Genomic DNA, 57671 nt, shown 5'->3' on the forward strand with positions numbered 1-57671 from the left:
TGTTGGCCGATCAAGATGGCGTCTCCTTCAGCCACAAAGACTGGGAACTGGCCTGTGATAACACGCTGACCTGTCGCGCCGCCGGTTACAGCGCTGAAGAGGGTGCGGGCGGCTCGGTGCTGCTGGTGCGCGCCGGCGGACCCAACGCAGTAACACACGGCCGCGTGGTGCTGGCCGATACCGGCGATGATGATTCAAAGCAGGTTGATGCGTTGACGCTATGGATTGACGATCGTGCGTTAGGCAACGTGACGAAAGCCGACAACGACGAGTGGACGCTGACGGATGCGCAAACGCAGGCGTTGATCAATGCCATCAAAGGCAGCGAAAAAGTGGAGTTTCGCGGTGGGGAACAACCGTTCGATCTCTCCAGCAATGGCGCCTTTGCCACGCTGCTGAAGATGGATGATGCGCAAGGTCGTCTTAGCACGCCGGGCGCGCTGGTGCGCAAAGGCAACAAGCCGGAAACCAGCGTGCCGGCGGCGCTGGCAATGCCGGTGATTCAGCAGGTGAAAGTGGCGAAGGCCGATGCGCGTCCATTAACGGCTGACGAGCTAGCGCTGCTGAAGCCGAAGCTGATTGCGTCTCTCACCGATGACGACAGCTGCGACAATCTGGCGCCGTCCGACGATCAACCGGAAGAGGGCGCAGAGCCGTTGACGCTGACGCCCGTGGATGATGCGCATGTGCTGATCGCCGCGCTGTGCTGGCGCGGGGCTTACAACGAAGGCTACGGTTTTTGGCTGATCGACAAAGCGTTGCAGGGCAAACCGCAGCTGGTGACGGATTCCGGTACAGATTACAGCGCAGGCGTGATCACGGAAGCGCAGAAAGGGCGCGGTATCGGCGACTGCTGGAGCACCGCGGCGTGGGTGTGGGATGGCAAAGAATTTGTGCAAAGCAGTGATGCCACCACCGGCATGTGTCGCGCGATTCGCGCGGGCGGCGCATGGCAGCTGCCAACGTGGGTTACCGAGGTTAAACCGGCGACTTGATAAATAACCGCACATAACCGTAGCGGCGCGATTTATCGCGCGTGTTTTGGCCGCAATATCGCGTTCAAAAGCGCGCAATAAATTGCGCCGCTACCAAAGAATCCCCGATTATTTACCGCAGCACTGCTTGTACTTTTTACCGCTGCCGCACGGGCAAGGATCGTTGCGACCGGTTTTCTCGCCGGCAAAGTGCGGCAACTGCGGTTCCGGGTCAGGCTGCGCCATGCGCTGTTCCTGCCAGTATTCATGTAGCTCCAGCGCGGCGGGGCGAATCGCGTCGATGCTGGCTTCAAACTCTTCTGGCGTGAAGGCTTCGCGCTGCGCCAGCTGCTCGTCGCTGCCGTGCAGGGTGATCGCCTCCATCATCGGCTGCAGTGACTCCGGCAGCAGCGACCAATCCGCATCCAGCGCGACGCCGCGCAGATAGCCGTAGCACCAATCTTCCACCACGGTGAATTCCTGGCCTTCCATCTCTTGCGTGCCAAACAGCGGATCGAACTGCTCCGGGAATTCGGCCAGGCGCTCGGCAATATCGTTCAGATGCTGAAACGTCAGCGTCATAAAGCGATCCATTTCGCGCTCGTTAGACCATTTAGGAATGTGCTTTTTGCCGCCCCACATCGCCACCAGCCACTCGCTCGGCTCAATGTCGTTCGGGCCGGAGAGCAGCGCGGTCAGCATGCCATCCAGTTCGGCGGTATCCACCACTGCGTGTTCGTTGCCGTATTTCTCCAGCATATCTTCAAGCCAGTTCAGCTCTTTTTCGGTTAACGGGCCCTGGTTCATACGGCGTCTCCTGCGGTTGCTCATGGTTGGGCAATGCCCAAATAGTATTGGCGGCGATTATAGCGGGAAGCAGGTGTGATTTACCGCTTTTTGCATATCGATTGCTGAACCTTTCCTAAAAATCATTCGCCATAACATATTGCCCAACAGTATTGGCTGCGGTTGCTGACAGATGGCAGCGTAAACAGAGAATTTTTCTGCCTAAAGGATGCAAATGTATGGCCACTACGTTGCCGGTACTGGATTTATCCCTGCTGGAACTGCCTGATGCCGAACAGGCGCAATATCTGGCCGAGCTGCGAGAAACCGCGCGCGACGTGGGCTTCTTTTATTTAATTAACCATGGCATCAATCCGCAACTGCTGCAGAACGTGCAGAGCATCACGCGGGCATTTTTTGCCTTGCCGGATGAAGAGAAGCAGCGCGTTTCGATGATTCACTCACCGCACTTTCGCGGCTACAACCGCGCGGGCGTGGAATATACCCGTGAGCAGCGCGATCAGCGCGAGCAGTTTGATATCGGCGCGGAGCGCGCGGCGTTGACGTTGCAGCCGGACGATGCGGCGTGGAAACAGCTGCAGGGCCCAAATTTGTGGCCGCAGGCGCTGCCACAGCTGCGCCCGGTGATCCATGCGTGGCAGCAGGCAATGACCGACGTTGCACTGCGTTTACTGCGCGCCTTCGCCAAATCGCTGTCGCTGCCGCCGAACGCCTTCGATGCGCTCTACGGCACGCATCCCAACGAACATGTGAAGCTGATTCGCTATCCAGGTCAGGATGCGGATGCCAGCCAGCAAGGCGTTGGCGCACATAAAGATTCCGGTTTTCTAACCTTTCTGTTGCAGGACGAGCAGAGAGGTTTGCAGGTAGAAGTGACGCCGGATAATTGGGTAGATGCGCTGCCAAAACCGGGTGCTTTTGTGGTGAACATCGGCGAATTGCTGGAAATTGCCACCAATGGTTATCTGCGTGCCACCGTACATCGCGTGGTATCGCCTCCTGCGCGCCAGCAGCGGATTTCGATCGCGTTCTTCCTCGGCGCGCAGCTGGACGCCGAAGTTCCGCTGTATCAGTTACCGCCTCAGCTGGCCGCAGAAGCACGCGGACCAACCAGCGATCCCAGCAATCCGCTACTGCGGGAGGTGGGCTGGAACTATCTCAAGGGGCGTTTGCGATCGCATCGCGACGTAGCGCAGCGTTATTACGCTGACACTCTCAATAGCGTTAAATCATAAGAAACTAAGGGAAGCAGATGAATAAAAAGGTGATAGCAACGTTGGCGATGGTTTCGATTTTCAGCACTTACGCATCGGCGGCGGCACTGCGCGTGGCGGCGGATGCCGTACCGCACAGCGAAATCCTTAACCACATCAAACAGACCGATAAAAAGCTCGATCTTAAGGTGATTGAACTCAATGGCAACCTTAACGCCAACGAACTGCTGGCGCGCGGAGACGTGGATGCCAATTACTTCCAGCATGTGCCTTATCTGCGCGATCAGGAAAAAGCGTTGGGCGAGAAATTTTCTGTCGTCGCTACCGTGCATATTGAGCCGCTGGGCATTTACTCGCACAAAGTGAAATCACTGAAAGATCTGCCTGATGGCGCGCAGGTGGCGGTGCCAAATAACGTCACCAATCTGAGCCGCGCCCTTTATCTGTTGCAGGCCAATGGCTTACTGAAGTTGAAGAGCAGCCGCGCTGAGACGCTGGTGACATCGGCAGACATTACCGACAACCCGCATCATCTAAAAATTATTGAAGTGGAAGCGCCGCAGCTGCCGCGCGCGCTGGACGATGCGCAGTTAGCCATCATTAACGGTAACTACGCCCTGCAGGCAGGATTAGTGCCTTCAAAGGATGCGCTGGCGCTGGAACAAGCGCAGGATAATCCGTACGCCAACGTGCTGGTCACCACGCCGAAACTGGCGCACGATCCGCGTATTATTGAATTAGCCAAAGATCTCGAGTCAAAGCAAACCGCTGAATTTATTAACCAGCATTACAAAGGTTCGGTTATTCCTGTTAATCATTAATCCCCTGGCGCCCCTGTTTTTGCCAGGTGGCGCTGACTTTCTTCTGTGCTATATTTCGCCACCAACACCCGCCGCGCCTTTTTAAAACCATAAAAATTCTCTAAATCCATTGCCATGATTACCTTTGCCAGGAAAAAACGGGTGCTGTGCCATCGTTTAGCGCGATGCATCATTCTGCTGTGCATCAGCCTGCTGCTCAATGCCTGCGGCACGCTGTCGCAAACCTCCGCGCCGGTGAGCGATAAAGTTTACCTTTCGCATGACACGTTCAATGAAAACGTCGATGACATTGTGCGTCACTACATGCAGCAGAAGCAGGTTTCCGGCATCAGCATCGCGATCATCCATCAGCGTAGTCAGCCCACATTTTATAGCTTTGGCGTCACCGATGCGGTGCACCGTTATCCCATCACGCCCGATACCTTGTTCGCGCTGGGTTCACTGAGTAAAGGCATCACCGCCGAGGTGATTATTGAGCTGGTGGATCGGGGCGAGCTGCACTGGAACGACACGCTGGCGACGCTGCTACCGCCGAACGTGCCGCTGAGCGCCGATGCCAAACGCATTACGCTGCTACAGCTGGTAACGCACACCTCGGGGTTACCGCGCCAGGATATGGATTTGCCGATGTTCATAAAATTCATGGGCTATTTGCGCAGCGGCGAGAACTTTTACGGCAACCTGGACAGCGATGCGGTGTTGGAGTATCTCGCCGATTTTAGCGCGCCTGCGCATCCCACCGCCCGCTACTCCAATCTCGGCTATGCGCTGTTGGGCTACATTCTCAAGCATCGCTTTCATCAGGACATCGAAACGCTGGCGCAACGCAACATGTTCCAGCCGCTGGGCATGACCAGCAGCAGCTTTGAGCCGCAACGTCTGCGCGGTTATCCGTGGCGTGCGATTGGCCATGCGGGCGATCAGCCAAAATTGATTCCACGCGGCCAAATAACGCCAGACTGGGCGTTCAATAATAATATGGTGGCGGCCGCCAGCCTGTATAGCAACGCGCGCGATTTGATTCGCTATCTGGATGCGCACCTGCACGACGGCGCGGGCAGCTCGCTCAACGCGGCGTTTGCGCAGGTCAATCACGGCTACGAGCAGCACGGCAATCAGTCGCAAAATATCGCCTGGGTGACGGATCGTTATGGCGATCAGCAAATTACCTATCAGGTCGGTTATATCGGCGGTTACTCAAGCTTTATTGGTTTCGATAAGCAGAACGGCAATGCGATTGTGGTGCTGCAGAACGCGTTTAACTGGAGTAATTATCTCGGCATTGCTCTATTGATGGATCTGGCGCAGAAAAAACACCACAGTAATTAACATGGTTGCTTGCAATTTTACTGCGCCAAAAATGGCGATAGCTGAGGTATGCTGAGCAGCGAAATTTGACGCGCTAAGCGCGCCGGGGGAACCTTCTGCGTGCCGCACTTGTCAGTAAATTGGACAGTTAATAATTAACCAGAGTGGAAATCACCAATGCGCAGGACACACGTCACCCTTCTTTCTGCAGGAATTTTTATGGGCGCTTTAAGCCTTACGCCAGCTGCGCTGGCTGAAGGCGAGCAAACGGATGCCGTACCCACCCCGCCGCAGGTGCAGCAGACCGCACCCGATGCACAAACGCAGGCGCCAGCCGCAGATGCCCAAACTCAAGCGCCGGCGGCCGATGCGCCCGCCAGCAATGAACCGGCTGAATCCAGTGGCGATGTCGCACCGATTCGTCCTCCGCAAAGCGGCGATGCCACGGCACCCAATAATTACGATCTGACCACCATTATCATCGACTACAAAGAGTACAAAGTCGGCGATGTGGTGCCCGAAGAGTATCGTAAAAAGCAGTACACCATTGTCCAGTGGCAGCCGCGCCATCTGCCCGCGCCGCAGCCTGGCACGCATTGGGCTTATATCAATGCCAACTACATCCTGATCACCGATGACAGCGGTAAGATCGTGATGGGCAAATCGGGCGAAATCTTCTTCCGCGGTTAACCTCCGCGCAGCAGACGCGCTAGCTGCGCGACGCCCGCCGTAATCTGGCTGGTGCTGGTGTTGCCATAACCCAGCACCAGCCCTTGCTGCTTGTTCTCTCCAAGATAAAATCCCGACAGCGCGCCCGGCGCGTAGCCACTGTGGATCAGCCGATCCACCAGCGCCATATCGTTTTGATCATCTGGCAGTGATAACACCAGATGCATGCCACATTCGCCGCCCTGTATCGCTACCTTAGCACCCAAGGTTTGCTGCAAAGCCTGACGCAACGTTGCCTGACGTTGGCGATAGAGCCGACGCATTTTGCTCAGATGGCGGCTGAAGTCACCGCTGCGTAAAAACAGCGCCAGCGCCTGCTGCTCCGGGCGATTGCCGCCGCGCAGCAGTTCATGCAGGGCAGGACGCAGCGGCGCTAGCAGCTGCGGTGGCAACACCATAAAACCGAGGCGCAGTGCTGGAAACAGCGTTTTACTGAACGAACCGACGTAGATCACTGGCGTAGGTTGCATCATGCCCTGCATGGCGGCGATGGGTTCTCCGCTGTAACGAAAGTCGCTGTCGTAATCATCTTCGATAATCCACGTTTGATTTTCACGTGCCGCCGCTAATAGCGCCAGACGACGCGGTGCGCTCATGATCGCGCCGGTGGGATATTGATGGGTTGGCGTGGTGTAAATCAGGCGTGGCCGACGCTGCTGCCAATCCTGTGGGTTTGCTGCCAGGCCCTGGCTATCGACGTTTACCGGCTCAATCTGCATATCACCGAGGCGCATGGCCGCCTTTGCGCCGCGATAGCCAGGTTCTTCAATCCAACCGATGTCGCCAGGGCTGCTAAGCAGCGCGACGCACAGCGTAAGCGCCTGCTGCGCACCTTCGGTAATCACGATTTGCTCTGGCGTACAGCGCACGCCGCGCGCCAGAGCTAAATGCTGGGCCAGCGCTTCCCGCAGCGTACGTTCGCCGAGCGGATCGCCATAGCCCAGCAGCTGCTGCGGCTGATGCAGCATCACGCGGTTCAATGCGCGTCGCCATTGTGCCAGCGGGAAATGCGCCAGCGAAGGAACACCCGGTCGCAGCGCCATCTCTTGGCTGAAGGTGCGATGGCTGGAGCGCAGCTCGGCGATGCGCGGCGACAAGGTAATCTCGCTACTGGCGTACGGCTCTTTATCCGCGGCCTGCAGCGCCATATTACCGATGCGACTGCCCTGGCGATCGCTGATGATGAAACCTTCGGCCTGTAGCTGTGACCACACGGCCATTACCGTATTTCGTGAAACGTTAAGATCCAGCGCCAGCTGTCGCGTGGCGGCCAAGCGCGTACCGGGCGCCAGTTTTCCCGTCAGAATCGCCTGTTTGATGCGCTGAAAAAGCTGTTGCTGCAGTGTCTGCGCGCCATGGGTTTCCAGCGGTGCCAGTAATAATCGGTGTAGCTCAACATCACTCATAAGCGCATTTCCGTGGATCCATCAAATGGCATCATTGTGGCGCTTTTTAACACTCCAGCAAAGTGGCACTCTGCTGCACAGGCCCCTAACTTTTTAAGGAATCGAGGAATGTCGCAACACACCAACGTTTATGGACAACCGGTAGGATTTCCACTGCCCGATTGGCAACCCCGCGCCTGGCCAGAGTATGAAACTTTTTCGGGTGACTATTGCCGGCTAGAGCCGCTCAGTGCCGATCGTCATGGCCGCGAACTGTTTGCCGTCTATGCGCAAGCTGCGGATGGGCGAGACTGGACCTATATGTTCGCCGAGCCCTTTGCAGATGAGGCGGCTTATGTGGCTTATGCGCGCCAGCTGGAAAACGGCCGCGATTCGCTGCATTTCGCGGTAATCGATCCGGCCAGCAATCGCGCGGTTGGCAGCCTGGCGTTGATGCGCATTGATGCCACGCACGGATCGATTGAAGTCGGCCACGTCGCCTTTTCGCCCCTGCTGAAGCAAACCCGTATGGCCACTGAAGCGCATTATTTGCTGATGCGTTATGCCTTTGAAAAGTTGGGCTATCGTCGTTATGAGTGGAAGTGCGACAGTTGCAATCAACCCTCGCGTAACGCGGCGCAGCGGTTGGGATTTCAGTTCGAAGGTACCTTCCGTCAGGCGATTGTTTATAAAGGCCGCAGCCGTGATACCTGTTGGTTCTCCATCATCGATAGCGAGTGGCCGCAGGTGAAACAGGGCTTCGAACGCTGGCTGGCGGCGGAGAACTTTACGGAGCAGGGAACGCAGCGTGAAAGGCTGGAGGCGCTGCGTCAGCAGTGATTTAAAGCCGGGCTTAAAGCCCGGTTAGCTCATAAACATATATTTTGCTGCTGCAGGAATCAGGGTACAGACAATTGCCATCATGATTCCTTTAAGCCATTGAGAGTCTTTTTTTAAAGCCGTAAAGTTTTGGTCCATACGCTGATCCATGGCACCTAAACGAATATCGAGTTTCTCGAATTTCTGATTTATCTTCTCGAACCTTTCATCGATTTTATCGAAGCGAATATCCATCGTTTGAAATTGACCCGTGACATCTTTCTCAAAATGGTCAAATCGCTGTTCCAGATTATCAATACGATTATTGGTGGCGTGTTGCATACGGACCACACTTTCCATTGCCTGCGACAGATCGACTTTGGTCAGCGAATTCTCTTGCTGCATTTCAGCAAAGATTTCAACCATCACTTCCGCCTGCTTATCGGCCACGCCGGCCTGTTGTAGCGCCAGATACGCTTTATGCGTGTTTATCATCGTCATTCTCATCCTTGTCTCTCCCGGTTAACTCCTTTGCTGAGGAGAAGGCTATCCCGGTTGTGAGGGTTACTCTATCTGAGCGTTCAAACTTTGCGCGATGCCTCGAAAAAAATCAATCCGTACAAAGAGTAACGCGATTCGCTAATAAAAAAGGCCTGCACGCAGGCAGGCCTTGAAGTCCAGCAGAATCAGCTTAACGTTGCGGCTGCGGAATAATTTTTATATCCACCATACCGATGCCCAGTTTGCGCGGATCCTGGCCGATGATGTTGCCGTCATTCGACTCCTGCGGCTCCGGCGGTGCAATAATCAAGTTGCGGCTACCGGTGGGATTGGTGAAATGCAGCGTGGTGGTGGAGAAATCCTCCCCCAGATTCAACGGCTGCTCCTGATCTCCCACGCGCACCGGGATTGGCCGATGCGCATTGGGGCCGAAGCCACGCGCGGTGATCACCACATCAAAGCGCTCAGGCAGTGGATCGTTGTATTCAATATTCACTTCAGGTGCCAGATTAGCGTTCGACCAACGTCCCCAGTTTTCCAGCCGTGATATGCCTTTAAAGCTCTTAACACTGCTCGGCGCGCCGGGCACCGTTAACAGGAAGCTGTCTGCGTTGTAGCGAATAGCATTGTCTTCAATGCGAATCTGCTGTTCGTTCAGCTGGAACGTTGCTGCGCTCACCTCCGCTTTCGGGAAGGTGACTTTACTTTTCCACAGCGGCTTATCAATGCGGGTTACGCTCGGTTTGCCGCCCATTTGCCCCATCGAAATACACAGATCGTTCGATAGCGCTAAATCAGGCTGCCACAGGCGGGCCATCTTGAAGCAGCGATCGACCCAGACGAATTTGTCAGCGGCAGCGAATTTGGAGAGCTGATAGCGCAGTGGCTCAGCGTATTCACCTTCCGGCAGCGGTTCGACATGTTTATCAGAGACGCGGAACAGAATCGGCAGCTTGAAGGTCGCGCCCGAGAAGCTGAAAGTATTCTTCTGCTGATCGACCGTGAAGCTCTCCATCTTACTGGGGAAATTCCACAGTTGGATGATATCCGCTTTCCACGCCGTGACGCGCTTCGCCATATCCTCAAACTGGGTAGACAGCGAGACGGAGGAGAGACCGCTGCGACCCAGGCCGATGGCGTTATCACCGCCGAGAATATCCAGCACCGTCGCACCGTTATCCAGCGTGCTGCGTTTGCTATCGAGCACTTCCGCCTGTGGCTGATCGCCACGAATGACCATAAACAGGTCATGGCGCGGCTGTTTGATCAAATATTGATGCGCCGTGTTGTTCATCGCCAAATGATCGGACGTCACCACGATGATGGTATTTTTAAACCACGGCGAGGCCTTAATGCGCTCAATTAGCCGCGCCACATGCTCTTGTGAACAGGCCACGGCGCTAAATGACTGGTTCGGTTTACCGTCATAGCTGTAGCTTTTACGTTGGCAGCTGCGCGAGATAAAACCATCCGGATGATGGGTATCTACCGTTAGCGTGAACAATGCAAAGCGCTTCTGCTCACGGGACAGCTCCTCGTATTTCTCAAATACCTCATCCATCACCGTGTCATCGTAGTAGCCCCAGTTATTGCGATAGGCGGGATCGGCGACGCGGCTTTTGAGCTCCTCAGAGCCGTACATATTGGCGGCATCAAAGCCGTGCGACAGCAGAAAAGTATCTTTACCGGCGAAACGCAAATCCGCGCCCTGTATGAACCAGTTTTCGTAGCCGGAGTTTTTCAGGATATCGCCGAGACAAATATTCTGCGGATAAAAGCTGGAGAGCGAAGCCGAGGCGTTGCCATCAAAAGGGGCAAACAGCGGAATGCCGCACTGCGAAGCCACCATGCCGGCAATGGTGTAGTCGGTGCCGGGTAACTGTTCGGTTTGGCTGAAATCGATGCTCTGGTCTTTTTCACGGCTGAGTTCGGGCGCTAGGCCGGGAAAGGCCTGCTGATCGAAGTAGGTCCGTTCGAGGCTTTCGCCATAGATATAGACCAGATTGAGCTTCGGCTCGGCTATCACCTTGTTTGGCGTTTTGTAATAGGTTTCGAAATCTGAATCAGCGAGACGCGTGTGGGAGGCGATCAGCTCTTTCACCTGACGGAACGCCGGCGTGGTTTGTACTGAACCGGCAGCACAGGCAATAGCCAGTAAACTCCAGCCGAGATGATGCTGAGTCTTGCGGCGACGCAGCAGCCATGTAAGCAGGCAAAATAGCGAGAACAGGCCAATGATTAACCCGATGGCCGGCACCACATATTTGCTCACGCCCGCGCCCGTCAGGCTATTGGTTAGGGTGTAGAGCACCGCATCATTGATTCCATCGCCCGTGAAATAGTTGCTGGCGAACAGCGTGATGTTAAGCACGATGAACAGGGTAAGCAGCAGCAAGATCAGACTAAACCAGAATTTATTTCGCCCGGCTTTAAAGGAGTAGACCGCAATCGCAGCCAAAAAGAGTACAACCGAAACCATTTCGGACAACGTCAGATCCTCATCTTGAATGAATACGCATTCCCTGCGTCAACGACCCTCTTTGGGGGATTTTTGCGTCAATCTATATCGGGTGTCACAAGGCTGCAACACATCCAACCAGATTTGTGCGATGCATTCCGATTCGTTTATGGCGGATTTAGGCTGGCTGTGGTTTGGCCTGGTAGCAACGCAACGGCTGCTACCAGTGAGGGCAGAGAAGGGAAATTAGAGTTTGCCAGTGAGGTATTGCGCTTCGCCATCGGCAAAGCTCCAGTCACCTTTACTGTTGGTGATAAAACTAATCATCAAATCTGTGCCCTGTACGCCACAATTTTCCTGCAGCTCGCGCGCTAACTCTGCCATAAACAGACACTTCTGTTCTTCACTTCTCGGGCTGGTATAAACGCGCACCATCACCAGATTATCGCTGCGCTCAAAACCCAAACCGGTGTCCTGAAAGACCATCTGATAGCCTTTGTTTTCATGAACAATCTGATAGCGATCGCGTGCGGGCACTTTGAACGCCGTTAACACCGCGCGATGTGCGGCATCCAGCAAAGTCCGTAATTCTGCTTCAGAACGGCCCTGAATAACGTCAAATGTCAGTAATGGCATCAATAAACCCTCGTTTTTGCTCACATGAAAAGAGTAGGATGTGGCTCTATGCTGCCGCTTGCTGCCGGAAAGAAAAAGCGTGCTGGTTGAAATGATTATTTATTATTTTGAACAATGAAGATGAAAGAAATTAAAACCGATAGCCTTTGGGTCCATTTGCACTGGTTAACCGTGCTGGCTGAGCTCGGCAGTTTTACGCGTGCAGCGGAGCGCTTAGACGTCAGCAAAGCGGCGATGAGCCAAAAGATTAAAGAACTGGAAAAGATGGCCGGCGTGGCGTTGGTGCAGCGCACCACGCGCAGCGTACGTCTCACTTCCGCCGGTGAAAAGCTGGTGGATGAGCTGCGCGATCCTTTTGCGCGCATCGCGCAGAGCTTTTTCAGCGTGCGCGATGAAGCGGGACCGGTACGTGGCATGGTGCGCGTAACGGCTCCGGTAGCCTTTGCGCGTCAGCAGCTGGTGCCGATTATTGGTGATTTCTTGCGGGATTATCCGCAGGTGCGTCTGCAGCTGGATGTGACCGATCGTTTGGTCTCGCTGGGCAGTGAAGGATTTGATCTGGCGATTCGCCACAGCGATAACCTGCCGGAAACGCACGTGGCGCTGCCGCTGTGTGAAACCCACGCGCTGCTGGTGGCTTCCCCCGCCTATCTGGCACAAAATGGGGTGCCCGCTACGCCGCAGGCGCTGCAGCAGCACAACTGCCTGTATTATCCGCGGGGTTTAGAGTCGCCGCAGTGGCGCTTTCGCTTGGCCAGCGACGCCAGTGAAACCGTGCAGGTAAAGATTCAGGGCAACTTTGCCACTAACAATAGCGAGTCGATTCGTGACGCAGCATTGCAGGGAGTAGGTATCGCGATGCTGCCTGATTTCAGCGCCAGCGCGGCACTCGCCAGCGGTACGCTGCAGCAGGTGCTGCCGCAGTGGCAGACGATCGATGCCTTCGCCGATCGTTTGTGGGTGGTACGCCCGTATGCTGCACAGGTGCCACGGGCGGTGACCACCTTTATCCACTGGTTACGCGCGCGCTTTGTTGATGGGTGACGCCAGCGTGATGGGCGTATGCGGTTGCATCATTTGGCCCAACAGGCTGCTGCGGTTGTAGTGACCGAGGCGCAGGTTGAAGTCGAGATGCAACTGTTCATTGCCGCTGAGCTTAATCACCGGCGGTGGCGTATGCGGGCGCTGGTGAAACAGCACCGCGTGGGCAAACGCCTCGCTTTTCCAGCCGCTCAGGCGCTGATAGTAATAGGCGTTCGCCTCGCATTTACGCAGATAGAGATTGACCCGGCGATATTCACGCATGGCGATTTGCTGCGCCAGCGAACCCAGTTGCTGTTCCGGCTGGGCAATCTTCTGCGTCAGCAGCGAATAATCATCGCGTTTGGTCAATTCATTGAAATAATTTTGTTCGCCGAGATGTTTAATCGGCGCGTAATGTTTTTGCCATTCACGAATAAACGGATTATTGGCTGTCGCCGCCAGGAACCAGCTCTCAATCACCGGCGCGAGATAATTAACGGTGGCATTTTCGTGATAATAACCAATCACATCCATACCACGTTCCTGATGTGCGCGATGCACCCAGGAGAGATCTTCAAATAATAACGTGCTGCAATCAATAGCAATGCCGCCATAACGTAATAGCAACTCCAGGCGAATGACTTCGCTGCGCTGCTGTGCGCTTAATTGTGAAGAGGTAAAGATAAAGTCAGGTAAAACTTCTTTTACCGTTAAGCGGTTTAATAAATGAATTTCATGATCGGGATTATCCTGACGAATTTTTTTAATATTTAACGCCATCGATTTGGGTAAATATTCATTATCCCAATACATCCACACTTTTTTTGGAATCTCTGGCAGATCTTTTTCGCCAGAAAGCAACACGATATTGTCCTCTTCGCTGGGATCGTATTCCGGCGCACAGAGCGCATTATGCTGTTTTTTCTGCAGGAAAGTCTGGCTGGTAAAGGCGAGTCTTTTCCAGTTATGCCAGAGGTTTAAGGCTGGCTGAAGGCGTTTTTTATTCATGATGCACCTGATTATTGTGATTATGGTGGCAAGGCTTCCCTGTTACTGGCGCTGAGCGCTCTTGATTATCCCTTTCTTTGTGCTGTGTAAAAAAATACTCTCCAGAGCTTAATAAAACATTCTGTGCTGTGCGGCTACCACTTTTTACTTCTTTCAGATAAAGCGGAAAATCAAGGATCCGTTAAGTTTTAAATTAACGCTGAATAACATACTGGATTGTTGTTTATTCACTTTTTTCAGCTTAAGACTATTCCTAATAAAATAAGGTTGGCGTGGCGCAGGCTGCGGATTGAATTAAAAAGTGGGCGTGAGATCACTGGTTAACCTCACTGCATTTTCCGCTGGTCTGCGGTAAGAATCCCACCGTGAGTGAGGGTTAGCTACGCTTAAAGGAGGTGATTAACCAAAGGAGACACTATGCAGCGACACAACCGTGGCCTACTGGCGGTCGATAAGCAGGGCAATCGCGTGCTGTTTCTCAATCCCGAAACCTTTGCCGTTGAGCAAGAGTTAAATGCTTTTCCCCCGCAGCCGTATGAGTTACTGATGCTGCCACAGCTGGAGAAAGCGTATGTGCCGATCTACGGCGATGGCATTCACGGCGACAACCCGCATCCGGGTCACAAAGTGGCGATCATCGATCTGCGTTTGCGTCAGATCAGTGGCTTTATTGATTTGTCGCCGTTAAAAGCGCCGCACAGCGGCCAACTGGGACGTGACGGCAAAGTCTATCTCTGCTGTGAAAACAGCGCGGTGGTCGCGGTGATTGATCCGGTCAGCGATCGACTGGAAAAAACCATTCAGCTGCCGTCGCACAATGCGCACCGGCTGACGCTATCGCCTAGCGGCCGCAAACTGTTTACCGAGAACGAAGAGGATGCCAGCATTACCGTGGTGGATCTGTGCGAGGCTGAAGGGCGCATTATCGATAACATTCTGATGCCAGGACCGATCTCAGGGATTGCTGCCTCACCGAAACATCCCTATCTGGTGGCGAGTGCCGCGGATGCGCCGCTGCTGTATGTCGTCGATCGGCAAAGTCATCGCATCCGTCAGCGCCTGACGTTACCTGGGCATCAACAACCGTGTCAGGTGGTGCGCTTTAGCGCCAATGGCGAACGACTGGTGGCGATTGGCGATCAGGAGCCGGTAGTGACGCTGTTTGACGATTTACTCAATCCGTTAGGCGATATTCGTGTTGGCAATAAACCGATGGATGGCTGCTTCAGTGAAGACAATCGCAGCTTGCTGATTGCTAACGAGGGCGACGGTTCGCTCAGCCTGATTGATCTGCAGCAGATGAAGGTGATTGCCACGCCGCAGGCCGGCACCGGTTGTGAAGTGTTGAGCTACTTCCAGCTTAACCTTTCGGGTTAAATAAAGGGGCGATGATAAATCGCACTGCTCCAGTGGCGGCTGCTGGCATGTTTTTCTGCTTGCCAGCCGCGCTTACGCAACTCGCGTGCAATCAGTTTGTTCATGATGCCGTGTCCCACCAGCAACACTGTGCCTTGCTGCGACAGCGAGACCAGTTTATCCGCGGTCAGCCGAGCGCGTTCGCGCGCATGTTGCACCGACTCCACGTGCCCGGCATAGCCGCAAAGCCACAGCAGACGCAACAGGGACAGCCAGACGGTTAGCGGCAGGTGAAGGCGCTCAAACGGCAGCGTAGGCATCGCGACTTCGCTAAATACCTCATCCACCGCGTGCGGCTGCAAACCAAGGCGCGTTAGCGACGATCGCGCGCGCGGCAGCGGGCTGGTGGCAATCACGCTGGCCTGGCGCGCAATCGTCTGACTGCGCGGCGGCGGCGAGTCGCAAATATCAGCCTGATCGTATCCTTCACACCAGTCGGCCAGCGCCCGCGCCGTAAAGCGCCCGCTAACCGGATGATCGGGTTTACCGTGTCGCATGAGAATAATGGTCATAGGGCCTCTGAGTGACGTTGCTCCAGTGTAATGCAGATGGTGCGCTTATCGTGACCCGGCGGTGGGTTTTAAGAGTAATGCCTGACTGTCATCAAAGCTTAACTCAAGTGTGCGAAAAACAGCGCGATGAAGAATCAGGCTTCTGCGCTAAATGGTAAGCAATAATCGTCAATCATGCGGCAACTGACATTTTTTTGTTCACGCGCATTAGATGTAATGTCATGAATTAATGCCTTTTTTGTCTTTTACCCCTGAGTTATAGTGAAGATTAATTAATAAATATCACTATTATCGCTTGATTTATCTACGCGCGTAGATAGACTATCTCCATAGTGATAACTCACGGTGCCAGAGACGAAGTTGGCCTTGAGATGACCCAGTTACATTTGCCTCACTAATGCGATCGATGAAAATTACATCGACGGAAACAGGCGAAGAAGCGAATTCCAACACCAGGGAATTCATTACTGATTTTTCATCCAGGTTTGCCTACTGAACGTCGCCACCGGGGAGTTCCGCTTGTTGCAAGGGAACTGACCCACGGAAGGGCGTTTGCTGTTTTTACCTCTCTCAGGGAAATGGTCATGACGGTACATCACTCCGTTTCGCAACAAAGCGCACTCAACGCCTCCTCTGCTGCCGATGCGCGGCTTGAAACCACTGCTGGCCGCAAAGACTTCTGGCGCGCCACCTTCTCCTGCTGGCTCGGCACCGCGATGGAATATGCGGATTTTGCCCTTTATGGCCTCGCTGCGGGCATCATCTTTGGTGACGTCTTCTTCCCCGAAGCCACGCCAACCATCGCCTTACTCTCAAGTTTTGCTACCTGGTCCGTTGGCTTCATTGCCCGCCCGATTGGCGCGTTGCTGTTTGGTTGGATCGGCGATCGTAAAGGCCGCAAAACGGTGATGATCGCCACCATCATTCTGATGGGCGCTTCTACCACATTAATTGGCCTGATTCCCTCCTACGCCAGCATTGGCGTGTGGGCACCGGCGTGTCTGGTGCTGCTGCGCTTTACGCAGGGGCTCGGCGCCGGCGCAGAGCTGTCTGGCGGTACCGTGATGCTAGGCGAATATGCGCCGGTTGAGCGTCGCGGTCTGGTGTCATCGGTGATTGCGCTGGGTTCGAACAGCGGCACGCTCATCGCCTCGCTGGTATGGCTGGCAGTAATCCAGATGGACAAAGAGAGTTTGCTGGCGTGGGGCTGGCGCATTCCGTTCCTCAGCAGCGTGCTGATTGCGGTGGTGGCATTGTGGATCCGCCGCCATCTGCGCGAAACGCCGGTGTTTGAACGCCAGCAGGCAGAGTTACAGGCTGAGCGCAGCGCGACGCTGGCACAGGCGCAGGAAGAGGTGGACACCCGCAGCTTCTGGCAGCGCAGCCGCGCCTTCTGGACCATGGTGGGATTACGTATTGGCGAGAACGGCCCCTCTTATCTGGCGCAGGGCTTTATTGTCGGTTACGTGGCGAAAGTGCTGATGCTCGACAAATCGGTCCCCACCACGGCGGTATTTATCGCCTCGCTGCTGGGCTTCCTGATCATTCCTTTTGCGGGTTGGCTGTCGGATCGTTTTGGCCGCCGTATTACCTATCGCTGCTTCTGCCTGTTACTGATGTTCTACGCCTGGCCGGCCTTTAGCCTGATGGATAGCCGCGATCCTACCATTGTTATCGCGGTGATTGTGGTGGGTATGGCGCTGGCATCGCTGGGTATTTTTGGCGTGCAGGCGGCGTGGGGCGTCGAGATGTTTGGCGTTAAACGTCGTTATACCAAGATGGCCGTCGCCAAAGAGCTAGGGTCTATCCTTTCTGGAGGCACCGCACCGTTAGTGGCGGCGGCGCTGTTGTCGTTCACCGGACACTGGTGGCCGATTGCGGTGTATTTCACTGCGATGGCCAGCATCGGTTTCCTTACCACCTTTGTGGCTCCGGAAACGCGCGGACGCGATCTCAATCTGCCGGAAGATGCAATTTGACCAGCAGGATCGCGTAAAACATCACCTCATTGGCCGGCGCTCCCGGCCAATGGCATTTACGCAGGGGCAAAGGAATGGCGAAATCTCCAACCGGAAATGTGACGCGCACCGATGTGGCAAAAGTTGCCGGGACCTCGGTGGCGGTGGTCAGTTACGTGATCAATAACGGTCCACGCCCGGTGGCAGAAGCCACGCGGCAGCGCGTGCTGGAGGCGATTAAACAGACCGGCTATCGCCCGAATGCGGTGGCGCGTGCGCTGGCTTCCGGCAGCACCAAAACCTTTGGTTTAGTGGTGCCGAACATTGGTAACCCCTTTGTTGCCTCAATGGCGCACATGCTGTTGCAGGAGTCGATGAATCACGGCCACGTCATGCTATTGGGCGATGCAGGTGACGATCGCAAGCGCGAGCTGGAGATCATTCAGGGCCTGCTAAATCGTCAGGTTGATGGCCTGTTTTATAACAGCGTTGATCGTCATCCCTATATCGATGTGATTCAGGCCAGCGGTACGCCACTGGTGATGCTGGATCGTATTGAACCGCGTCCCGGCGTCAACATGCTGCGCGTCAATGAACGCGAAGCGGCGTGTCAGGTCACCGCGCATCTGCTCAGTCACGGTTATCAGCAGGTTGGCATGATCAGCGGCCCGCTGGACATGCTAAACGCGCAGGATCGTATTCAGGGCTGGCGCGATGCGCTGGCGCAGCAGGGTTTGCCGGCGGATGAGGCGATGATTTTCCCCGCGAACTACACGCGGCAGGGCGGTTATGACGCCGCACAGCGCATGGTGGCAAGCGGTCGCGTGCCACGTGCGCTGTTTACCAGTAATGAAGGCCAGGCGATTGGCTGTATTCGTGCGCTGTCGGAACATGGACTGCGCGTGCCGCAGGATGTCGCGCTGGTGTGTTTTAACGGTACCGATCAGTCGGCGTTTCATGTGCCTACGTTGACCACCGTCCGTCAGCCGCTGCGCGATATGGCGCGTAGTGCGATTGCCATGCTCAAAAACTGGGATGGCGACGCGAAGCTGGCGGAATTCCCTCACCAGTTAGAAATTGGTGAGTCCTGTGGCTGTCAGCTCTTTCAAGCAGAATAAAACTATAACATTATGAAAAGACTAATTATTGATTGTGATCCGGGAAACGGCATTGCGGGCGCTAATACCGATGATGGTCTGGCGCTGGCGTTAGCATTGGCCTCACCTTCGCTGTCGCTTGAGCTGGTCACTACCGTGACGGGTAACACGCCGAGTGCGGTTGGGGCGCAGGTAGCAAAAGATCTGCTGCAGCGCCTGGGGCTTAACATTCCGGTGGTGCAGGGCGCCTTGCAGGCATTGCGTGAAGATCCAGCCCCCTGGCGTGCGCGTCTTGACCATGTTGCCGATGAAAAGCTCGGGGAACTGTGGCACGGCGTTCGTCAGCCGCAGCGCATTCCAGCCGATGGACATGATGCGGCTGGGGTGATGGGACAGCTGATTTGTGACAATCCCGGCGAATTTACCCTGGTGGCGATTGGCCCGCTAACCAACGTGGCGCTGGCGCTACAGCGTTACCCGCAAATGGCGGAATCGGTGGCGGAAATTGTCATCATGGGCGGCGTGTTCGCGCTCGATGATTACATCAAAGACACCAATTTTGGCCTCGATCCGGAAGCGGCACATCAGGTGCTGCACAGCGGTGCCACCATCACGCTGGTGCCGATGGATGCCACGACGCAAACGTTGATGACCCAGCAGGACCTCACCCGCATCACCGCTAATCCGCACCCGTTGCCGCAGTTTGTGCGTGAGACATTGCGTCCGTGGATCGACTATTCGATTCGTACCCGTCACCTGCCGGGATGCTGGATTCACGATGCGCTGGTGGTGGCCTGGTTGCTCAATCAGCGCGTGGCCGACGGCGTTGATTATTACGTGGATATTGAACTGCGCCCTGGCGCAACGCGCGGGAAAAGCTGGCGTTATCGCGCGCCGCTGCGTCTGGATATTGGCGTGCCAGAGCAAACCGGCGCGCTGGTGCATGTGATGCAAACCGTCAATAATTCGCTGCTGCTGGAGATGATTGAAAAGGCGTTTAATCAATTGCAACGCTGAAGCGTTTTCCAGGTGCGCATAAATACGCACCCTACGCTGTTCCAGGGGCGCCCTTTATGGCTGTCCCCTTCTACAACATGACACGCTTTTTTACACCGCGAATCACTCGCTGACAATTCCCACCACAACCCGCCTTTCTGACATGCTATATACAAATGGTTAACATATTAGTAACCCGTGAAATTATTCGCGCGGTAACTTCTACAATAAATCCGGCCAACGATCCGGAAGCTAATCAGACAGGATACCAACATGTTCAACTGGACTGCGACCCAGCGCAACGTGGCTTTTGCCAGTTTCGCGAGCTGGACGCTGGATGCGTTCGACTTCTTTATTCTGGTGTTTGTACTTAGCGATCTCGCCCAGTATTTTCACACCAGCGTCTCCGATGTTTCACTGGCCATCATGCTTACCCTCGCGGTTCGCCCGATCGGTGCATTACTGTTTGGTCGTCTGGCCGAAAAGTATGGTCGCCGACCCATTCTGATGCTCAATATTGTGATGTTCTCGCTGTTTGAGCTGCTGTCTGCGTGGTCTCCGAGCTTCGCGGCTTTCCTCGGTTTCCGCGTGATTTACGGCATAGCGATGGGTGGGATTTGGGGCGTGGCGTCGTCGCTGGCGCTGGAAACTATTCCCGATCGTTCGCGCGGCTTGATGTCAGGCATTTTCCAGGCGGGTTATCCGTGCGGTTACCTGCTGGCGTCGGTGATTTTCGGTCTGTTCTTCGAAACGGTTGGCTGGCGCGGGATGTTCCTGATTGGCGCATTACCGATTCTGCTGCTGCCGTTCATCTACTTCAAAGTGCCGGAATCGCCAGTATGGCTGGCGGCGCGCGAGCGCAAAGAGAGCACCGCGTTACTGCCGATTATCCGTCAGCACTGGAAACTCTGCATTTACATGGTGCTGCTGATGGCCTGCTTTAACTTCTTCAGTCACGGCACCCAGGATCTCTATCCTACCTTCCTGAAGGTGCAGCATCAGTTTGATCCGCACACCGTCAGCATTATCGCCATTAGCTACAATATTGCGGCGATGCTGGGTGGGATTACCTTTGGTGCGCTGTCGGAACGTATTGGTCGCAAGAAAGCCATTATTCTGGCTTCATTCCTTGCGCTACCGGTGCTGCCGCTGTGGGCTTTCTCGAGCGGTTCGTGGATGATCGGCATCGGCGCGTTTCTGATGCAGTTTATGGTGCAGGGCGCGTGGGGTGTGGTGCCGACCTATCTCACCGAACTGGTGCCTGCCAACGCGCGTGCGGTGCTGCCGGGCTTTGTTTATCAGCTGGGGAATTTGCTCGCCTCTGTCAATGCGACGTTGCAGTCACGCATTGCCGAGGCGCACGGCGGTAACTATGGTCTGGGGATGGCGATTGTCGCCGGGACGGTAGCGGTGCTGATTTGCGTGTTTGTGGCGTTCGGTCGGGAGACGCGCGGCATCGAAATATCCGGTGCTGCCGCGCGCGAATCGCATTAGAGCGCCTCGCAGACGTCGACCCATTTTGCCGCAGTGAGCTCTGCCATGCGCTGCGGCGCAATGCGTACCGCGCTGTGAATCGAACCCGCTGCCGGCAGCACTTCGTCGAAGCTGCGAAGCGACACATCGCAATAAACGGTCAGCGGATTTTCCAGCCCAAACGGGCAGACGCCGCCGACCGGATGCCCGGTCCAGTTCACCACTTCATCCACGCTTAACATGCGCGCCTTCGCGCCGAGAGCGGCTTTTAGCTTGCGGTTATCGAGACGCGCATCGCCGCGCGTCACGATCAGCACGATAGAATCCTTTACTTTCAGCGATAAGGTTTTGGCGATTTGCCCAGGCGTAACGCCATGAACGCGTGCGGCCAGCTCAACGGTGGCGGTGCTTTCCGGCATCTCAATGATATCGATATCCGGTGCATGTTCGGCTAAGAATTGCCGTACCGACTCCAGGCTCATTTTTTTCTCCGATAAAAACAGAGCATAAAAACTGCCACAAGGCTGGAAAACTGTAAACGGGAGAAAAGGAGAATCTGTAACAGAATGCGCGATCGCTACACCGCTTTTAACGTGCAGTTACCACAGCGTTCAACGTCTGGAATGCGGTAGCGCTGGCAGCAACTGCGCCGCTCCATTTCACCATTGCGTGGGATCATGGTGCGATACAGCGGGTTATCGCTGCCATCCAGCAGGGATTTAGTGAAAAACAGCGCCTGCTCCAGCTGTAACACCGTGTGTTCAGGCAGTTGGTTTTTTAGCTCACCGAGGAACCAGTAAAACGAAAAGCCCATGTTGTTCCAGATGAGTTTGGCGTTGATGTCGCCATGCTGCGTCATGCCGTTGACCGCCGGGATCAAGCATTGCTGAATTAAACGATCGATGCGCTGCTGCGCACTGAGGTAGCGTGCGTCTTCATCTTCCTGCACATCCAACCAGAAGGCGCAGGGATGACCGTTCTCATGAAACTCAACGTGAATCAGATGCGGTGCGCAGTTCAGCGCGCGCGGCTCCTGCAGCAGTGCCAGCATCAGCGGCGGCAGCAATAGACCAAAATACCATTGTGCCCACAGCGACTGCAGCGGCTTGGCTTCCTGCGGCATATCGGGGTGATCGCGATAGAGATAGTCGCTGTAGCGCTGCGTCAGGCGACGATAATTGATGGGATTTGACCACTCAGCAAGCGTTAGCGTTCCGGTGGGTGCCGGTTGGCCAAGCTTAAGGTTGTCGAGCATATAGCTACGTTGCTCGCGCATCAGATCTTCCAGCGCACTCGCTAAACTGCGATCGCTCTGCATAAAGATCAGTGGATGCTCGCTGAAGCGATGATCCTGACGCGTGATGATGGCCATGCCGGTCCTGAGTGATAACGGGAATCGAGAGACAAATGATAATCGTTCCCGGTTTGTTGCACAACTTTTCTGCACCGGCCAGATATAACGTTATGTCAGATCGGAGCTCGCTTGCGAGAGCGCAGGCAAATCTTCCCACGCCAGAATGGTGTTACGTCCTTGATTCTTCGCCACATACAGCGCGCGATCGGCGTTGGCAACCGCCTGGTCAAAATCGTCGGCAAAGATCGGCGCAATTCCGGCGCTGATGGTGACGTGCGTCGAGACTTTCTCATTGAAGCGGTGGGGAATTTCCAAATCCACCACGTACTGACGAATCCGCTCCGCCAGCTTCATCGCAATTGAGGCGTTGACGTTGGTCATCAGCACCAGAAACTCTTCGCCTCCGTAACGTGTCACGACATCGCGCGAGCGCACGGCATCGCGAATCGCCACAGAGACACGTGCCAGCGCCTGATCGCCCATCGCATGGCCGTAATTGTCGTTGTAAGCCTTGAAGTGGTCGATATCCAGCAGCAGCACAAAGTGGCTGCCCGCGTGGTTTTCCATAATGGTATCGAGGCGATTTTTTAGCCCACGGCGGTTATACAAACCGGTAAGCGGATCGAGCATGCTCAAGTCGCTAAAACTCTCTTTCTCCTCGTACAGCTGGCTCACCAGACGACGGGTAAAGGTATCAAAGCGGCGACGCATTAAATGGTGCAGTGAAAAACCGATTAACGGCAGCATAATCGTGAATAAGATCATCATTAAATGCTGACCATCATCCAATAACAGTACGGTTAAAACCGGTGGCGTGATGTGTAAACAAAATGCGATCAAATAATCACTTAAGGCAATGGCGCTGATAAAGAACACGCTTAACAAGCTGATAATGAGAAAGCTGCCATCAAAATAGAAGACCAGATGATATCTGTGGTTAATATGCCATGCCCACAGCGCCCCTAATATAAAAGCGACAGGATTTAATAGCGGTAATTTTTGTTTTGGCGCCATTAAGCAAATAATCAGCAGCGTGCTGCTGAAGCCCGCAACCAGCGCCACCGGCAGCGATCGCACCGGACTATCACTGCCTAAAATCGGCAGCAGGCAAAAAAGCGAAACGGCGACATTGAGAAACAAAAATAGCATCAGCGACAGCCGATATTTACTGTGTTTCAACTCATCATAAGATTGTAATTTCATTATTATTCTCGTGACAGCCCTGATATATCAAAGCGCTACCCGGAAGAGATAATATCCGAATAGAGAGCACGTTATTGTTGTGTTGGCGATATTGTTATCGGCGGCAATTTAGCATTTTCCAGTAATTCTGTCATCCGGGATGGCTTGTGATAAAAAATTCGCTGCAAGATGAGAAATATTATCATATGATAATACGAATATTTATCATTTGAGGGTTGCGCGATGATCATGGCGATGATGGCCGCCTGCGGCTTATGGGGTGTGAGCTGGATAATGGGTAAACGTCTGGACAGCGGGTGGGGCGTGTTACTACCTTGCGCTGCGATGCCGGTTTTCGCGTTATGGGAACCGAGTTTCAGCCAATGGCGCGTGGTGATGATCGTAGCGCTGCTGCTGACCGTGGTAATGCTGTTTCACCATCGCCTGCGTCACTATTTGTTACTGCCTTCATGCCTGGCGCTGGCAGGCGGGTTGGCGGCGGTGTCGGTCAATTTCCACGTTATCTGATAAATCGCAGAAACGACAACATCACGCTAAGAGCGTGAAGTTCGTTGGAAAAATCTTTTTGGGAATTTACTGCCGGGAAGGAGTGACAACTGTTGGTGCGAAGGGAGGGACTTGAACCCTCACGTCCGTAAGAACACTAACACCTGAAGCTAGCGCGTCTACCAATTCCGCCACCATCGCATCTTAGTTGTCTGTCTATATCATCGCATTGGTGCGAAGGGAGGGACTTGAACCCTCACGTCCGTAAGAACACTAACACCTGAAGCTAGCGCGTCTACCAATTCCGCCACCATCGCTCAGTGCGTACGATATAAACTGTGTGATTATTAGTTTGGTGCGAAGGGAGGGACTTGAACCCTCACGTCCGTAAGAACACTAACACCTGAAGCTAGCGCGTCTACCAATTCCGCCACCATCGCAAACTAACAACACTCTAAAGTATTGCTAACCACGGAGGCGCATTTTAGAGATTTTACTCATTGCGTCAACACATATTTCGCGACGACAAAACGATCGCTGTAAAAAGCAACGTTTCTGCCGTCGCGCTGGTATTATCGCGGATTAACGCGTTTTGGCACCGCGACCATACACGGCACGGTACACTTTGAAGCGGCCGGTTTGCGCCAGCACTTCGTGGTTGCCGAAGGTTTCATCCAGAATCTGCGGATAGGGCAGGAAGGCGTTGGCCACGATACGCAGTTCGCCACCGCTGTTTAGATGCTTAAGCGCACCGCGAATCAGCGTGTTGGCTGCTTCCAGGCTGGTTTGCAGACCATCGTGGAACGGCGGGTTGGAGATGATCATGTCAAAACGGCCGGTCACGTCAGAGAACACGTTGCTGGCAAACACTTCACCTTCGAGTTCGTTCGCCGCCAGCGTCGCTTTACTGGCTTCAATGGCGGCGGCATGCACATCACACAGCCACAACCGCACGCGCGGCGACACTTTGGCCATCACGGTCGCCAGCACGCCGCTGCCACAGCCGATATCCAACACTTTGCCACGGAAGTGCGGCGTCAGCGTGGAGAGCAGCAGATCGCTGCCGATATCCAGACCATCGCGGCTGAACACGCCTGGTAAAGTGTGGATGGTGAGGTCGTCGAGCTGATAAGTATTACCGTAGCCGCTGGCGTCAAAGCCTGGCTGCTTGTCGAGACGACCGTGATACAGGCCACAACGGCGCGCGCTGTCGACTTTCTCCAGCGTCGCCCACGCCTCCAGCATGCCTTCGGCGCTGCGCACGCCGCTGCGGTTTTCACCCACCACGAAGATATCGCAGCCAACCGGCAGCAGTGACAGCAGGTTCTGCAGCTGGAACTGCGCTTCGGGTTTGTTTTTCGACCAGTAATAGACCAGCGTATCGCAGCCTTCAACATCTGCAGCCGTGGCAACCATGCTGTAAACCGCACGTTCACCGAGGCGATGGCTAAGGTTCTGCCAGTGATGATATTGCTGGGTATGCACGCGGCTTGACGCGGTTTCTAGCTGGGCGGGCAGGTCATCCTGCAGGTCGCCAGCGAACAACACGTTGCGGGCGGTAAATTCATCACTGTGGCGCAGAATCACTTCGCTGGCCGGGGTAAAAGCAGACATGGAGCACTCCTGTTAAATCAGAGCGGCGATTATATACACGTCATACTTCAAGTTACAGGTGCGTTAGCTGCTCTCGCTCACCCGAATCACTTACCTGAAGTAAGCTCATCGGGCCTCACTCGTTTGCCGCCTTCCTGAAACTCGAATTATTTTGTGTATGGTGCTTTGTTGGCGCATGTTCGATGGGTTTGCTAGCATAGCGTCGCATTCTGGCAGCATAACGGGTATTAGCATGAGCACAAGGCGCGACTGGCTTCTACAGCAAATGGGGATCACGCAGTATCAGCTGCGGCGTCCGCGCGTGCTGCAAGGGGAGATTGCCGTCACGCTTTTACCCGACACGCGTTTAGTCTTGGTGGCCGAACAGGCGCCAACGCTGCAAGAACCGCTGATTCGCGACGTGCTGCGCGCGCTGAATATCCAACCTGCGCAGGTGATGGCGTTGACGCCAGAGCAGCTACAAATGCTGCCGGAGCAGGTTGACTGCGCCGGCTGGCTGCTGGGCGTCGAGAGCGAACATCCCTTTAACGGCATAACTTTCACCACCGCCGTTTTCAATGAACTGATCAGCAGCGGCGCGGCAAAACGCGCCCTGTGGCAACAGATGTGTAAACATGACAGCCATCTCTTTAGTCACCCCTGAAGACCAGCCGCAGCTGCTGGCGATTGAGCGCCGCGCGCATGCCTTTCCGTGGAGCGAACAGACGTTTGCCAGCAATCAAGGCGAACGTTTTGTGAATTACCGTATTGAATCCGACGGTAAGCTGGCCGGATTCGCCATCACCCAAGTTGTGCTGGATGAAGCATCGCTGTTCAACATTGCGGTAGATCCTGACTTCCAGCGTCGCGGCTATGCACGCCAGCTGTTGCAGCATCTGATTGCTGAGCTCGAGCAGCGCGACGTGATGACGCTGTGGCTGGAAGTGCGCGCCTCAAATACGGCGGCGATTGCCCTGTATGAGCAGTTGGATTTCCACGAAGTCAGCGTACGCCCTAACTATTATCCCACTGCCAGCGGACGAGAAGATGCCATCATTATGGCGCTAACGCTTTAAGGAGCACTATGCTAAACGATTGGGACTGCATCCTGTTTGATGCAGACGACACGCTTTTCCATTTTGATGCTTATGCCGGTTTGCAGCGTATGTTCGCGCAATATGACGTGCAGTTCAGCGCGCAGGATTACAGCGATTATCAGGCGATCAACAAACCGCTGTGGGTGGATTATCAGAACGGCACCATTTCGGCGCTGCAGCTGCAAACGCGTCGCTTCACCTTGTGGGGCGAAAAACTTAGCGTGGCACCGGAAGTGCTCAACAGCGATTTTCTCAGTGCGATGGCCGAGATCTGCCTGCCGCTGGAGGGCGCTGCACATCTGCTGGCGACGCTGAAGGGCAAAGTGAAGATTGCCATCATCACCAACGGGTTCACCGCGCTGCAGCAGGCGCGCCTGGAACGCACGGGATTCCGCGATGTTTTCGATGCGCTGGTGATTTCTGAGCAAGTCGGCGTGCCGAAACCGGACGTGGCGATTTTTGATCATACCCTGGCCTTGCTCGGTAACCCGGATCGTAGCCGCGTACTGATGGTAGGCGATACGCCGGAATCGGACATTCTCGGCGGCATGAATGCTGGCCTGAAGACCTGCTGGATCGATCACGGCACGCGTCCGTTACCAGAACAGATCACGCCAACCTGGCAGGTAAAAACGCTGGCCGAGCTGGAAGCAATAATTACTGAAGGTTAAAGTATCTATTCATCGGTAACCTCATGATGATGCTAAGAATCCCGCTGTGCGGGCTTTTTTGTGCAAAAAATCTATTCAACTATCTATTCACGAATCTATTCATGAAGCGTGCAGATGAGGTAACACCGCCGATGTTGTTAACGTCCTTTTTCTGTCTCTGATGCCGCCGCTTCTTCTTCCTCTTTCTCTTTATCCTCTTTCACCGTGCGGCTCGCCGTCAGCAGGAACGGCGATTGCTGCCAGCGGGTGCGGCGGTCGCGCAACAGGGTTCGCGTCAGGATAATGCCGATGGCCAGCGCCAGTAACATCATCAGACGCAGGATGTTAGTGGTGTTATCCACCTGGCGTGATTCCGTCACCAGTACGTGAGTATCCAGCGTCACACGCAGAAAACCTTGCGGGCCATCTTTGCCTTCCAGCGGTTGCACAATTTGATGATTAAAGTAGCTGCCAGCGCGTTTGCCATCCAGCGACAGGCGATCGCGTACGTTAATGCCCTCACCGCTGTGCGCCACCAGGCTGCCATCATCGGCGTAAACCGAGGCATCAAGAATGCGGCTGTTGTCGGTCATTTGGTTGAGGATCGCGGCAATCTGCGTGCGGTTATCGTCGCTGTTATCCATCAGCGGTTTGAGGCTAAACGCCACCTGTTTGGTCAGGGTGCGCGCCAGCTCTTCCACTTGTTCAGAGCGGGCCATTTGATGGCCGAGGCTAAACCAGGACGCGCCTTGCATCAGCACCACTAACAGAGCCAGCGAGATAAGAACAATCACCGTGCGATGCAGGCGAAATTTCAGTGCGGTTTTGACCATCAGAAACCCGTGTGATGTAACAGCAGAAAGGCTGGCAATTATGTTGCCAGAACCCGCGCAGACAAGGTAGCCTCTTGCGTGGTTTTGTTGTCCCTACAGGAGCTGTAATGCCAAATCGTCTTACCTGGTGCGATCTGCCCGCCGATGTCTCACTTTGGCCGGGTTTACCCCTTTCCCTCAGCGGTGATGAAGTCATGCCGCTGGATTACCGTGCTGGTCGGACTGGCTGGCTGCTGTATGGGCGCGGACTCGATAAACAAAAACTGACCGATTACCAGCATAAGCTCGGTGCGGCGATGGTGATCGTCAGCGCCTGGAATGTCGATGAGTATCAGGTGGTACGGTTAGCCGGTTCGCTGACGCCGCGTGCTAGTAAACTGGCGCATGAAGCCGGTTTCGATGTGGCACCGCTCGGCAAAATTCCGCATCTGAAAACGCCAGGTTTACTGGTGATGGACATGGATTCTACCGCCATCCAGATTGAGTGCATTGATGAGATCGCCAAACTGGCGGGCTGCGGCGAGCAGGTGGCGGAAGTCACCGAACGCGCGATGCGCGGCGAGCTGGATTTCAAAGCCAGCCTGCGCGAGCGCGTGGGCACCTTAGCGGGCGCCGATGCCAATATTCTGATGCAGGTGCGCGATGCGCTGCCGCTGATGCCAGGCTTAACCACGCTGGTGCAGAAACTGCAGGCGCTGGGCTGGCAGGTAGCGATCGCCTCGGGTGGCTTCACCTTCTACGCCGACTATTTGCGCCAGACGCTGCATCTGGCAGCAGCAGTCGCTAATGAGCTGGAAATTCGCGACGGCAAGCTGACCGGCCAGGTGCTGGGACAGATTGTCGATGCCCAATTTAAAGCCGATACCCTGAATGATTTGGCCCAACGCTTTGACATCGCCCCGGAACAAACCGTGGCGATTGGCGATGGTGCTAACGATTTGCCGATGATTAAAACCGCGGCGCTGGGTATCGCCTACCATGCTAAACCTAAAGTGAATGAGCAGACGGAAATCATCATCCGCCATGCTGACCTGATGGGGGTGTTCTGCATCCTGACCGGCAGCCTGATTCACGAAGAGCGTTAACTGAGGATTTGATTTGGCCAAAGCGGCAAAACGCGCCTTCGTTTGTAACGAATGCGGCGCTGATTATCCACGCTGGCAGGGGCAATGTAGCGCCTGCCACGCATGGAACACCATCACCGAGGTGCGCATTGCCGCCTCGCCTGCGGCAGCGCGTAACGAGCGTCTGAGCGGTTATGCCGGCGGCAACGCGGGCGTTAGCCGCGTGCAGAAGCTGTCGGAGATCAGTCTTGAAGCGCTGCCACGTTTCTCTACCAGTTTCAAAGAGTTCGACCGCGTACTGGGCGGCGGCGTGGTGCCGGGCAGCGCCATCTTGATTGGCGGTAATCCGGGTGCCGGTAAATCGACGCTGCTGCTGCAGGTGATGTGTAAGCTGGCGGAAGGGATGAAAACCCTGTACGTCACTGGCGAAGAGTCGCTGCAACAGGTGGCGATGCGCGCCCATCGTCTGGGATTGCCGACCGAAAATCTGAATATGTTGTCGGAAACCAGCATTGAGCAGATCTGCCTGATCGCCGAGCAGGAGCAGCCGAAACTGATGGTGATCGACTCAATCCAGGTGATGCACATGGCGGAGATCCAGTCGTCGCCGGGCAGCGTGGCGCAGGTGCGTGAAACCGCCGCGTACCTAACGCGCTTCGCCAAGACGCGCGGCGTGGCGATCATTATGGTCGGCCATGTCACCAAAGATGGCTCGCTGGCCGGTCCGAAAGTACTGGAACACTGTATCGACTGTTCGGTGATGCTGGATGGTGATGCCGATTCGCGTTTCCGCACCTTGCGCAGCCACAAAAACCGCTTCGGTGCGGTGAATGAGCTCGGCGTGTTCGCCATGACCGAGCAGGGCATGCGCGAAGTGAGCAATCCGTCGGCTATCTTCCTGTCACGCGGTGATGAGATCACCTCGGGCAGTTCGGTGATGGTGTTGTGGGAAGGAACGCGTCCGCTGCTGGTGGAGATTCAGGCGCTGGTCGATCACTCAATGATGGGTAATCCGCGCCGCGTAGCGGTAGGTCTGGAGCAGAATCGCCTGGCAATCTTACTCGCGGTGCTGCATCGCCACGGTGGTTTGCAGATGGCGGATCAGGACGTGTTCGTCAACGTGGTTGGCGGGGTGAAAGTCACCGAAACCAGCGTCGATTTGGCGCTGCTGATGGCGATGGTCTCGAGCTTCCGCGATCGTCCGCTGCCGCAGGATCTGGTTATCTTTGGCGAAGTGGGGCTCGCGGGCGAAATTCGTCCGGTGCCGAGTGGTCAGGAGCGTATTTCCGAAGCGGCGAAGCACGGCTTTAAGCGCGCTATCGTCCCGGCCGGCAATGCACCGAAGAAGCCAGTAGAAGGGATGAAGGTGTATAGCGCGAAGAAGCTGGCGAATGCGCTGGCGATTCTGGATGAGCTGTAATTTTCCCCGGTCGGCATAAATGCCGACCCTACGTTCGTAGGGTGCGCATTTATGCGCACCGTCTTAAAGGCCGCACCGCCCTTTATTCCACGCAGGAGGCACTAAATGTCATCGTTTGACTACCTGAAAACAGCCATTCGCCAGCAAGGCCACACGCTGCAGCAGGTTGCCGACGCCAGCGGAATGACCAAAGGCTACTTAAGCCAGCTGCTCAACGCCAAAATTAAAAGCCCCAGTGCGCAGAAGCTGGAAGCGTTGCACCGTTTTCTGGGCCTGGAATTTCCGCGCCGTGACAAAACCGTTGGCGTGGTGTTCGGTAAATTTTATCCGCTGCACACCGGTCACATCTATTTGATCCAACGCGCCTGCAGCCAGGTGGATGAACTGCACATCATCATGGGTCACGACGATCCGCGCGATCGTGAACTGTTTGAAAACAGCGCCATGTCGCAGCAGCCGACCATCAGCGATCGTTTACGCTGGCTGCTGCAAACCTTCAAATACCAGAAAAATATCCGTATTCACTCATTCAACGAAGAGGGCATCGAACCTTATCCGCACGGCTGGGATGTGTGGAGCGGCGGCGTTAAAACGTTTCTGGCTGAGCAGGGCATTGAGCCGAATTGTGTTTACACCAGTGAAGAGCCTGATGCCGCGATGTATGAGCAGCACCTCGGCATTCCGGCGGTGGTTGTCGATCCCAACCGATCGTTTATGAACATCAGCGGCGGCCAGATTCGTCAGGATCCGTTCCGCTACTGGGAATATATTCCTACCGAAGTGAAGCCGTTCTTCGTGCGCACCGTAGCGGTGTTGGGCGGTGAATCGAGCGGTAAATCAACGCTGGTGAATAAGCTGGCCAACATCTTCAATACCACCAGCGCGTGGGAATATGGCCGCGACTATGTCTTCTCGCACCTCGGCGGCGATGAGATGGCGCTGCAATATTCCGACTACGACAAAATCGCGCTGGGACAGGCGCAGTACATCGATTTCGCGGTGAAATACGCCAGCAAAGTCGCCTTTATCGATACCGATTTCATTACCACGCAGGCATTTTGCCTTAAGTATGAAGGGCGCGAGCATCCGTTTGTGCAGGCGTTAATTGATGAGTACCGTTTCGATCTGGTGATTCTGCTGGAGAATAACGTGCCGTGGGTGGCGGATGGTTTACGCAGCCTCGGCAGCTCAATGGATCGCCGTGAATTCCAGACCATGCTGGTCACCATGCTACGCGAAAATAATATCGAGTTTGTCCACGTTAAAGAGGATGACTACGATGCGCGATTCCTGCGCTGTGTGGAGTTAGTAAAGCAGATGTTAGGCAGCTAATTCAGCAATAAAAAAGGCGCCAGTCGGCGCCTTTTTCACGTTATAACAATTACTTGGTCATACGCTTGTACTTGATACGCTTTGGCTCCAGCGCGTCGGCGCCGAGGGTGCGTTTCTTGTACTCTTCGTACTCGGTAAAGTTACCTTCGAAGAACTCCACCTTGCCTTCATCCTGGTAATCGATGATGTGCGTGGCGATACGGTCAAGGAACCAACGGTCATGCGAGATCACCATGGCACAGCCTGGGAATTCCAGCAGGGCGTTTTCCAGCGCGCGCAGGGTTTCGATGTCGAGGTCGTTGGTCGGTTCATCGAGCAGCAGCAGGTTGCCGCCCACTTGCAGCAGTTTCGCGAGGTGCAGACGACCGCGTTCACCGCCTGACAGCTCACCCACGCGTTTGCCCTGATCGGTGCCTTTGAAGTTGAAGCGACCAACGTAAGCACGGCTTGGCATCTCGGTGTTGCCCACGCGCATGATGTCCTGGCCGCCAGAAACTTCTTCAAACACGGTTTTGGAATTGTCCATCGCGTCACGGAACTGATCCACTGACGCCAGCTTGACGGTTTCGCCCAGCTCGATGGTGCCGGAATCCGGTTGCTCCTGACCTGACATCATGCGGAACAGGGTCGATTTACCCGCGCCGTTCGGACCGATAATGCCGACAATCGCGCCTTTCGGTACCGAGAAAGTCAGATCGTCGATCAGTACGCGATCGCCATACGATTTCTTCAGATTGGTCACTTCCAACACTTTGTCGCCAAGGCGCGCACCCGGTGGAATGAAGAGTTCGTTGGTTTCGTTACGCTTCTGGTAATCGGTGTTGTTCAGCTCTTCAAAGCGTGCCAGACGGGCTTTGCCCTTAGACTGACGGCCTTTCGCGCCTTGACGCACCCACTCCAGCTCTTTCTCGATCGATTTGCGACGAGCGGCTTCAGAAGAGGCTTCCTGCGCCAGACGCTGATCTTTTTGCTCCAGCCAGGAAGAGTAGTTACCTTCCCACGGAATACCTTCGCCGCGGTCCAGTTCCAGAATCCAGCCAGCGACGTTATCGAGGAAGTAACGGTCGTGCGTGATCGCCACAACGGTACCTTCGAAGTCGTGCAGGAAGCGCTCAAGCCATGCCACGGATTCCGCATCCAGGTGGTTAGTCGGTTCGTCGAGCAGCAGCATGTCTGGTTTTTCCAGCAGCAGACGGCACAGCGCGACGCGGCGGCGTTCACCACCGGATAGCGTAGCAATTTTGGCATCCCAATCCGGCAGACGCATCGCATCTGCCGCACGGTTCAGCTGCGTATCGAGGTTATGACCGTCGTGCGCCTGGATCACTTCTTCCAGACGACCCTGTTCGGCGGCTAGCTTGTCGAAATCGGCATCCGGATCGGCATACAGCGCATAAACCTCGTCAAGGCGCTTCAGCGCACCCACTACTTCGGAAACCGCTTCTTCCACGGATTCACGCACGGTGTGTTCCGGGTTGAGCTGCGGTTCCTGCGGCAGATAGCCAACATTGATGCCCGGCTGTGGGCGTGCTTCCCCTTCGATATCGGTATCGATACCGGCCATGATGCGCAGCAGCGTCGATTTACCCGAACCGTTCAGGCCGAGGACGCCGATTTTTGCTCCAGGGAAGAAGCTAAGTGAAATATTCTTCAGGATGTGACGCTTCGGCGGAACGACTTTGCCGACGCGATGCATGCTATAGACGAATTGAGCCACGTTGTATTGAGCCTTTTGGTCTGTGAGTGGTGGACAACTGATGCAGAAGTTTAGCCGTTTTCCCCCTTTATTCATACCCGTCATACTTCGAGCTGCAGCGGCGTTGGCTGCGTATGTCCGCCCCCGTCACATACTTATATTCATACCCGTCATACTTCGAGCTGCAGCGGCGTTGGCTGCGTGTGTCCACCCCAGTCACATACTTATGTATGCTCCTGGGGATGAACCCACTTGCCGCCTTGCTGCAGCTCGAATTATTTAGGGTATGGATCGTGAGCCGATTATTAAAAATACAGGAACACTAACTTCAAGGCAGGCGCAGCGGGATGTTCTGCTGTGCCAGCCAGCTCTTTAGCGCCGGCTCGGGCGCACTATCGCTCACCAACAAATCAAAGCGACGCAGCTCACCAATCCGTGCCGGCAGCACTTTGCCGAACTTGCTGCTGTCTGCCACCAGCACGCGCTGACGGGCGCGCAGCATCGCGTGGTGCTTCATCGCCAGTTCGTTGATGTTATAGCAGGTGGCACCCTGCTCCTGATCGATACCCGCCGCCGAAATAAAGGCCAGCGTCGGGCAGAGATCGTCGAGGATCGAATGCGCGCCAATCGGCGTGAACAGCGCGTTATCGGCATGGAATTCGCCACCGCTGAGGATCACGTTGCAGGCCGGTTTCTCTTTCAGCGCCAGGAAGGTGTTCATCGCGCAACAAATCGCGGTGAACGGCAAGGTATCGGGGATCGCATCGACGATGTAGGGCAGCGTGGTGCCGCAATCAAAAAACACCGTGTCATTTTCACCGATCAGATCCGCTGCAGCCTGCGCCAGGCGCTGTTTACGTGCGGCGTTTTGTCCGTGCTGATCGGAGATGAAATAGTGTCCGGCATGGCTTTTAGGATCGCTAACGATATAGCCGCCAAGCAGCACCACCGTTGAGGCCGGTTCGGTAAGATCGCGGCGGATGGTCATTTCCGACACGCCCAGCAACTGTGCCGCATCTTTCAGGTGCAGTTTATCGGTGCGTTTTAGCGCCTGAGCTAATTTGTGAATACGTTCGTCGCGCCGGGTTTCCATGATCATCTCTGCGTAATTAATCCTGAAGTCGAAGTTGCCTGGTCAAAAATCACGATAAATCTCACAGATTTTAATGATTTGCGACGTATTCAGCAGGCCGGTTTTCAATCTTACCTGTAATGAGATCGGCCCGCAAACGCCACGCCATCCCGCCATTTCGTTTCAATCCCGCCGCTGCGCTCAGCGCCAGACGGCGTGCTCAATGATGTTGCAATGTTAGAATAATAACATTCTTTATCATGAATAAGTGGCGTGAGGGCGGCTTTTTATCAGCGCTCATAGGTGTGAAATTTATCACATAATTAACTTTATTAACCTGATATTGTGATTTTTATAACATTATAAAGTTAAAAATTCACCAGGAGAGCACAATGGACATCGCGGTTATTGGGTCGAACATGGTCGACCTCATTACCTATACCAATCAGTTGCCTAAAGCGGGCGAAACGCTGGAAGCGCCTGACTTCGCCATCGGCTGTGGCGGCAAAGGTGCTAATCAGGCAGTGGCCGCAGCGAAGTTGGGCGGCAGCGTGATGATGGTCAGCAAAGTGGGCGACGACCTGTTTGCACCCAACACCGTGGCCAACCTGCAACAGCAAGGCGTCGATACGCGTTTTGTCACCACAGCGCCCGGCACCTCGAGCGGCGTGGCGCCGATTTTCGTTGACGATCAATCACAGAACCGCATTTTGATCATTAAAGGCGCCAACCAGCAGCTGAAACCGGCGGATATTGATACCGCTGCCGACGCACTGAAAAGCTGTCGACTGATCATCCTGCAGTTGGAGATCCCGCTGGAAACGGTCTATTACGCCATTGATTTTGCCCGCCAGCACGACATCAAAGTGATCCTCAATCCGGCGCCTGCCGTGGCTAATCTGGACATCGACTACGCCTGCAAATGCGACTTTTTCATGCCGAACGAAACCGAGCTGGAGATCCTCACCGGTATGCCGGTTAACAGCGATGAAGAGGTGCAGCTGGCGGGGCAATCACTGCTCAAACGCGGGCTGAAAAACCTGATCATCACGCTCGGCGGACGCGGTTCGCTGTGGATGTCTGGCGACCAGCTGCACCACGTTGCACCTACGGCGGTAAAAGCCGTCGACACCAGTGGTGCGGGCGATGCTTTTATCGGCTGCTTCGCTCACCAGCTGGTAAAAACCGGTGATATTGCGGGCGCGATGGCGCAAGCCTCCGCCTATGCCGCCTGCAGCGTGACCGGTCGCGGCACGCAGCGCTCCTATCCCGACGCGGAAACCTTCCAGCGTTTTCTCAACGTTAATTGAGGTCGAGTTATGCAACCGAGCATTGTTCAGCAACCTGATGGTTATTTGAATAAAACGCCGCTGTTCCAGTTCATTTTGCTCTCGTGCCTGTTCCCGTTGTGGGGTTGTGCGGCGAGTCTGAACGACATTCTGATCACCCAGTTCAAAAGCGTATTCGCGTTGAGCGATTTCGCCAGTGCGCTGGTGCAGAGTGCGTTTTACGGCGGCTACTTCCTGATCGCCATTCCGGCTTCGCTGGTGATCCGCAAAGCCAGCTACAAACTGGCGATATTGATGGGGCTGGCGCTGTATATCGTCGGCTGCGTGCTGTTCTATCCGGCTTCACACATGGCGACCTACACCATGTTCCTCGCGGCGATTTTTGCTATCGCTATTGGGTTGAGCTTCCTCGAAACCGCTGCGAATACCTATAGCTCGATGATTGGGCATCGCGATCACGCCACGCTGCGCCTCAACATCAGCCAGACGTTCTATCCGGTTGGCGCCTTAATGGGCATCGTGCTGGGCAAATATCTGGTGTTCCAGGAGGGCGACAGTCTGGAAAGCCAGCTGGCCGGCATGAACGCTGAACAGGCGCATGCGTTCCGTCTCACCATGCTGGAACACACGCTGGAACCGTACAAATATCTGGTCATGGTGCTGGTGGTAGTGATGCTGCTGTTCCTGTTCACCCGCTATCCGCGCTGTAAGCCGGAAAGCAATGGGAAATCCTTGCCGTCGCTGGGCGAGACCTTCCGCTATCTGGCGACCAATCGTCACTTTAAACGCGGCATCGTAGCGCAGTTCCTGTATGTCGGTATGCAGGTGGCGGTGTGGTCGTTCACCATTCGTCTGGCGCTGACGCTCGGCGCAACCAATGAGCGCCATGCTTCTAACTTTATGATTTATAGCTTTATCGGCTTCTTCATTGGTAAGTTTGTTGCCAACTTCCTGATGACGCGTTTCCGGGCGGAAAAAGTGTTAATTGCCTACTCGGTACTCGGTGTGATCACGCTGGCATGGGTGATGTTTGTGCCGAACTTTACCGCCGTGTATGCCGCGATCTTTGTCAGCGCGCTGTTTGGGCCCTGCTGGGCGACCATCTATGCCGGTACGCTGGCGACCGTCGATAACAAATACACCGAAGTGGCGGGCGCATTTATCGTGATGTCGATTGTGGGTGCTGCTTTCATTCCGGCGCTGCAGGGCTTCGTCTCCGATCATTTGGGATCGATGCAGCTGGCGTTTGGCGTTTCGCTGCTGTGCTTTGCCTGGGTGGGTTACTTCTTCTGGGGCGAACTGCGCCATAAAAAGCAGGCTGAAGCGGCTGGTCGTTTAGTCGAGGAGATGCCATGAAAACCCGTTTACCGTTACGTCGGGAACAGTTCCATGCAACGCCGAGCACGCTGCTGCGCAACGAGACGTTCCACGTCGAGCTGTTTCGCTACCCAGCGGGCGTCGAAGCGGTGCGCATCAGCAACCCACGCGGCACGGTGATCGTCCTGCCGTTTTACGGCCAGATGGTGTGGGACGCCAACTTTGATGGCCATGCGCTGACCATGGGCCACAGCTTTAAGCAGCCGCTGCTCGGCAGTTCGATAATTGATACCTACGGCTGTTTTGCTTTCCACTCCGGACTGCTGGCCAACGGCTGCCCGGCCGCCGAGGATGACCATCCGCTGCATGGCGAAATGGCCTGCGCGCGCATGGACAGCGCGTGGATTGTATTGGAACACGATCGCCTATCGCTGGAGGGCGAAACCGAGTATGTGAAGGGCTTCGGCCATCACTATCTTGCCGCACCTGCGGTGCGGCTTGAGGCCAATGCGGCAAGGCTGCACATTGAGATGAACGTCACTAATCTGGCCGGTGCGCCGATGCCGCTGCAGTACATGTGCCATCTCAACAGCGCGTGGGTTGAGCAGGGACGTTTCCAGCAGTCGATTCCGACGGATGCGTTCCAGCTGCGCACCTCGATCCCGGCACACGTGAAGCCAACGCCGCAGTGGCGCGCTTATACCGATCGGCTGGCTGCCGATCCACAGGCGTTTCAGCCATTGGATCAGCCGGAGATGTGCGATCCAGAGATCGTGTTCTTCGCCGACGATCTGCAGCAGTATGGCGATGAGGTGCAGTTCGAGCTGCACTCGCCGCAGGGTTTTGCCCTGATGACGCGCTTCTCCAGCCAGCAGTTTCCGCACGCCACGCGCTGGCTGTTGCATAACCGCGATCAGCAGGTCGCGGCCTATGTGCTGCCAGCCACCTGCCGCCCGGAAGGATTCAAGGCGGCGCAGCGCGCGGGAACGTTGATTGAACTGGCACCCGGCGAGCAGCGCCATTTCAGCGTCGAGACCGGCATTTTGTAACTAAACCGGAGGGTCGTCATTTATGGCGACCAGATTTCCAGGTGCGCATAAATGCGCACCCTACGAATAAACGGCGCAATCAAATCGCCACCAATCCCCGCACGGCGTCGGCTTCCATGCTTGATCCGGCACCGCGCTGCACGATCTCACCGCGTGACATCACCAGATAGCTGTCGGCCAGCTCGGCGGCGAAATCGTAAAACTGCTCGACGAGCAGGATCGCCATATCACCGCGCTGCGCCAGTTGGCGAATCACCGCGCCGATCTCCTTGATCACCGAGGGCTGAATCCCTTCGGTGGGTTCATCAAGGATCAACAGCTTTGGTGAACAGGCGAGAGCGCGGCCAATCGCCAGCTGCTGCTGTTGCCCGCCCGACAAATCGCCGCCGCGTCGTGCTTTCATCTCACGCAGCACCGGGAACAGCTGGTAGATCTCCTCCGGCACCGCTTTGGCCTGCGCGCCGGAAAAGCGCGCCAGCCCCATCAGCAGATTTTCTTCCACCGTCAGACGCGGGAAGATTTCACGCCCCTGCGGCACATAAGCGATGCCCGCCTGCACGCGCTGGTGCGGTTTGCGGCCGTTAATCACTTTGTCCTGCCAGCGAATCTCGCCGGATTTGGCCGGAATCAGCCCCATCAAACACTTCAACAACGTGGTTTTTCCCACGCCGTTGCGTCCCAGCAGGCAGGTGATTTCACCCGGTTTAGTCTCAAACGACAGGCCGCGCAGAATGTGGCTGCCGCCGTAATATTGATTCAGTTCCGCGACTTGCAGCATGTTAGCGCCCCAGATAAACGTCGATAACCCGATCGTCCGCCTGCACTTCGCGTAACGATCCCTCGGCCAACACCTGGCCCTGATGCAGCACGGTCACGTGATCGGCAATGGTTTCAACAAAGCCCATGTCGTGCTCAACCACCATCAGCGAATGCTTGCCGGCGAGACTGCGGAACAGCTCGGCGGTGTACTCGGTTTCGGCGTCGGTCATGCCCGCCGCCGGTTCATCCAGCAGCAGCAGATGCGGGTCCTGCACCAGCAGCATGCCGATTTCCAGAAACTGCTTCTGGCCGTGCGATAGCAAACCGGCCTGGCGCTGACGTTCGCCGCCGAGTCGTAGCAGCTTCAGCACCTCATCAATGCGATCCTGCTGCTCGCCGTTCAGCCGGGCGCGCAGGCTGGCCCACACCGATTTGTCATTTTTCAGCGCGATTTCCAGATTTTCGAACACCGTGAGCGCTTCAAATACCGTGGGTTTCTGGAACTTGCGTCCGATCCCAGCGCGCGCGATCTCCACCGGCGACATTTTGCTGAGATCGGTATCCTGGTCGTAGATCACCTGGCCATTGTCCGGTCGGGTTTTACCGGTGATCACATCCATCAGCGTGGTTTTACCCGCGCCGTTGGGGCCGATCACGCAGCGCAGTTCGCCGACGCCGATCTTCAGTGAGAGATCGGTTAGCGCGCGGAAACCGTCGAATGACACGTTGATCTTCTCCAGCTGCAATACCGGATCGGTCTGTTCACGATGGCGATCCGACGGATGGGGTTGGGTAAACAGTTGTTCAGTCATCACGCCTCCGGCGCAGCAGGCCAATCACGCCACGCGGCAGGAACAGCGTGACCAGGATAAACATCAGGCCGAGGAAGAACAGCCAATATTCCGGGAAGGCGACGGTAAACCAGCTCTTGGCGCCGTTAACGATCGCCGCGCCCAGTAGCGGTCCAATCAAAGTGCCGCGTCCGCCTAACGCCACCCAGATTGCGGCTTCAATCGAATTGGTCGGCGACATTTCACTCGGGTTGATAATGCCGACCTGCGGCACATATAGCGCGCCCGCCAGCCCGCACAGCACCGCCGAGAGCGTCCAGACAAACAGCTTGAAGCCTTTGGGATCGTATCCGACAAACATCAGGCGGTTTTCCGCATCGCGCACCGCCGTCAGCACGCGGCCGAATTTGCTGCGCGCCAGCGCGAAGCCGATGCCGAGACTCACCAGCAACAGCAGCACCGTGGCAACGAACAGCCCGATGCGCGTGCCGGTCGCGGTGACGTTAAAGCCAAGCAGCGTGGTGAAGCCGGTAAACCCGTTGTTACCGCCGAAGCCGGTTTCGTTGCGGAAAAACAGCAGCATGCCGGCGTAGGTCAGCGCCTGCGTCATGATCGAGAAGTAGACGCCTTTGATTTTTGAGCGAAAGGCGAAGAAGCCGAACACCAACGCCAGCAGGCCCGGCACCAGCACGATCAGGCACAGCGCCCAGGCAAAATGCTGCGTGCCCGCCCAGAACCACGGCAGCTCGCTCCACGAAAGGAATGACATAAACGCCGGCAGGCCGTCGCCGGAGGCCTGGCGCATTAAATACATGCCCATCGCATAGCCGCCGAGCGCGAAGAACAGGCCGTGACCGAGTGACAGCAAACCGGCGTAGCCCCACACCAGATCGAGCGCTACCGCGACGATGGCGTAACAGAGGATTTTGCCGACCAGCGTCAGCGTGTAGGTGGAGATCGCCAGCGGATGGGTGGCAGGCAGCAGGGCGCAGAATGGCAGCACCAGCAGCAGCGCGGTGATCACTACACCAAGGCTGAGGGTCAGGCGCGGCGCCTTACGCGCGATGGTTAACGTCATTGGCTGGCTCATCAGTCAATCACCCTCCCTTTAAAGGCAAACAGGCCCTGCGGACGTTTCTGGATAAACAGCACGATCAGCACGAGGATGAGGATTTTGCCTAACACTGCGCCTATCTGCGGTTCCAGCACTTTGTTAAGAATGCCGAGGCCAAACGCCGCCACGACGGTGCCCGCCAGCTGGCCGACGCCGCCCAGCACCACCACGAGGAAGGAGTCGATGATGTAGCCCTGACCCAGCTCCGGCCCGACGTTGCCCAACTGCGACAGCGCCACGCCGCCGAGTCCGGCAATGCCTGAACCGAGGCCAAAGGCCAGCATATCGATGCGTCCGGTTGGTACGCCGCAGCAATCAGCCATGGTGCGGTTCTGCGTCACGGCACGCACGCTGAGACCAAGGCGAGTTTTATTCAGCAGCAGCCAGGTGAGACTCAGCACGGCAAACACGAACAGGATCACCGCGATACGGTTGTATGGCAGCACCAGATTCGGCAGCAGCTGCATACCGCCGGAGAGCCAGCTCGGGTTGGCCACTTCCAGGTTCTGCGCGCCAAACAGCATACGCACCAGCTGAATCAGCATCAGGCTGATGCCCCACGTCGCGAGCAGGGTTTCCAGCGGACGTCCATAGAGATGGCGGATAATGGTGCGCTCCAGCAGCATGCCCATGCAGGCGGTCACCGCAAATGCCACCGGCAGCGCCAGCAGCGGATACCAGGCGAGCCACTGCGGCGCGAACTGCTGGAACAGACTTTGTACAAACCAGGTGGCGTAGGCGCCGAGCATCAGCATTTCGCCGTGCGCCATGTTGATCACACCGAGCAGGCCGTAGGTGATCGCCAGGCCGAGCGCTGCCAGCAGCAGAATCGAGCCGAGCGACAGGCCGGTAAACGCCTGACCGAGCAGATCGCCCCACATCAGGCGCTGTTTAATCTGCTTCAGGCTGGTGGCGGCGGCTTCACGGACTTTAGCATCAGGCTCATTACTGGCCTGGGTTAAGCGAGTAAGGCTAGCCTGCATGTTGGGATCGCTGGATTCGCCGAGCAGCGTCACGGCTTTAAGGCGCAGCGCCGCATCCGGGCTGGCGAGTTGCAGGTTAGCGGCGGCCATCAGCAGCACGGTGTGGACCTGTGCATCTTTTTCGCTGGCGAGGCGTTGCTCAAGCAGCGGCAACATATCGGCTACGCCATCGTTTTGCAGTTGTTGCGCGGCACGTAAGCGGATCGTCGCATCGTCGCTCACCAGCTGATGAGCGGCGAGGGCGCTGGCGATTAATACGCGCAGCCGGTTATTCATAAACAGTTTTTTGCTGTCGCCAGCGGGCTGTTGCGCGCTATCGAGCGGCTGCAACGTATCGCCCTGTTTGCTGAACGGCTGCTGTTTCTGGTCGATGACCACGGTTTCATTGCGCAGCGCCTGCAGCAGCGGCAAGCGGCTAGCCTGCGGCGCGGCGGCCCACTGTTGCAGCAGCGTGGCTTGTTGGGTGCGGCTGGCGGCCGCGAAGTCTGCGCCATCGCCCGCCTGGGCGAGCCAGGGCAGCAGTAACAGCAGACAGCAGAGATAACGGCGAATTGTCATGGTTCTGGCCCTGAAGGAGGTGGTTTGAGATTGATGTTGCTGTCCCCCTCCTCGGTCCTCCCCCATAAATGGGGGAGGATGACGCTGCCATATGTTGGTTAAGGAATTACATGTGGCAGCGTCTCCTTCCCCCGTTAACGGGGGAAGGCCGGGATGGGGGACAGCGAGCACCCAATTACTGCGTTGATTTCACCGGATGGTCGGGCTTCTTGTCGTTACCCGCGATGTACGGGCTCCACGGCTGGGCGCGCACCGGTTGCTCGGTCTGCCACACCACGTTGAACTGGCCGTTCTCTTCCACTTCGCCAATCATCACTGGCTTGTGTAGATGATGGTTGGTTTTATCCATGGTCAGAGTGAAACCGTCTGGTGCTTTGAAGGTCTGGCCCGCCATCGCCGCGCGCACTTTGTCTACATCAGTGGTGCCGGCTTTCTCCACTGCCTGCGCCCACATGTGCAGGCCAACATAGGTCGCTTCCATCGGATCGTTGGTTACCACGGTGTCGGCGTTCGGCAGGTTATGCGCTTTCGCGTAAGCGCGATAATCCTTCACAAATTGGGCGTTGGTTGGGTTATCCACCGACTCAAAGTAGTTCCACGCCGCTAACTGACCAACCAGCGGTTTGGTATCAATACCGCGCAGCTCCTCTTCACCCACCGAGAAGGCGATCACCGGAATATCGGTGGCTTTGATGCCCTGATTCGCCAGCTCTTTGTAGAACGGCACGTTGGAGTCGCCGTTGATGGTGGAGATCACCGCGGTTTTGCCACCGGCAGAGAACTTCTTAATGTTGGAAACGATGGTCTGATAATCGCTGTAACCAAACGGCGTGTAGACCTCTTCGATGTCTTTATCCTGCACCCCTTTACTGTGCAGGAAGGCGCGCAGAATCTTGTTGGTGGTGCGGGGATAAACGTAATCAGTGCCCAGCAGGAAGAAGCGTTTAGCGCTGCCGCCATCTTCACTCATCAGGTACTCCACTGCCGGAATCGCCTGCTGGTTAGGCGCGGCGCCGGTGTAGAACACGTTCGGCGACATCTCTTCGCCTTCGTACTGCACCGGATAGAACAGCAGGCCGTTTAGCTCTTCAAACACCGGCAGCACCGATTTGCGCGATACCGAGGTCCAGCAGCCAAACACCGCCGCCACTTTATCCTGCGTCAGCAACTGACGCGCTTTTTCGGCGAACAGCGGCCAGTTGGAGGCGGGATCCACCACCACCGGTTCCAGCTTTTTGCCCAGCACGCCGCCTTTGGCGTTGATCTCATCGATAGTCATCAGCGCCACATCCTTCAGCGGCGTTTCGGAGATCGCCATGGTGCCGGAGAGCGAGGACATAATACCCACCTTGATGGTGTCAGCAGCCTGTGCCGCGAAGGCAAAACCCATGCTGGCAACAGAGGCAGAGAGCGCGAAAGCCTTGAGCAACGAACGTCTTTTCATCAGTAAACCCCTAACTGTGTTTATGTTGTTATTCAATGGGTTGAAGTCGAGCCTGCTGTAACATATGCAATGTAATCTTTCTGACCTCTGCCTTACTGACGGCGATGTGGTCGGTTAAAATGCGCTGCGCCTCCTCGGTCTGTTGCTGGAAAATCGCCCGTAAAATCTGAGCGTGCTCTCGGTATGTCGCCTCCATTCGGTCGTCGCGCGTGAAATCGAGACGGCGAATGATGCGAATCTTTTCGGTCAGTTCGGCGTGGATGCGCGCCATCTCCTGATTGCCAGCGGCCGCCACCAGCGCCATGTGAAAAGCTTCATCCTGCGCGGAGACCGCTTTGCCATCGGCCAGCGGTAGCGCATCGATCCAGAAGCTTTTCTGTGCCGTCAGGGTTTGCGCACACTGCACGGCGGGCAGGGCGCACAGGCGGCGCACCGCTTCGCACTCCAGCACGGTGCGGAAGTCGTACAGCTCTTCGAAATATTCGAAGTCAAACGGCTTCACCTGCCAGCCGCTGCGGAACCACACTTCGACGTAGCCCTCGCGCTCCAGCCAGAACAGCGCCTGACGCACCGGCGTGCGGCTGACTTCCAACCGATCGGCGATTTCGTTCTCACTGAAACGGTCGCCCGGCATCAGACGGAATTCAAAAATGTCCTGTTTCAGCGCCTGATAGACCTTCTCGGCCAATGCCTCAGGGCGGCCTTTGCTGCGCGGGCTCGTGTTCATGCAGTCTCCTTATTCCAGCCACAGCAGGGCATCGCCCGGACTCACCGGACGTCCTGCCTGACAGGCAATACGTTTCACCTGGCCTGCCTGCGGTGCGACAATTGCCAGTTCCATTTTCATCGCTTCCACGATGATCAGCGTTTGACCGGCTTCCACCACGTCGCCCGGCTGTACCAGCACTTTCCAGATGTTGCCGTTCATATCGGCGCACACCGCCAGCGCATCATCGTCGGCTTCCGCCACTTCCAGCGTCTCATCACTGGTGAGTGGCGCGTTCTGCTCTTCCTGCGCCCACAGCGTCACTTCCTGTTCGAAGGCGGCCGACTGGCGCTGACGGAATTCGCCGATCGACGCGGCGTGATCGGCCAGGAACTGCTGATGCGCGGCGAAATCGAATACCGTCTCTTCAATGCGCACCGTGGCACGGCCTTCGCGGAAGTCATCGCGCAGCTGCGTCAGTTCGTCTTCGGTGACCGGATAGAAGCGCACCTGATCGAAGAAGTGCAGCAGCCACGGCTCGTCAGCGGCGAACTGAGGGTTTTTGAGGAACTTGTTCCAGATCGGCAGGGTGCGGCCCACCAGCTGATAGCCGCCCGGCGAGTCCATGCCGTAGATGCACATGTACATGCCGCCAATGCCAACGGTGCCTTCGGCGGTGAAGGTGCGCGCCGGGCTGTATTTGGAGCTCAGCAGGCGATGGCGTGGATCGATCGGTACTGCGCACGGCGCGCCGAGATAGACGTCGCCGAGGCCGAGAATCAGATAGCTGGCATCAAAAATCGTATCGCGTACCGCTTCACGGCTGGCTAAGCCATTAATACGCTGGATAAAATCGACGTTGTTCGGCAGCCACGGCGCGCTGGCGCGCACGGTTTCTTTGTAGCGCTCCACCGCGCCGAGCGTCGCGCTGTCTTCGAACGCCATCGGCAGCCAGACAATGCGTGACGGCACTTTCAGCTGGCTGACATCGCCCAATCCGCTCTCCAGCTCCAGCAGTAACTGCATCAGCTGTTTCTGGCTGAGGATCAGGCTGTCGTAACGTACCTGCAGAGAGCGCACGCCGGGCGACAGCTCTTCCACGCCCGGCACCGCGCGTTCACGCAGCGCATTCATCAGCAGATGCACGCGCAGACGCAGCGCCAGATCCAGCACGTTATCGCCGTACTCAATCAGCACATATTTATCGCCCGCCTGGCGATACACCGCCGCTGGCGTGGTCGCCGTGGCCGGTAACGCCGCCAGCAGGGTGGCGGAACCGATAGCGCTGGCCGCTAAAGAGGGCACCACAAAAGCCGGTGCATGGGCACTGCGCAGGGTGGCCACGCTGTGCGCCTGGGCTTTTTCCAGTGCCACCGCTTCGTCAGCGCTAATCGGATGGAAGCGAATGCGGTCGCCCGGTTTCACCTGGCCGACTTTCCACAGCTCGGCTTTGGCGATGGTCACCGGACAGACGAAGCCGCCGAGGCTTGGGCCGTCATGCGTCAGGATCACCGGGAAGTCGCCGGTGAAGTTCACCGCGCCAATGGCGTATTCGCAGTCATGTACGTTGGACGGATGCAGACCGGCTTCGCCGCCGTTGGCGCGCGTCCATGTCGGTTTCGGACCAACCAGGCGCACACCGAGGCGGTTGGAGTTGTAGTGCACCTGCCAGTCGCTGGCGAAGAACTCATCAATTGCCGCCTGAGTGAAGAAATCCGGTGCGCCGTGCGGTCCGTACAGCACGCCGATGCGCCATTCGCTGCCGTAGTGCGGCACCAATGCATGATCGAGCGCCTGCGGTGCGCTGACCGGCGCGGGCGTGGTACAGGCCGCCAGCTGCGGCTGGGAGATCGGCAGCATATCGGCGACGCGCAAGGTGCGTCCGGCGTGGCCGCCAAACTGGCCGAGCGAGAAGGTTGAGCGGCTGCCGAGATACTCCGGCACGTCAAAGCCGTTGCGCACCGCTAAATAGGTGCGACAGCCGCTTTGCGCGCGGCCTAACGTCAGGGTTTGCCCTGCTTTAACGCTGACGGGCTGCCAGTAGGCGATGCTTTCGCCATCGACATCGGCCGCACAATCGGCGCCGGTCAGGGCGATCACCGCATCGCTATGGAAGCGCAGCGTCGGGCCTTGCAGGGTAAATTCGAGGCCCGCGGCGCTGTCGTGGTTGCCGACAATGCGGTTGGCGAGGCGGAAGGCGAAATCGTCCATCGGGCCGGATGGCGGCACGCCGATATCCCAATAGCCAAGGCGGCCAGGAAAATCCTGAATGCTGCTGAAGGTGCCGGGCTGCAGCACTTCAATCACGCTGGCGGATGGCGTGAAGCTGTCGAGGAAGCGCGTCCACACCTTGCCGCTGCGGAAGGCCTCGGTGGCGACGATCTGGCGCAGATAATCGAGGTTGCTGGCGATGCCGTGCAGCTGCGTGGCGTCGAGCGCCTGCTGCATTTTCGTTAACGCCGCTTCACGCGTCTCGGCATGCACGATCAGTTTGGCCACCATCGGATCGTAAAACGCCGAGACTTCGGTGCCGGTAGCAATCCAGCCATCGACGCGCACATCGTCCGGGAAACAGACGGCGGTTAAGACGCCGGGGCTGGGCTGGAAGTTTTTCAACGGATCTTCAGCGTAGAGGCGCACTTCAATTGAGGCGCCTTGCGGCGCCTGCTGCAGACGCGCCCATTCGATGGCATCGCCTGCCGCGACTTGCAGCATGCACTCAACCAGATCGAGACCGGTGACGCATTCGGTGACCGGATGTTCCACCTGCAGGCGGGTGTTCACTTCGAGGAAGTAGAAGGCATCCTGCTCGGCGTCGTAGATGTACTCCACCGTGCCAGCGCTGCGATAGTTGACCAGCTCGCCAAGGCGCACCGCCGAAGAGAGCAGCGCTTCACGCGTTGCCTGCGGCAGATTAGGTGCCGGCGTTTCTTCCACCACTTTCTGGTTGCGGCGCTGCAGCGAGCAGTCGCGTTCGCCGAGGGCAATTACTTTGCCGCTGCCGTCGCCAAAAATCTGCACTTCCACGTGGCGTGCGCGGTCGATGCAGCGTTCTAAAAACACTCCCGCATCGCTGAAGAACTGCTCGCCGAGACGACGCACGCTCTCCCACGCATTGCGCAGCGCGTCGGCGTCGGCGCAGCGCGTCAGACCAATGCCACCGCCGCCGGCGGTGCTTTTCAACATCACCGGATAACCGATGCTGTCGGCGGCGCTTAAGGCTTCGTCCAGCGAACTCAGTAGCGGCGTGCCCGGCGTCATTGGCACGCCAGCGCTGGCGGCTAATTCACGCGCGCGGTGTTTCAGGCCAAACTCGCCAATCTGCTGCGCGGTGGGGCCGACGAAGGCGATACCGGCTTTTTCACAGGCATCGGCGAACGGCAGGCTTTCCGAGAGGAAACCGTAGCCCGGCCAGATGGCTTCGGCACCGGTTTCCTGTGCGGCGGCGAGGATTTTATCGATGCGCAGATAGCTGTCGCTGGCTTTGTCACCGCCAAGCGCGATCGCCACATCCGCTTCTTTGACGTGGCGCGCGTTGCGATCGGCATCGGAATAGACGGCGACGCTTTTCACGCCGAGGCGTTTTAAGGTACGGATGGCGCGACAGGCGATTTCGCCACGGTTAGCAATCAAAACGGTGCTGAACATGCTTATTTACTCCCCTGAGAAGCCAGCCAGTTGCGCCAGCCGCCAAATTCGGTAATTTCCAGCGCCTGCGACAGCACCGCCGGTTCACAGATAAAGCCTTTGACGCTGCGGCCGTCGGCCAGCGTTAACGAGCCAATGCCGAGCGGGGCGGGGATCTCCGCCACGAACTCGCCAAAGCGTGCCAGCGGGATATCCCACAGCTCGACGGTAATCGCCGCGCCGCTCTCACCGCGCAGCAGGCCCGGCTTCTTAATTGGGCCATCGAGCAGAGCAAACAGGCGGTAGTTGCTGGCGGTTTGCGTCTCTTCCACCAGCACCGCCTGACGCGTCGTCAGCTGGAAGTTGAGCGGCATACCGGTGAGATGCGCGCCTACCACCGCCACGCGTACGTGATCGGCAGAAAGCGGCAAGGTGGCAGATTCCGCTGGCTGCTTTTTGCCGGTTGCACCGAGCGGCAGCGCCATCTGCTGCTGCCAGCGCACACCAAAACCGGCCAGCGCACGATCCTGCCAGGCGGGCGCAATCAGCGTGATGCCCGCCGGTAAACCATCGGCGCGGAAGGGGGCCGGCAGCGCCAGTGCGCAGAGATCGGCAAGATTGGTGAAGTTGGTGTAAGTGCCGAACTGCGAGTTGTAGAGCACCGGCTCCTGCTGCATTTCGGCCAGCGTGTGGATGGTTGGTGAGGTGGGCACCACCAGCGCGTCGAACTGCGCCAGCGTTTGCTGAATCTGCCGCGTCAGCTCGGCACGCAGGTATTCCGCCTGATAGGCTTCGACCGCGCTGTATTTCAGGCCGCTACTGACAATGCCGAATACCACCGGATCCATCTCTTCCGGACGATTGATCATCTCGCCCACCGCCACGGTGCGCTCGGCGACCCACGGGCCGTAATAGAGCTGTTCGGCCAGCTGGTGGAACACGGAGAAATCAATCGGGTGCAGCGTCGCGCCACCTGCCTGCAGTTGCTCTAGCGCCGCCAGCCATGCCGCTTCGGCCAGTTTGTCGCCGAAGAATTCCGGCGTGGCGGGAATGGCGAAATCAGGCTGCGCTTTGAAGCTGGCGGGCGCGCTGTGCGGATTGCTGCGCGAGTAGGCATCGCCGGCGTCATAGCCGCCCGCCGCCGTGGCCACCGCGAAGGCATCTTCCACCGTTAACGCGAACACCGAAATGGTGTCATTGAGGCGGCAAGCCGGCACCACGCCGCTGGCGGAGAACCAGCCTTTGGTGGGCTTAAGGCCGACGATATTGTTGAAACCGGCCGGTACGCGGCCCGAACCGGCGGTATCGGTGCCGAGTGAGAAGCCCACCAGTCCGCGCGCCAGTACCGAAGCGGAACCGGAACTGGAGCCGCCGCTGACGTAATCCGGATTGAAAGTGTTGCTCACCGCGCCAAATGGCGAACGCGTGCCGACTAAGCCAGTGGCGTATTGATCGAGGTTGGTTTTGCCAATCACCACCGCGCCTGCGGCTTTAAGCTGCGCCACCACAAAGGCATCGGCGGCGGCGGTGTAGGTGAAGGCGGGGCAGGCGGCGCTGGTCGGCCAGCCGGCGACATCAATATTGTCTTTAACCGCAAAAGGCACGCCAAACAGCGGCAGCGCGGCCGGGTTGCGCTGATAACTCGCCAGCAGCGGCTCAATTTGTGCCTGCAGCTGCGCGGGTGTGGCGAGATAAAGCCAGGCGTTATCCTGCGCGTCGATTGCGTCGAGATGTGCTGCCAGCAGGGAAGTAATTTGCTGTGGATCCTGTTGGTAACTGCGTTGCCAATCCTGGAGCGTAAAGCCAAAGGTCAATGCCATGAGTGAATTCCAACTGGTATACAAGATGGAATTCAACAGAGCAAAGCGCGTGCCATTTTTGTAAGCCAATGAAAGCGCGTAGTTAATTGATGTGTAATACGTTTTTCTGATGATAAATTGCACAACGGCGGCGCAAGCGCTGTGCAATGGCGGTGCGCGAGCGTAAATTTTGTGAAGAACATGGCAAGAGACGGTTGGCCTGGTTAGCATGAAGGAAGTCTGGCATGAGCTGGATCGCAGCACTGAGAGGAGAGCGTAATGGAGAAGTGGCGTTACTGGATGCTAGGGATCTGTCTGGTCAGCACGGCCAGCAGCGCATGGGCCGATTCGCTGGATCAGCAGCGGCAGCGCTATGCGCAAATCAAGCAAGCCTGGGATAACAAACAGATGGACCAGGTGACGCAGCTGATGCCGACGCTGCAGGATTACCCGCTCTACCCGTATCTGCAATACCGGCTGCTGGCGCAGGATCTCGATCAAGAGACGCCGCTGGCGGTGAAGAATTTTATTCAACAGTATCCTACGCTGCCGCCGGCGCGCTCGCTCTCAACACGCTTTGTGAATGTGTTGGCCAATCGTCAGGACTGGCAAGGCGTGCTCAGCTTCAGCCCGGATGAGCCGAAACCGGTGCAGGCGCGCTGTAACTGGTATTACGCCAAATGGGCCACCGGGCAACAGCAGGCGGCGTTTGCCGGGGCCAAAGAGATTTGGCTGCGCGGCACCGCGTTGCCGAATGACTGTGACAAGCTGTTCTCGGTCTGGCAAGCCAGCGGGCAGCTCTCGCCGATCACCATTCTGGAGCGTATCCGTCTGGCGATGAAAGCCGGTAACGATAGCCTGGTGAATTATCTGGCGAAAATGCTGCCAGCGGATTATCAAACCACCGCCAGCGCGCTGATTGCGCTGCAGCAGAATCCGCAAACCGTCACTACCTTTGCCAGCAGCATGGGCCCCACTGATTTCACCCGCATGGCGACCAGCTATGCCTTCGCCCGCGTGGCGCGTGAGGATATGGACAACGCGCGCATGATGATTCCGCAACTGGTGCAGGCGCAGAAGATGAGCCAGGCCGATGAGCAGGATCTGAAAGAGACGGTGGTATGGCGCATGATGGGCGCGGATCTCACCAGCGAGCAGGCGCGCTGGCGTGATGCGGTAGTGATGAACAGCGAATCCACCGCGCTGGTGGAGCGCCGTGTTCGTCTGGCGCTGAGCCAGAACGATCGCCGCGGGCTGAATACCTGGATCGCGCGTTTGCCGGTGGAAGCCAAAGAGAAAGATGAGTGGCAATACTGGCAGGCCGATTTGCTGATTTCTCAGGGCCGCAAAGAGGAAGCGAACGACATTCTGCGCAAGCTGATGCAGGCGCGCGGCTTCTATCCGATGGTGGCGGCGCAACGTCTTGGCGTGGAGTATCCGTTGCAGGTTGATAAAGCGCCGGCAGCTGATAATAACGTGGTGCAGGGCGCGGAAATGGCGCGCGTGCGCGAGCTGATGTACTGGGGGTTGGATAACCTGGCGCGCAGCGAATGGGCCAATCTGATCTCCAGTAAAACTCATTCCCAGCAGCAGATGCTGGCGCGTTATGCCAACGAGCAGGATTGGTGGGATCTCAGCGTGCAGGCCACCATTACCGCGAAAATGTGGGATAGCCTGAAAGAGCGCTTCCCGCTGGCGTGGCAAAATCTGTATCAGCAATACACCAGCGACAAAGGCATTCCACCGAGTTATGCGATGGCGATTTCACGTCAGGAGAGCGCGTGGAATCCGAAGGCGCGTTCACCGGTGGGCGCCAGCGGCTTGATGCAGGTAATGCCCGGCACGGCGACGCATACCGTGAAGATGTATAACATTCCCGGCTATGTGAACAGCAGCCAGCTGTTGGATCCGCAGACCAATATTCAGATCGGTACCCAGTATCTGGAGTATGTCTATCAGCAGTTCGGTCAGAACCGCATCTTCGCCTCGGCGGCTTACAACGCAGGGCCGGGACGCGTGCGCAGCTGGCAGAAAACCAGCGGGGGGAATCTGGATGCGGTGGCGTTTATCGAGACCATTCCGTTCTCAGAAACGCGTGGCTACGTGAAAAACGTGCTGGCCTACGATGCCTATTATCGCTACTTCATGGGCAAGCCGGATAAGATTCTCGCTGACAGTGAGTGGAATCGCCAGTATTGACTGTGCTATGCTTCCGTACTCGTTAATGAGTACGGAAGTCCTTCATGAGCCAACCCCTTTCTTCCCAGCCGGAATCGGCTCAGCCTGTTGAAGATAACTGGCTGCGTTTTATCGAACTGATGCAAAACGCCTTTGCCGATGGCGTGGCGCTGCCGTTGCTACAGCTGATGATGACGCCGGATGAACGTGAGTCCTTCGGCACGCGTTTGCGCATTATCGAAGAGCTGATGAACGGTGAGATGAGCCAGCGTGAACTGAAGAATGAGTTGGGCGTAGGTATCGCTACGATAACGCGCGGTTCAAATAGCCTGAAAGAAGCGCCGCCAGAGCTGAAACGCTGGCTGGAAGCGCGTCTGGGACGCGATTAACGCTGATTGTAAAGCGGATGCGTAAACGGACACAGCGCCAGAATCAACGCCTGATGATAGACGCTGGAGCGGCTTAGCAGGCCGTGAGTAAAGGCGCCAATCGCGCCACCTTTGTGTTTGATATTCTCTACGCCGGTCAGGCGTGCCATCTCGTCACCGAGTTCACGTCCGGCGGCTAAGCCTGCTACGACGATCGGCGGCAGGGTAAAGCTGGCCGAACGCGATTCACCGCGCTGCTGCGCATTTTCAATCACCATCCACGCAAAGGCGCAATCGCCTTCAATGCCCGCTTCAATCGCCACCCAATAATCCGCCTGCGGACGCTCCTGACGAGCGTTCGCTACGCGTTGACGTGCGCCAGTTCGCGTTTCGACATCGCTAAGTGGCTGAGCTGCGACGCCGCTCTCGACCTCGACCCCTTCAATGTGGCAGGATCCTTCGCCGAAAACGTCGTTGAACGCCTGAGCAATCGCGCGAATTTTTGCCGGGTTGATGGTGGCTGCGACAACATGGTACATAATTGTTTGAACCCTCGAGGCAAATTTGTCGCAGTATAACGGAAATTAAGCATGCTACAGGTCTATCTTGTTCGTCACGGTGAAACGGTATGGAATGCGGCGCGACGCATTCAGGGGCAGTCTGACAGCCCGTTAACGGAAAAAGGTGAGCAGCAGGCTCATCAGGTCGGCGAGCGCGTGAAATCGCTGGGCATTACCCACGTGATTGCCAGCGATTTAGGACGTACACGTCGCACGGCGGAGATCATCGCCGACGCGTGTGGCTGCACCGTTACGCTTGACGCGCGTCTGCGTGAGCTCAACATGGGCTGCCTGGAACAACGTCCACTCGATGGCTTGACGGAAGAAGAGGAAAACTGGCGTAAAACGCTGGTGGATGGCACCACAGCGGGCCGTATTCCGGGTGGCGAATCGATGGCGGAGATGGCGGCGCGTATGCACGAAGCGCTGAATGCGCTGCTGGCGTTGCCAGCCGGCAGCCGTCCGCTGATTGTCAGCCACGGCATGGCGCTCGGCGTGCTGGTCAGCACCATTCTCGGCTTACCTGCGCATGCAGAACGTCGTTTGCGTCTGCGCAACTGCTCGATTTCGCGTGTGGATCATCAGCAAAGCGCCTGGCTGGCGGCTGGTTGGGTAGTCGAAACGGCGGGCGATGTTTCGCATCTGGATGCCCCCGCGCTGGATGAATTGCAGCGTTGAGCTAAATAAAAATGCCGTCATGATGACGGCATTTTGTTTTTAGTGATTTGTTTGCGGGCGAATCGGAATCAGGTATTCGCAGCGGATTTCCGCTGGCGGCTCGCTGCGTTTCTTGCCACCGTGGGTGAAGAAACGCTCGATATCCTGTCCCTGACGACGCACTAAACCGAGCGTTGGCATGCAGGTTCCGTACAGTAGCAGGATGAACTCACCCAGCGCACTGCGTGCACCGTTGTAAGTAAACTGCACGTAATCACCGGCTTCAACCACCACGCTTTGATTCGATTGCATACTCTTCGCCAGCTGATCGGCGGGCACCGCTGTGGTGTACAGAATCTCTTGCTCATCATCCTTTTCATGGCTGGCACGCACCTGATGCAGGCCGTACAGCACCGGCGGCACTGTGTCGGTTTCCAGCAGGAACTGTTTCCAGAAATGCATGCGCATCTCATCGCGGTAGCTGGAAATTTGCTCCAGCGTGCAGGAGTAGCTCTGCGTCTGGCCCACCAACACCGTTTCCGGCAGCGTGACAAACTGCGCTTCCGGCAGGCTGCTATCGTCCAGGCGAATCGGCGGGCGAATACCGAACGAGTTCCACTCCGATGAGCGACGATACCAGGCGGGCGTTTGGTTGAACTGCTTTTTAAACGCGCGGGTAAAGGTCTGCTGTGAATCGAAACGATATTGTAGAGCGATGTCAAGGATGGGGCGGCTGGTCAGGCGTAACGCCACCGCGGCTTTCGACAGCCGACGCGCGCGGATATACGCGCCAATTGCGTGGCTGGTTACTTCCTTGAACATCCGCTGCAGGTGCCACTTGGAATAGCCTGCTTTCTGCGCAACGTTATCTAATGAAAGCGGTTGGTCCAGATGGCTCTCCAGCCAGACAAGCAAATCGCGAATGATACCGGCTTGGTCCATAAAACATCCTCATAACTCTCTGGTGGCGCAACTATGAAGTCGTCGAATAATAGCACGAAATGCACAAAAGCGTGGGGGCGGTTTGCTAATCGAGTGTGCTAAGTCAATGCGGGTTAAAACCCGTTTAGGTTTGGTTCTGTGTTCAATTGACAGTACATTACATTCTCATCTATTCGATTGGCAATGGTAACTCAATGACAATAGCTCGTATTCTTATAATCACGCTGGCAACTTATGTGTTCAGCGCTGGCGTTCAGGCTGAAGAGATCGGCTCAGTTGACACGGTGTTCAAGATATTTGGCCCCGATCATAAGATCGTGGTCGAAGCCTTCGATGACCCCGATGTAAAAAATGTAACCTGTTATATCAGCCGGGCAAAAACCGGTGGTATCAAAGGGGGATTAGGTTTGGCGGAAGACACGTCCGACTCAGCCATCTCCTGTCAACAGGTTGGGCCGGTAGAGCTTAGCGATAAAATCGCACAAGGCAAGTCGCAGGGCGAAGTGGTATTTAAAAAACGCACTTCACTGGTGTTTAAGAAGTTGCAGGTGGTGCGCTTCTTCGATCAAAAACGTCATGCGCTGGTGTATCTGAGTTACTCAGATAAGGTGGTAGACGGCTCGCCGAAGAATGCGCTAAGTGCCGTGCCGATCATGCCGTGGCATTAATACAGGCATAAAAAAACGCCCTGACGGGCGTTTTTCCTTTCAAAACTTAGTCCTGCAGTTCGCCGCAGAAACGGTAACCTTCGCCGTGAATGGTGGCGATGATTTCTGGCGTATCTGGCGTGGATTCGAAATGCTTGCGAATGCGGCGGATGGTGACATCCACGGTACGGTCATGCGGCTTGAGCTCGCGGCCGGTCATCTTCTTCAGCAAGTCACCACGCGTTTGAATTTTGCCTGGATTCTCACAGAAGTGCAGCATGGCGCGGAATTCACTGCGCGGCAGCTTGTACTGGTCGCCGTTCGGGCTGATCAGTGAGCGGCTATTGATATCCAGCTCCCAGCCGTTAAAGCGATAGCTTTCAACCTGGCGGCGCTCTTCACTCGGCATGGCCAGATTCATGGTTCGCGACAGCAAATTGCGCGCACGAATCGTCAGCTCACGTGGGTTGAAGGGTTTGGTGATGTAATCATCGGCACCAATTTCCAGACCGAGGATTTTATCCACTTCATTATCACGACCGGTCAGGAACATCAGCGCAACGTTTGCTTGTTCACGCAATTCGCGTGCCAGCAGCAAACCGTTTTTACCTGGCAGGTTGATATCCATGATCACCAGATTGACGTCGTTCTCCGTCAGGACCTGATGCATTTCGGCGCCGTCGGTGGCTTCATAGACCACGTAACCTTCTGCCTCAAAGATACTTTTGAGGGTGTTACGCGTGACCAGTTCGTCTTCAACGATAAGAATGTGCGGGGTCTGCATGTTTCGCTACCTAAAATTTGCCAACAAATCGAAAACAGGGCGTACGTCGGTTACGCTATTTGCGGCAACCGGTATACGAAATAATCTTCGGAATACACCATCCATCTACGTCAACTTCAGTGTTAGCTCAGCCAGTCAGGATGGATATTTGCGCGCCCCGAGAATATCGGACAGGCGCTCATCCTAACCGTATTAACAGCAACCTAACAGCACCAACAACAACCGATAAGCATAAAAACAACGCTTCGTTGACTTATATCAAATGCAAGTGTAGCACGTTAACACTTTTATGAAAAACTTCTCCAGGATTGCTAGTTTAGCTCACAAAATGCAGCATTTTTGCTACATTTATCCCTTATAGAAGCAAATGTTAAACGCGCAGGAATTTATATTTCAATAAATTGAAAGGAAAGGGTTTTATATAAATTAAGTCCTATAATTTTGCTTATGCCTGCTAATTTACTCTACATGGAGATTTCCCGCTGTTTTAACATCGTTAACATCTTATTTTCTCATATCGCCGTGGTTGGTATTTTTTCTGCTGCATGCCAACATAAAGCGCGTTGTTAACCGTCCGATGGAAAAATCATGCATTTCCCCTTAATCCTTGTTTCTCCCGCCCGTCCGGAAAATATCGGCGCGGCTGCCCGTGCCATGAAAACCATGGGATTTAGCGAGTTGCGTATTGTCGCCAGCGATGCCTGGCAGGACCCCGCTGCACGACGTGTGGCACACGGTGCCGGCGAGATCCTTGATAACGTGAAAACCTATGCCACGCTGAGCGAGGCGCTCAAGGATGTCGATTTCTCGGTGGCGACCACCGCGCGCAGCCGTGCAAAGTTCCGCTACTACGCTACGCCGGCGCAGGTGGAAAATATCCTGCAAGAGAAGCGCCAATGGCTGAGCCGCATCGCACTGGTTTTTGGCCGTGAGGACAGCGGGTTAACCAATGAGGAGCTGGAGCAGGTTGACCTGTTGACCGGCATTCCGATGGCAAATGACTATCCATCACTTAACCTCGGCCAGGCCGTGATGGTCTATTGCTATCAGCTGTCAGCGCTGAATCAAATTGCGGCCGAACCTGCCGAAGCGGCAAACGCGCATCAACTGCAGGCGCTGCGTGAGCGTTTTCATCAGCTGTTGGCGAAGCTGGATGTCAGCGAT

Annotated in this window: 52 protein-coding genes and 3 tRNA genes (2 of these 55 running past the window's edge); 27 read left to right on the forward strand and 28 right to left on the reverse strand. The window is 56.2% G+C overall.

All coding sequences use genetic code 11. The features are described 5' to 3' along the window. A protein-coding gene (locus WH298_RS12605; protein ID WP_180823000.1) for a DUF1176 domain-containing protein crosses the window boundary here: on the forward strand, positions 1-995 show its 3' portion. The gene continues 55 nt to the left of window position 1, outside the view; 995 of the gene's 1050 nt are visible here — the last part of the coding sequence; the start codon falls outside the window, past its left edge; the stop codon is at positions 993-995. Between the two features lie 108 nt (positions 996-1103). On the opposite strand, the gene WH298_RS12610 is transcribed toward WH298_RS12605, so the two are convergent. Beyond that, complete coding sequence (locus tag WH298_RS12610; protein WP_180823001.1) at positions 1104-1781, reverse strand: YecA/YgfB family protein; 678 nt, start codon at positions 1779-1781, stop codon at positions 1104-1106. A gap of 218 nt (positions 1782-1999) precedes the next feature. Between WH298_RS12610 and WH298_RS12615 the strand changes: the two genes are divergently transcribed. From WH298_RS12615 to WH298_RS12630, 4 genes are all read left to right on the forward strand, one after another. Then, a complete protein-coding gene (locus WH298_RS12615) occupies positions 2000-3016 on the forward strand; it encodes an isopenicillin N synthase family dioxygenase (RefSeq protein WP_180823002.1) in 1017 nt (338 codons plus the stop codon). A 17-nt stretch (positions 3017-3033) separates the two neighbouring features. Continuing rightward, a complete protein-coding gene (locus WH298_RS12620) occupies positions 3034-3816 on the forward strand; it encodes a MetQ/NlpA family ABC transporter substrate-binding protein (protein ID WP_180823003.1) in 783 nt (260 codons plus the stop codon). A gap of 141 nt (positions 3817-3957) precedes the next feature. Beyond that, the gene (locus WH298_RS12625) at positions 3958-5145 is read left to right on the forward strand and encodes a serine hydrolase (RefSeq protein WP_180823004.1); all 1188 of its coding nucleotides are present in this window, start codon (positions 3958-3960) and stop codon (positions 5143-5145) included. Positions 5146-5301: 156 nt separating this feature from the next. Beyond that, a complete protein-coding gene (locus WH298_RS12630) occupies positions 5302-5814 on the forward strand; it encodes an RcnB family protein (protein WP_180823005.1) in 513 nt (170 codons plus the stop codon). Here WH298_RS12630 and pdxR read toward each other — a convergent pair. Next, positions 5811-7259 (reverse strand): MocR-like pyridoxine biosynthesis transcription factor PdxR, encoded by a 1449-nt coding sequence (pdxR, locus tag WH298_RS12635; protein WP_180823006.1) that lies wholly within the window; start codon positions 7257-7259, stop codon positions 5811-5813. The two genes, WH298_RS12630 and pdxR, sit on opposite strands and share 4 nt — an antisense overlap. 108 nt (positions 7260-7367) lie before the next feature. Between pdxR and WH298_RS12640 the strand changes: the two genes are divergently transcribed. Then, positions 7368-8078 carry a GNAT family N-acetyltransferase gene (locus tag WH298_RS12640; RefSeq protein ID WP_180823007.1) on the forward strand — a complete coding sequence of 237 codons (711 nt, stop codon included), beginning with the start codon at positions 7368-7370 and terminating at the stop codon, positions 8076-8078. Positions 8079-8102: 24 nt separating this feature from the next. Here the strand turns inward: WH298_RS12640 and WH298_RS12645 are convergent, their stop codons facing one another. The 3 genes from WH298_RS12645 to WH298_RS12655 form a co-directional block, all read right to left on the reverse strand. Next, entirely contained in the window at positions 8103-8558 is a 456-nt protein-coding gene (locus WH298_RS12645) for a hypothetical protein (RefSeq protein WP_238344430.1), read from the reverse strand. Positions 8559-8748: 190 nt separating this feature from the next. After that, the gene (opgB, locus tag WH298_RS12650; protein ID WP_180823009.1) at positions 8749-11046 is read right to left on the reverse strand and encodes a phosphatidylglycerol--membrane-oligosaccharide glycerophosphotransferase; all 2298 of its coding nucleotides are present in this window, start codon (positions 11044-11046) and stop codon (positions 8749-8751) included. A 216-nt stretch (positions 11047-11262) separates the two neighbouring features. After that, positions 11263-11652: a tautomerase family protein gene (locus tag WH298_RS12655; RefSeq protein WP_007886812.1), complete on the reverse strand. Its 390-nt coding sequence runs from the start codon at positions 11650-11652 to the stop codon at positions 11263-11265. A 120-nt stretch (positions 11653-11772) separates the two neighbouring features. On the opposite strand from WH298_RS12655, the gene WH298_RS12660 reads away from it, so the two are divergent. Continuing rightward, positions 11773-12696, forward strand: coding sequence for a LysR family transcriptional regulator (locus tag WH298_RS12660; protein WP_180823010.1), 924 nt, complete (start codon positions 11773-11775; stop codon positions 12694-12696). On the opposite strand, the gene WH298_RS12665 is transcribed toward WH298_RS12660, so the two are convergent. Continuing rightward, positions 12670-13683: a glycosyltransferase family 32 protein gene (locus WH298_RS12665; RefSeq protein WP_007886816.1), complete on the reverse strand. Its 1014-nt coding sequence runs from the start codon at positions 13681-13683 to the stop codon at positions 12670-12672. The genes WH298_RS12660 and WH298_RS12665 overlap by 27 nt on opposite strands. A 417-nt stretch (positions 13684-14100) precedes the next feature. Here WH298_RS12665 and WH298_RS12670 point away from each other — a divergent pair, with 417 nt between their 5' ends. Next, positions 14101-15060, forward strand: coding sequence for a YncE family protein (locus tag WH298_RS12670; protein ID WP_180823011.1), 960 nt, complete (start codon positions 14101-14103; stop codon positions 15058-15060). Here WH298_RS12670 and WH298_RS12675 read toward each other — a convergent pair. Continuing rightward, positions 15057-15611 (reverse strand): histidine phosphatase family protein, encoded by a 555-nt coding sequence (locus WH298_RS12675; RefSeq protein WP_180823012.1) that lies wholly within the window; start codon positions 15609-15611, stop codon positions 15057-15059. The genes WH298_RS12670 and WH298_RS12675 overlap by 4 nt on opposite strands. 584 nt (positions 15612-16195) lie before the next feature. On the opposite strand from WH298_RS12675, the gene WH298_RS12680 reads away from it, so the two are divergent. From WH298_RS12680 to WH298_RS12695, 4 genes are all read left to right on the forward strand, one after another. Continuing rightward, the gene (locus WH298_RS12680) at positions 16196-17590 is read left to right on the forward strand and encodes an MFS transporter (protein WP_007886822.1); all 1395 of its coding nucleotides are present in this window, start codon (positions 16196-16198) and stop codon (positions 17588-17590) included. A 74-nt stretch (positions 17591-17664) separates the two neighbouring features. Continuing rightward, the gene (locus tag WH298_RS12685; RefSeq protein WP_180823013.1) at positions 17665-18687 is read left to right on the forward strand and encodes a LacI family DNA-binding transcriptional regulator; all 1023 of its coding nucleotides are present in this window, start codon (positions 17665-17667) and stop codon (positions 18685-18687) included. Between the two features lie 12 nt (positions 18688-18699). Then, positions 18700-19683 carry a nucleoside hydrolase gene (locus tag WH298_RS12690; RefSeq protein ID WP_049851404.1) on the forward strand — a complete coding sequence of 328 codons (984 nt, stop codon included), beginning with the start codon at positions 18700-18702 and terminating at the stop codon, positions 19681-19683. A gap of 252 nt (positions 19684-19935) precedes the next feature. Next, complete coding sequence (locus WH298_RS12695; RefSeq protein ID WP_007886826.1) at positions 19936-21156, forward strand: MFS transporter; 1221 nt, start codon at positions 19936-19938, stop codon at positions 21154-21156. Here the strand turns inward: WH298_RS12695 and WH298_RS12700 are convergent. From WH298_RS12700 to WH298_RS12710, 3 genes are all read right to left on the reverse strand, one after another. Continuing rightward, entirely contained in the window at positions 21153-21617 is a 465-nt protein-coding gene (locus WH298_RS12700) for a YbaK/EbsC family protein (RefSeq protein WP_049851406.1), read from the reverse strand. The genes WH298_RS12695 and WH298_RS12700 overlap by 4 nt on opposite strands. Positions 21618-21712: 95 nt before the next feature. After that, positions 21713-22507 (reverse strand): siderophore-iron reductase FhuF, encoded by a 795-nt coding sequence (gene fhuF / locus WH298_RS12705; RefSeq protein ID WP_180823014.1) that lies wholly within the window; start codon positions 22505-22507, stop codon positions 21713-21715. Between the two features lie 90 nt (positions 22508-22597). After that, positions 22598-23692: a GGDEF domain-containing protein gene (locus WH298_RS12710; protein WP_180823015.1), complete on the reverse strand. Its 1095-nt coding sequence runs from the start codon at positions 23690-23692 to the stop codon at positions 22598-22600. Between the two features lie 222 nt (positions 23693-23914). On the opposite strand from WH298_RS12710, the gene WH298_RS12715 reads away from it, so the two are divergent. Continuing rightward, positions 23915-24199: a DUF1435 domain-containing protein gene (locus tag WH298_RS12715; protein ID WP_007886848.1), complete on the forward strand. Its 285-nt coding sequence runs from the start codon at positions 23915-23917 to the stop codon at positions 24197-24199. A 93-nt stretch (positions 24200-24292) separates the two neighbouring features. Here the strand turns inward: WH298_RS12715 and WH298_RS12720 are convergent. The 4 genes from WH298_RS12720 to rsmC all read right to left on the reverse strand — a co-directional run bounded on the left by WH298_RS12720 (position 24293) and on the right by rsmC (position 25792). Next, a tRNA-Leu gene (locus WH298_RS12720) sits at positions 24293-24379 on the reverse strand. Positions 24380-24408: 29 nt separating this feature from the next. Further along, positions 24409-24495 (reverse strand) — tRNA-Leu (locus WH298_RS12725). Between the two features lie 36 nt (positions 24496-24531). Continuing rightward, a tRNA-Leu gene (locus WH298_RS12730) sits at positions 24532-24618 on the reverse strand. A 142-nt stretch (positions 24619-24760) separates the two neighbouring features. Then, positions 24761-25792, reverse strand: a complete 1032-nt coding sequence (gene rsmC, locus WH298_RS12735) for a 16S rRNA (guanine(1207)-N(2))-methyltransferase RsmC (RefSeq protein WP_007886850.1) — start codon at positions 25790-25792, stop codon at positions 24761-24763. 232 nt (positions 25793-26024) lie between these two features. Here rsmC and WH298_RS12740 point away from each other — a divergent pair, with 232 nt between their 5' ends. Genes WH298_RS12740 through yjjG form a run of 3 tightly spaced genes read left to right on the forward strand, consistent with a single transcriptional unit; the run spans position 26025 to position 27539 of the window. Next, positions 26025-26435 carry a DNA polymerase III subunit psi gene (locus WH298_RS12740; RefSeq protein ID WP_180823016.1) on the forward strand — a complete coding sequence of 137 codons (411 nt, stop codon included), beginning with the start codon at positions 26025-26027 and terminating at the stop codon, positions 26433-26435. Further along, positions 26407-26847 carry a ribosomal protein S18-alanine N-acetyltransferase gene (gene rimI, locus WH298_RS12745; RefSeq protein ID WP_007886855.1) on the forward strand — a complete coding sequence of 147 codons (441 nt, stop codon included), beginning with the start codon at positions 26407-26409 and terminating at the stop codon, positions 26845-26847. Before WH298_RS12740 ends, rimI begins: the two co-directional genes overlap by 29 nt. 8 nt (positions 26848-26855) lie before the next feature. Then, entirely contained in the window at positions 26856-27539 is a 684-nt protein-coding gene (gene yjjG / locus WH298_RS12750; RefSeq protein WP_180823017.1) for a pyrimidine 5'-nucleotidase, read from the forward strand. Positions 27540-27676: 137 nt separating this feature from the next. On the opposite strand, the gene WH298_RS12755 is transcribed toward yjjG, so the two are convergent. Next, entirely contained in the window at positions 27677-28351 is a 675-nt protein-coding gene (locus WH298_RS12755; RefSeq protein WP_180823018.1) for a YtjB family periplasmic protein, read from the reverse strand. Positions 28352-28458: 107 nt separating this feature from the next. On the opposite strand from WH298_RS12755, the gene serB reads away from it, so the two are divergent. The 3 genes from serB (at position 28459) to nadR (ending at position 32167) form a co-directional block, all read left to right on the forward strand. Next, a complete protein-coding gene (serB, locus tag WH298_RS12760; protein ID WP_007886866.1) occupies positions 28459-29436 on the forward strand; it encodes a phosphoserine phosphatase in 978 nt (325 codons plus the stop codon). Between the two features lie 13 nt (positions 29437-29449). Further along, positions 29450-30835, forward strand: a complete 1386-nt coding sequence (radA, locus tag WH298_RS12765) for a DNA repair protein RadA (RefSeq protein WP_180823019.1) — start codon at positions 29450-29452, stop codon at positions 30833-30835. 105 nt (positions 30836-30940) lie between these two features. Then, a complete protein-coding gene (nadR, locus tag WH298_RS12770; protein ID WP_007886868.1) occupies positions 30941-32167 on the forward strand; it encodes a multifunctional transcriptional regulator/nicotinamide-nucleotide adenylyltransferase/ribosylnicotinamide kinase NadR in 1227 nt (408 codons plus the stop codon). A 49-nt stretch (positions 32168-32216) separates the two neighbouring features. On the opposite strand, the gene ettA is transcribed toward nadR, so the two are convergent. Both ettA and deoR read right to left on the reverse strand, forming a co-directional pair. Beyond that, the gene (gene ettA / locus WH298_RS12775; RefSeq protein ID WP_008101764.1) at positions 32217-33884 is read right to left on the reverse strand and encodes an energy-dependent translational throttle protein EttA; all 1668 of its coding nucleotides are present in this window, start codon (positions 33882-33884) and stop codon (positions 32217-32219) included. 307 nt (positions 33885-34191) lie between these two features. Continuing rightward, positions 34192-34956 carry a DNA-binding transcriptional repressor DeoR gene (gene deoR, locus WH298_RS12780; RefSeq protein ID WP_180823020.1) on the reverse strand — a complete coding sequence of 255 codons (765 nt, stop codon included), beginning with the start codon at positions 34954-34956 and terminating at the stop codon, positions 34192-34194. 371 nt (positions 34957-35327) lie between these two features. Here deoR and rbsK point away from each other — a divergent pair, with 371 nt between their 5' ends. From rbsK to WH298_RS12795, 3 genes are read left to right on the forward strand one after another with little or no spacing between them, the layout of a single operon-like run. After that, the gene (gene rbsK, locus WH298_RS12785; RefSeq protein WP_180823021.1) at positions 35328-36245 is read left to right on the forward strand and encodes a ribokinase; all 918 of its coding nucleotides are present in this window, start codon (positions 35328-35330) and stop codon (positions 36243-36245) included. A 9-nt stretch (positions 36246-36254) separates the two neighbouring features. After that, on the forward strand, positions 36255-37580 hold the full coding sequence (fucP, locus tag WH298_RS12790; RefSeq protein WP_180823022.1) for an L-fucose:H+ symporter permease: 1326 nt from the start codon (positions 36255-36257) through the stop codon (positions 37578-37580). After that, entirely contained in the window at positions 37577-38590 is a 1014-nt protein-coding gene (locus tag WH298_RS12795; protein WP_180823023.1) for an aldose 1-epimerase family protein, read from the forward strand. Before fucP ends, WH298_RS12795 begins: the two co-directional genes overlap by 4 nt. A 79-nt stretch (positions 38591-38669) precedes the next feature. Here the strand turns inward: WH298_RS12795 and urtE are convergent, their stop codons facing one another. The 8 genes from urtE to atzF form a co-directional block, all read right to left on the reverse strand. Next, positions 38670-39368 (reverse strand): urea ABC transporter ATP-binding subunit UrtE, encoded by a 699-nt coding sequence (urtE, locus tag WH298_RS12800; RefSeq protein ID WP_180823024.1) that lies wholly within the window; start codon positions 39366-39368, stop codon positions 38670-38672. Position 39369: 1 nt separating this feature from the next. Next, a complete protein-coding gene (gene urtD / locus WH298_RS12805; RefSeq protein ID WP_049851417.1) occupies positions 39370-40161 on the reverse strand; it encodes an urea ABC transporter ATP-binding protein UrtD in 792 nt (263 codons plus the stop codon). Then, on the reverse strand, positions 40154-41230 hold the full coding sequence (urtC, locus tag WH298_RS12810) for an urea ABC transporter permease subunit UrtC (RefSeq protein ID WP_007884911.1): 1077 nt from the start codon (positions 41228-41230) through the stop codon (positions 40154-40156). Before urtC ends, urtD begins: the two co-directional genes overlap by 8 nt. Continuing rightward, positions 41230-42795: an urea ABC transporter permease subunit UrtB gene (gene urtB / locus WH298_RS12815; RefSeq protein ID WP_180823025.1), complete on the reverse strand. Its 1566-nt coding sequence runs from the start codon at positions 42793-42795 to the stop codon at positions 41230-41232. Before urtB ends, urtC begins: the two co-directional genes overlap by 1 nt. Positions 42796-42970: 175 nt before the next feature. Then, a complete protein-coding gene (urtA, locus tag WH298_RS12820; RefSeq protein WP_007884919.1) occupies positions 42971-44239 on the reverse strand; it encodes an urea ABC transporter substrate-binding protein in 1269 nt (422 codons plus the stop codon). Between the two features lie 28 nt (positions 44240-44267). Further along, positions 44268-44966 carry a GntR family transcriptional regulator gene (locus WH298_RS12825; protein WP_007884920.1) on the reverse strand — a complete coding sequence of 233 codons (699 nt, stop codon included), beginning with the start codon at positions 44964-44966 and terminating at the stop codon, positions 44268-44270. A 9-nt stretch (positions 44967-44975) separates the two neighbouring features. Then, on the reverse strand, positions 44976-48593 hold the full coding sequence (uca, locus tag WH298_RS12830; RefSeq protein ID WP_180823026.1) for an urea carboxylase: 3618 nt from the start codon (positions 48591-48593) through the stop codon (positions 44976-44978). A 2-nt stretch (positions 48594-48595) separates the two neighbouring features. Further along, complete coding sequence (gene atzF, locus WH298_RS12835) at positions 48596-50392, reverse strand: allophanate hydrolase (RefSeq protein ID WP_180823027.1); 1797 nt, start codon at positions 50390-50392, stop codon at positions 48596-48598. A gap of 258 nt (positions 50393-50650) precedes the next feature. On the opposite strand from atzF, the gene sltY reads away from it, so the two are divergent. Together sltY and trpR are read left to right on the forward strand one after the other, a co-directional pair. After that, complete coding sequence (sltY, locus tag WH298_RS12840) at positions 50651-52570, forward strand: murein transglycosylase (RefSeq protein ID WP_180823028.1); 1920 nt, start codon at positions 50651-50653, stop codon at positions 52568-52570. Positions 52571-52614: 44 nt separating this feature from the next. Continuing rightward, a complete protein-coding gene (gene trpR / locus WH298_RS12845) occupies positions 52615-52938 on the forward strand; it encodes a trp operon repressor (RefSeq protein ID WP_007884925.1) in 324 nt (107 codons plus the stop codon). Here trpR and yjjX read toward each other — a convergent pair. Next, positions 52935-53456: an inosine/xanthosine triphosphatase gene (gene yjjX / locus WH298_RS12850; RefSeq protein ID WP_007884926.1), complete on the reverse strand. Its 522-nt coding sequence runs from the start codon at positions 53454-53456 to the stop codon at positions 52935-52937. The genes trpR and yjjX overlap by 4 nt on opposite strands. Before the next feature lie 51 nt (positions 53457-53507). Between yjjX and gpmB the strand changes: the two genes are divergently transcribed. Further along, on the forward strand, positions 53508-54155 hold the full coding sequence (gene gpmB / locus WH298_RS12855) for a 2,3-diphosphoglycerate-dependent phosphoglycerate mutase GpmB (RefSeq protein WP_007884928.1): 648 nt from the start codon (positions 53508-53510) through the stop codon (positions 54153-54155). Between the two features lie 39 nt (positions 54156-54194). On the opposite strand, the gene robA is transcribed toward gpmB, so the two are convergent. Beyond that, positions 54195-55076, reverse strand: coding sequence for an MDR efflux pump AcrAB transcriptional activator RobA (robA, locus tag WH298_RS12860; protein ID WP_007884929.1), 882 nt, complete (start codon positions 55074-55076; stop codon positions 54195-54197). Positions 55077-55270: 194 nt separating this feature from the next. On the opposite strand from robA, the gene creA reads away from it, so the two are divergent. Beyond that, positions 55271-55744, forward strand: coding sequence for a protein CreA (creA, locus tag WH298_RS12865; protein ID WP_007884931.1), 474 nt, complete (start codon positions 55271-55273; stop codon positions 55742-55744). A gap of 46 nt (positions 55745-55790) precedes the next feature. Here the strand turns inward: creA and arcA are convergent, their stop codons facing one another. Further along, the gene (gene arcA, locus WH298_RS12870; protein ID WP_007884933.1) at positions 55791-56507 is read right to left on the reverse strand and encodes a two-component system response regulator ArcA; all 717 of its coding nucleotides are present in this window, start codon (positions 56505-56507) and stop codon (positions 55791-55793) included. Between the two features lie 588 nt (positions 56508-57095). Between arcA and WH298_RS12875 the strand changes: the two genes are divergently transcribed. Next, a protein-coding gene (locus WH298_RS12875; protein ID WP_180823029.1) for a tRNA/rRNA methyltransferase crosses the window boundary here: on the forward strand, positions 57096-57671 show its 5' portion. 129 nt of this gene lie beyond the right edge of the window; the window shows 576 of its 705 coding nt (coding positions 1-576); the start codon lies at positions 57096-57098; the stop codon falls past the right edge of the window.

The sequence above is a fragment of the Pantoea nemavictus genome, from assembly GCF_037479095.1.
Lineage (GTDB): Bacteria > Pseudomonadota > Gammaproteobacteria > Enterobacterales > Enterobacteriaceae > Pantoea > Pantoea nemavictus.

Bases quoted from the DNA above. Each gene is read 5' to 3' on its own strand.
- WH298_RS12610 (WP_180823001.1), bottom strand. From the start codon at position 1,781: ATGAACCAGGGCCCGTTAACCGAAAAAGAGCTGAACTGGCTTGAAGAT.
- WH298_RS12615 (WP_180823002.1), top strand. From the start codon at position 2,000: ATGGCCACTACGTTGCCGGTACTGGATTTATCCCTGCTGGAACTGCCT.
- WH298_RS12620 (WP_180823003.1), top strand. From the start codon at position 3,034: ATGAATAAAAAGGTGATAGCAACGTTGGCGATGGTTTCGATTTTCAGC.
- WH298_RS12630 (WP_180823005.1), top strand. From the start codon at position 5,302: ATGCGCAGGACACACGTCACCCTTCTTTCTGCAGGAATTTTTATGGGC.
- pdxR (WP_180823006.1), bottom strand. From the start codon at position 7,259: ATGAGTGATGTTGAGCTACACCGATTATTACTGGCACCGCTGGAAACC.
- WH298_RS12640 (WP_180823007.1), top strand. From the start codon at position 7,368: ATGTCGCAACACACCAACGTTTATGGACAACCGGTAGGATTTCCACTG.
- WH298_RS12645 (WP_238344430.1), bottom strand. From the start codon at position 8,558: ATGACGATGATAAACACGCATAAAGCGTATCTGGCGCTACAACAGGCC.
- WH298_RS12655 (WP_007886812.1), bottom strand. From the start codon at position 11,652: ATGCCATTACTGACATTTGACGTTATTCAGGGCCGTTCTGAAGCAGAA.
- WH298_RS12660 (WP_180823010.1), top strand. From the start codon at position 11,773: ATGAAAGAAATTAAAACCGATAGCCTTTGGGTCCATTTGCACTGGTTA.
- WH298_RS12665 (WP_007886816.1), bottom strand. From the start codon at position 13,683: ATGAATAAAAAACGCCTTCAGCCAGCCTTAAACCTCTGGCATAACTGG.
- WH298_RS12670 (WP_180823011.1), top strand. From the start codon at position 14,101: ATGCAGCGACACAACCGTGGCCTACTGGCGGTCGATAAGCAGGGCAAT.
- WH298_RS12675 (WP_180823012.1), bottom strand. From the start codon at position 15,611: ATGACCATTATTCTCATGCGACACGGTAAACCCGATCATCCGGTTAGC.
- WH298_RS12680 (WP_007886822.1), top strand. From the start codon at position 16,196: ATGACGGTACATCACTCCGTTTCGCAACAAAGCGCACTCAACGCCTCC.
- WH298_RS12685 (WP_180823013.1), top strand. From the start codon at position 17,665: ATGGCGAAATCTCCAACCGGAAATGTGACGCGCACCGATGTGGCAAAA.
- WH298_RS12690 (WP_049851404.1), top strand. From the start codon at position 18,700: ATGAAAAGACTAATTATTGATTGTGATCCGGGAAACGGCATTGCGGGC.
- WH298_RS12695 (WP_007886826.1), top strand. From the start codon at position 19,936: ATGTTCAACTGGACTGCGACCCAGCGCAACGTGGCTTTTGCCAGTTTC.
- WH298_RS12700 (WP_049851406.1), bottom strand. From the start codon at position 21,617: ATGAGCCTGGAGTCGGTACGGCAATTCTTAGCCGAACATGCACCGGAT.
- fhuF (WP_180823014.1), bottom strand. From the start codon at position 22,507: ATGGCCATCATCACGCGTCAGGATCATCGCTTCAGCGAGCATCCACTG.
- WH298_RS12710 (WP_180823015.1), bottom strand. From the start codon at position 23,692: ATGAAATTACAATCTTATGATGAGTTGAAACACAGTAAATATCGGCTG.
- WH298_RS12715 (WP_007886848.1), top strand. From the start codon at position 23,915: ATGATCATGGCGATGATGGCCGCCTGCGGCTTATGGGGTGTGAGCTGG.
- rsmC (WP_007886850.1), bottom strand. From the start codon at position 25,792: ATGTCTGCTTTTACCCCGGCCAGCGAAGTGATTCTGCGCCACAGTGAT.
- WH298_RS12740 (WP_180823016.1), top strand. From the start codon at position 26,025: ATGAGCACAAGGCGCGACTGGCTTCTACAGCAAATGGGGATCACGCAG.
- rimI (WP_007886855.1), top strand. From the start codon at position 26,407: ATGACAGCCATCTCTTTAGTCACCCCTGAAGACCAGCCGCAGCTGCTG.
- yjjG (WP_180823017.1), top strand. From the start codon at position 26,856: ATGCTAAACGATTGGGACTGCATCCTGTTTGATGCAGACGACACGCTT.
- WH298_RS12755 (WP_180823018.1), bottom strand. From the start codon at position 28,351: ATGGTCAAAACCGCACTGAAATTTCGCCTGCATCGCACGGTGATTGTT.
- serB (WP_007886866.1), top strand. From the start codon at position 28,459: ATGCCAAATCGTCTTACCTGGTGCGATCTGCCCGCCGATGTCTCACTT.
- nadR (WP_007886868.1), top strand. From the start codon at position 30,941: ATGTCATCGTTTGACTACCTGAAAACAGCCATTCGCCAGCAAGGCCAC.
- deoR (WP_180823020.1), bottom strand. From the start codon at position 34,956: ATGGAAACCCGGCGCGACGAACGTATTCACAAATTAGCTCAGGCGCTA.
- rbsK (WP_180823021.1), top strand. From the start codon at position 35,328: ATGGACATCGCGGTTATTGGGTCGAACATGGTCGACCTCATTACCTAT.
- fucP (WP_180823022.1), top strand. From the start codon at position 36,255: ATGCAACCGAGCATTGTTCAGCAACCTGATGGTTATTTGAATAAAACG.
- WH298_RS12795 (WP_180823023.1), top strand. From the start codon at position 37,577: ATGAAAACCCGTTTACCGTTACGTCGGGAACAGTTCCATGCAACGCCG.
- urtE (WP_180823024.1), bottom strand. From the start codon at position 39,368: ATGCTGCAAGTCGCGGAACTGAATCAATATTACGGCGGCAGCCACATT.
- urtD (WP_049851417.1), bottom strand. From the start codon at position 40,161: ATGACTGAACAACTGTTTACCCAACCCCATCCGTCGGATCGCCATCGT.
- urtC (WP_007884911.1), bottom strand. From the start codon at position 41,230: ATGAGCCAGCCAATGACGTTAACCATCGCGCGTAAGGCGCCGCGCCTG.
- urtB (WP_180823025.1), bottom strand. From the start codon at position 42,795: ATGACAATTCGCCGTTATCTCTGCTGTCTGCTGTTACTGCTGCCCTGG.
- urtA (WP_007884919.1), bottom strand. From the start codon at position 44,239: ATGAAAAGACGTTCGTTGCTCAAGGCTTTCGCGCTCTCTGCCTCTGTT.
- WH298_RS12825 (WP_007884920.1), bottom strand. From the start codon at position 44,966: ATGAACACGAGCCCGCGCAGCAAAGGCCGCCCTGAGGCATTGGCCGAG.
- uca (WP_180823026.1), bottom strand. From the start codon at position 48,593: ATGTTCAGCACCGTTTTGATTGCTAACCGTGGCGAAATCGCCTGTCGC.
- atzF (WP_180823027.1), bottom strand. From the start codon at position 50,392: ATGGCATTGACCTTTGGCTTTACGCTCCAGGATTGGCAACGCAGTTAC.
- sltY (WP_180823028.1), top strand. From the start codon at position 50,651: ATGGAGAAGTGGCGTTACTGGATGCTAGGGATCTGTCTGGTCAGCACG.
- trpR (WP_007884925.1), top strand. From the start codon at position 52,615: ATGAGCCAACCCCTTTCTTCCCAGCCGGAATCGGCTCAGCCTGTTGAA.
- yjjX (WP_007884926.1), bottom strand. From the start codon at position 53,456: ATGTACCATGTTGTCGCAGCCACCATCAACCCGGCAAAAATTCGCGCG.
- gpmB (WP_007884928.1), top strand. From the start codon at position 53,508: ATGCTACAGGTCTATCTTGTTCGTCACGGTGAAACGGTATGGAATGCG.
- robA (WP_007884929.1), bottom strand. From the start codon at position 55,076: ATGGACCAAGCCGGTATCATTCGCGATTTGCTTGTCTGGCTGGAGAGC.
- creA (WP_007884931.1), top strand. From the start codon at position 55,271: ATGACAATAGCTCGTATTCTTATAATCACGCTGGCAACTTATGTGTTC.
- arcA (WP_007884933.1), bottom strand. From the start codon at position 56,507: ATGCAGACCCCGCACATTCTTATCGTTGAAGACGAACTGGTCACGCGT.